The organism is Rheinheimera baltica DSM 14885 (assembly GCF_000425345.1).
Lineage (GTDB): Bacteria > Pseudomonadota > Gammaproteobacteria > Enterobacterales > Alteromonadaceae > Alishewanella > Alishewanella baltica.
The window spans coordinates 110659-168329 of sequence record NZ_KE384352.1; the positions used below are offsets into that span (position 1 = coordinate 110659).

The following is a 57671-nucleotide window of genomic DNA, read 5'->3' on the forward strand; positions in this document are numbered from 1 at the left end:
GCCAAGCAGCAATTTGCTAACGAGCAGCAACAAAACGAGCAGGCTAAAGCTGAGTTGGCTAAGCAGTTAGAGGCAGCTAAGCAGCAATTCGCTAAAGAGCAGCAGCAAAGCGAGCAGGCTAAAGCAGAGCTGGCTAAACAGTTTGAAGCAAACAAACAGCAAGCCGAGCAGGCTAAAGTTGAACTAGCTAAGCAGCTTCAATCAGCACAGCAGCAAGTCACGGCATTGAATAACACACAGACCGCACTAAACACTAAAATCGCTGATAGCGATAGTCAGTTAAAACAATTTAACACTGTAAAAGCAGAATTAGAGCAAGAGCTAAAACGAATAAATCAGAGTTTAAAGCAAGAATCAGAGTTAAACCAAAAACATAAATCCTGGGCTGAGACACTTAAAACGCAAAATGAGCAGCTTAATAAAGAGCTAAAAGAGCAGCAACGTAGCTCGCAGTTAAGTGTTAAATTGTTGGCAAAAGTAGAAGCAGATGCATCAGAGCTTCGTGGACGCTATGCCCAGTTATTAAAAACAGAACAAGAACTGCGCAGTCTCGTTGGCGAGTTATATATAAAATTATCGGCGGCGAGTAAGTTTTATAACCAGCTTGAAAAAGAGCACCCCGAACTTTTGGAAGCAAAGTAACCGTTATGAGCAAACAGCCGCAACAGATGCTAAATTTAGGTGAGCTGCAGCTGCAATTGCAGCAGGCCTTGGCGTTAATTGAAAATAACAATATCAATAAGCCAGATGTTGCATTAACCGACCTTCGAAGTTTTCATAACACGGAAAGCCTTTTACAGCGTTGTGAGCAGGTTGTACAAGCTAGTCAGCCACAAAAGCCAATATTGCGAATTATTCATCATTTTGCCTGCAGTGGCGGCACCCTAATCTCTAAATGTATTGCCGCTCAACCAAACGTATTTTTGTTAAGCGAATTACATCCAACTACTTTACTCGGATTTAATAGTAATAAAGGAACCTATACTCCTCGCGATATTGTCACTCAAGCATTGTACAGTCGCATACCCGATGTAGATACTTTGGCAGAAACGGTGTTCGTACAAAACGTTATCGAAACCGAGCGTCATGTCCGGGAGCGGGGCGGTTATCTTGTTCTTAGAGCGCACACACATGCAGATTATTGTACCAATGCTGCTGTGCCAGAAATCGATAGCCTAACCAGATTACTCTCTCCTCATTTCGACATTAAACACCTGGTTACAGTGCGTAACCCTATAGATTCATTTTTGTCATTAAGGCAAAACGGCTGGGTACATTTTAAACCAGACAGTTTTGACGAGTACTGCGGCCGATTATTGAAGTTTCTCAATGCCTTTAGTGATGAACAAATTGTTAAATACGAAGACTTTGTTGAGCAGCCAGCTACAGTAGTGAAAACGTGCTTGCAAAAATTGGAATTACCTAACGTCGAACATGGTTTAGATTATATTGATGTTTTTAAAGTCAGCGGTGATAGTGGGCGAACTGGAAGTGAAATTTTAATTAGACCACAAAGGGAAACCACTGAAATTTTTAGGGAAGAAATAAAAAAATCTGAGCACTACGATAAATTTCTTCAGTTTCAAAAGCGTATAGAGACAATATAATGACACAGACATACACTAAACCCACAATATCTGTAGTGATTGGAAGCTTCAATCGTAAAGCGCTTTTAAAACGTTGTATAGATGCGGTTAGAATCGAGCTTGCTGAAGTAAAACATGAGATAGTAGTTGTTGATGGCGGCTCAACGGATGGTGCTTTAGATTGGCTCATTACGCAGAAAGACATAATTACAATCGTTCAACATAATAAAGGTGAGTGGAATTCAAAAGAAATTGAACGGAAGCCATGGGCATATTTTATGAATCTTGCATTTAAGATTTGTACTGCAAACTATATATGTATGTTGAGTGATGATAGTTATATATTTAATAAAGCAATTATTAATGGTCTGAGCTTAATTGAAAAGTCAAATCCTGAAGAAAAAATTGGTGCAGTTGCGTTTTATTTTAGAGATTTTCCGTTAAGAAAACGATTTTCAGTTGCATATAATTTAGATAAATTATATGTAAACCATGGAATCTACAGCCGAAAAGCTCTAGAGGATGTAGGTTTCATAGATGAAAGTTATTACTTCTATTTTGCCGATACAGATTTGGTCCTTAAGTTGAATCAAAAAGGGTATAAATGTATACCTTCACCAAACTCACTTGTAGAACATATTTTTGAAGCTACGCCTGAACTTCGTCAAAGTAACAATGACTGGCGTAAACAACACGATCGTCAACAGTTGATTGACCGTTGGTGTGGCATTGCTTATCCTGAAGCAAAAAAAGAGTATTTTGTAAAGCATGTTGGTCGGTGGGTGTCGCATCCTGAAATGAGGCCAAAAATATACGACCGTGAAATTACAAGTATGTTATCTCGTGCTTCTTTAAAAGGTATTATTGATAGAAGCCCCTGGATTACGCTAGTCACCATTGTAAGAGATGATCTTGCAGGATTTAAGAGAACCTACCAAAGTGTAAAGTCACAAATTTATCCATTAATTGAATGGATAGTTATTGATGGAAACTCAAGTGATGGCACTAAAGAGTTTATAGAAAAAAATAAAGATTATATTGATTACTATGTCTCGGAAATGGATGCGGGGATATATGATGCAATGAATAAAGGGATTATGCATGCGACAGGGGACTATGTTAATTTTTTAAATGCTGGTGATGAACTAGTAAGCCCTGATACTCTTCAAAAAATTTCTGACGAAATATCTGGTCTAGATTCTGAAGCTGTTGTCTATGGAGATCACTACCATGTTGATGGTGAAACTGAAAGACTAATAAAATCTTCGGCTATAGAGTGTTCTATTAGGAAAATGGCTTTTAATCATCAATCTGCTTTTTATCCTATTTCTATTTTAAAAGATGAAAATTTTAATCAATCTTTTAAATATGCAGCTGACTATGAACACTCTCTTCGTATTTTTAAAAAAGGTTACTGTTTTTTGAAGCTTGACATGCCGGTAGCTCGTTTTTTTGCTGGTGGTGCTTCATCTAGTGGGCTTCGTCCATACTTAGACGTTCTTAAAATTCAGTTTGATTATTTTGACCCAAATGAAGTTAAAAATAAAAGTGTTTACTATAAAGCTTTTAAAAGAGATATAGATAATTTATTAGAGGACTAGGGATGTTTGATTTTTTAAAAAAAATTGATTTGGATAAGGTGGTCCAACCTGATTTGTTCGCTTTGAAAAACACAGATAAACACTTACTTCCTCAGGTTATTGACCGTTGGCATAAAGAAGTATTTTACAGTCATATTGATTTCAAAAATACAAGTGAAACTTGTGAATTTCTTTTTTTTAGAAGCCTAGTTCGAGAAGACTATGAGCTATTAGAGAATGATATAGCGTCATCTGTTAATGATTCTAACTGTGTTTTTTTTAGCAACTATAAAACAAATTTGAAAGGCTTAAACTTAGATATAGTTAGGCTTATTACTCAATGCCGTGAGATTGTTTACTTAATAAATGAGAAAGATCCTCTGATAAGAAATGGTTTGTACCTTAGAGTTGTATGGTATGTGTACGTATTACAGAAAATTTCGGAAATGGAGTTTAAGGTATTCGTCGCGTTTGCAGATATGCAACCAATTGAGAATTTGATAGTCCAAATGTTACATTTGCTAAAACCTGATGTACAAACCGTGACTTTACAACACGGGCTTTACATAGACTACAGCGGCTATGAGACTGTTAATGAAGTGAATTATAAGAATCACGTAGCTAAACATTTTCTCGCTTGGGGTATCGAAACAAAAGAACTTATAAATAAATATCACAAAGATTCGTCAATATTCATCTGTGGCAAACCTTCAATAGCAGGTCTACCCTCAGTCTCCGAATTTCAGACGCGAAATAATGCTAAAACTGATATTTTGATTGTTACCGACCAGAAAATATTTCAAGCTCAAAACGAAGAACTAGCAGATATAGTTGCTATTGTTGCTGAAAAACTAGGTTTGAATGTCTACATTAGATTTCACCCCTCAAATAATAAGAATATTATTTTGAATAAGCATCCGAATTTTAAAGAGTTAAAGCGGATAAATAGACGTTACATAGTTATTGGTCATACTTCTTCATTATTGTATGAGGCGCATACTCTTGGGTATTCAACGTTTCGAATTAAAAGTAATGTTCACCATATTCAGTTTCCTTCGAATCTTGAATTTGAAAGTTGTGAAGAGCTTATTTTTAAAATTACTAATTTTAACGAGCCTAAATTATCAGATTCAGTAAGGTATATAAGTTTTGTTGGTTCTGCGTCGGTTTTCGAATACAGGAATGCTCTAAATACAATCTTGTCTTTGGCAATTAATTCAAAGGATATTTAAATTAGGACCTGTGAATGGCAGATTTTTTTATATTTCATGTCCTTCAATTAAATTTTAAGTCTATATCTTCAGTTTGAGATAGATATCCAAACCATTTTATTAGAATAGAAATTTTTATCAATGATATTAGCTCAGTTCTGTATTGTAGAAGGTTTTTCGGCTCGGAGAGAAGTGCAATACTTAATAACAAATTTTAATTTTTTTAATAAGCTATGTTTTGCAAATGACTAATGGAAGATCCTAGAAATATTTACTTTTAACATTGATCTGCTTCATTCTATACTAATGATAGCTTTCTTGTTTAGATTTAAGGGTAAGAATATATGTTTATTTTAGATTGCACACTAAGGGACGGTGGCTACTATAACAGTTGGAATTTTCCGCTGGATGTCACCAACAAGTACCTTGAAGCTATGTCGGCTGCCGGTGTTGATATTGTAGAGCTGGGGTTGCGCTCATTGATTAATAAAGGTTTTAAAGGTGCTAGCGCTTATACAACAGATAGCTATATTCGTACATTAACTATTCCTTCTACTTTGAAAGTAGCGGTTATGATCAACGCGACCGAAATTGTTGGTGAAATGCCACAAAATGAAGTGTTGCAAAAGTTGTTTCCCAATGACGCCGCTACGTCGCCGGTTGATGTTGTGCGTATTGCTTGCCATGTACATGAATTTGTTAAAGCACTGCCTGCATGCAACTGGTTAAAAGAGCGCGGTTATATTGTTGGCTTTAATCTTATGCAGGTTGCCGATCGTACTCAAGAGGAAGTAGAGGCTTTATCACTAGAAGCTAGCAAGTATCCAATTGATGCGCTGTATTTTGCCGACAGCATGGGCAGTATGGATCCGGTGCAAACTACCAAGATTATTGGTTGGTTACGTAAGCATTGGCAAGGGCCTATGGGAATTCATACTCATGACAACATGGGGTTGGCGCTTTCGAATACCTTACAAGCGGTAAAAGACGGCGTGACTTGGCTAGATGCGACTGTTACCGGTATGGGCCGCGGACCTGGCAATGCCCGTACTGAAGAGCTGGTAATCGAAGTGGCCGATATGCGCAAGCAAAGCATCAATATGGTACCCTTGATGTCGGTTATTCGTTCGTACTTCCAGCCGCTTAAAAATCAATGTGGTTGGGGCTCAAACCCATATTATTACCTGTCTGGAAAGTATGGTATTCACCCTACCTACATACAGGAAATGCTGGGAGATTCCCGTTATAGCGAAGAAGACATTCTAGCCGCGATAAACCACTTAAAAGTGGAAGGCGGTAAGAAATTTAGTTTTAATGCATTGGATGCAACCCGCCACTTTTACCAAGGTGACGCGAAGGGAGAATGGGCTCCTGAAAGTTTAATCTCTGGCCGAGAAGTGTTAATTTTGGGTGCCGGGCCTGGAGTGGCAGAGCATAAAGTTGCTATAGAAAGCTATATAGCGGCCCGAAAACCTGTAGTTGTTGCGCTGAATACGCAGTCTGCCGTAGCGCAAAGTTTAATTGATGTTCGTGTTGCTTGTCACCCAGTGCGCTTGCTAGCCGACTGTGAAGCGCATACTGCTTTACCTCAGCCTTTAATAACGCCTGCGTCTATGCTTCCAGCTGATGTACTTGAGTCATTAAGCGGCAAAAAACTGTTAGATTTTGGCTTAACAGTTAAAGCTAATACGTTTAGTTTTGCTGCTACTAATGCAGTGTTACCTAATTCTCTGGTCATTAGTTATGCATTGGCACTTGCTACCAGCGGCAAAGCTAGCTGTGTATTGTTAGCAGGGTTTGATGGCTACGGTGCAGATGATCCCAGAACCAAAGAAATGCAAAAGGTATTAGAGCTTTATAAAGATGCGAATGCATTAGATGTTACCTCTATAACACCAACGAATTACAGCGTGCCAACTTTATCGGTTTATGCGATGCAGGGGGTATAAATGAGGGCCGTCGTTTTAATTCCCGCCCGTTACGCTTCTAGCCGTTATCCAGGGAAACCTTTAGTTCCATTACTGGGCAAGCCCATGGTGCTATGGGTAGCTGAGCTATCGGCTAAAGCTGTTGGTAAAGACAACGTCTATGTTGCTACTGAAGACAGCAAAATTGCGGATGTCGTAACCGCGGCTGGTTACAATGCGGTTATGACGACAGATGGCTGTCTTACAGGAACTGACAGGCTGGCAGAGGCTGCGCTGCAAGTTACAGCCGATATTTACATTAATGTTCAGGGGGATGAACCCATTATTAATCCTGAAGATATTCGTAAAGCAATTGCGATTAAAAAGCAGGATATGGCGTCGATCGTGAATGGTTTTTGTTGGATATCCGCAGCTGAAAATCCAGAAAGCGTCAATATCCCCAAGGTTATTACACGGGAAGATAATACTTTGGTGTACATGTCACGCAAAGCACTACCTGGTTTTAAAGATGATAAATGTGCCCCAAAACGCTATAAAAAGCAGGTATGTATTTATGCCTTTACAGCTGAAGAACTGGCCGCGTTCAAGGCTTTTGGCCGTAAGAGTGAGCTAGAGTTTAGTGAAGATATTGAAATACTGCGTTTTCTTGAATTGGGTAAGACAATTCGTATGTATGAGACCCAACCAGGTAGTTTAGCCGTTGACGTGCCAGATGATGTTGCGCCAGTAGAAGCGGCGTTAAGAGGTTTACATCGCATATGAATATAATGGATTATCAAACGTTAGTATTTGACTGCGATGGCGTGGTGTTAAACTCTAACAAAGTTAAAACAGAGGCGTTTTATCAAGCTGCTTTACCCTATGGTGACACGGCTGCAAAGCAGTTGGTTGATTACCATGTTGCGCGCGGTGGGATTTCACGCTACAAAAAATTTGAATGGTTTGTGCAGAATGTAGTTGCAGGAAAGCAAGGCCCAAGTTTGGATGAGTTACTTGGTGCTTATGCGGCAGAAGTGAGGCATGGCCTACTCACTTGCGATATTGCAGATGGGTTATTTGAATTACGAGAAAAAACCAAACACGCTAGTTGGCTAATTGTTTCTGGTGGTGATCAACAAGAGCTGCGTGAAGTGTTTGCAGAACGTGGATTAGCACGGCTATTCGATGGTGGTATTTTTGGAAGTCCGGATAGCAAGGACATTATTCTTGCAAGAGAGCTAGCTACTAAAACTATTAAACAGCCTGCACTATTTTTGGGCGACAGTCGATACGATCACGAGGCTTCTTCTTTAGCAAAGTTGGATTTTGTTTTTTTAAATTATTGGACTGAATTTGCTGATTGGAATAATTATTGCCTGAAGAATAATATTCAAACAAAAAGCACACTAAATTTTATATAGAAGGTTTTAAAAAATGAAAAAAGCACTTATTACCGGTGTTACTGGCCAAGATGGCTCGTACTTAGCCGAGTTTTTATTAGAAAAAGGCTATGAAGTACACGGTATTAAGCGTCGGGCTTCAAGCTTTAATACCCAACGCGTTGACCATATTTATGAAGACCCGCACGTAGATAACCTACATTTTATTTTGCACTATGGTGATTTAACTGATACGTCGAATTTGGTGCGTATTATCCAGCAAGTTCAACCAGACGAAATATATAACTTAGGTGCACAAAGCCATGTTGCGGTAAGCTTTGAAGCGCCGGAATACACTGCAGACGTTGATGCCATGGGTACGCTGCGTATTTTAGAAGCGATTCGCATATTAGGGTTGGAAAAGAAAACCCGCTTTTACCAGGCGTCTACCTCTGAGCTTTATGGCTTAGTGCAGGAGACACCACAAAAAGAAACCACACCGTTTTACCCGCGCTCGCCCTATGCGGTAGCCAAAATGTATGCTTACTGGATTACGGTAAATTATCGCGAAGCCTATGGCATGTATGCCTGTAACGGCATTTTATTTAACCATGAAAGCCCGCGCCGTGGTGAGACCTTTGTTACCCGCAAAATTACGCGCGGTTTGGCGAATATTGCTCAAGGCTTAGAATCTTGTATTTACATGGGTAATATGGATGCACTGCGCGATTGGGGCCATGCCAAAGACTATGTGCGTATGCAATGGATGATGTTGCAGCAAGACACGCCGGACGATTTTGTTATTGCCACCGGTGTGCAGTATTCTGTGCGTGAATTTATTAGCTGGTCTGCCAAAGAACTGGGCGTAACGCTGCGCTTTGAGGGCTCAGGCGTAGATGAAGTGGCGATAGTGGATGCTGTTGTTGGCGATAATGCACCAGCCCTTAAGGTTGGGGATGTGATTGTTAAAGTAGACCCACGTTATTTCCGCCCGGCTGAGGTAGAAACCTTGCTTGGTGATCCCAGTAAAGCGAAGCAGAAACTGGGTTGGGTACCGGAAATTACCACCCAGGAGATGTGTGCCGAGATGGTGGCTGAAGATTTAAAAGCGGCTAAACGCCATGCGCTTTTAAAAGAACATGGCTATAGCTTACCGGTGTCAGTGGAAGGATAGCTCATCATGTCAACACAACAGCAGCTTGAATCGTTGTTTGCCCAATATACCGTGGCTAATCTGGTCGGTATTACAGAGCCTGTATTTAGAGAGCGGGTGCTTGGTGAAATTGGTAAGGTAGACTTTGAAATTGAAGGTTATCAAGCGTCCGAGCTTGAAAAACAACGAGATCTATCGTTAAAGTTTCATTGGGGGCATAGCCACGATTTTGGCAGTTTTGCATTAGAAGGGCGAATGGGGAACAGGCATGTAAAGTTGCTGAGTACGTTTTGCGACTTGTTTGATGTTTCGTTGTCTTATTTTAGCAATAAAAACATTCTTGATGTCGGCTGTTGGACCGGTGGAACTACATTGCTTTTACATGCTTTGGGCGCAAAGGTAACTGCGGTTGAAGAAGTTAAGAAGTACGCTAATATGACCGAGTTCCTTGCCCAAAGCTTTGGACTTGGTGACAGTGTTAATGTGTATAAAAACTCTTTGTATAAATTAACTGACGAACATCTACAAGGGGTGTTTGATGCAGTATATTTTCCGGGTGTAATTTATCATTTATCTGACCCCGTTGTAGCACTTAGGCGGCTTTATAATACGTTAAAGCTTGGCGGTGAGATTTTTATCGAATCTGCCGGTATTGACGTTGAAGAACCGCTTTGTAGATTTGATGGCAATTTTATCTATCACGCGTCGGGGTCTCGAGAAGAGTTGAATAGAGGTGGTTGGAACTGGTTTATGCCATCGCCCTCTGCTTTAGCTCGGATGATACGGGAAGCGGGTTTCGATGAAATTCGTTCGGTCTGGGATAACAAAAGTAAAAGAGTGTTTGCTGTTGCCCGTAAGGTAGAACAAACCCCTATTTGTAAAGCTGGCTTATCTGTGCAAGATATCGCCTGATAGGACAATATATGAAAAAAGTATTTTTAGCTGGCCATAAAGGTATGGTCGGCTCAGCCATTAAGCGCCAGCTTGACGCTTCAGGCAATGTAAGCATAGTTACCCGCACTCGCAAAGAACTGGATTTAACAAATCAGAAAATGGTTTTTGAGTTTTTTGCTGCTGAGCAGTTTGATGAAGTTTATCTTGCTGCGGCTAAGGTAGGCGGTATTATTGCCAATAATACTTATCCTGCTGATTTTATTTATGAAAACTTAATGATTCAAGCGAACATTATTCATGCGGCGCATGTTAATAATGTGCAGAAGTTATTGTTTTTGGGCTCCAGCTGCATTTATCCCAAACTGGCCGCGCAGCCTATGGCTGAAAACGCCCTGCTAACCGGCACTTTAGAGCCGACGAATGAGCCTTATGCCATTGCCAAAATTGCCGGTATTAAGCTGTGTGAAAGTTATAATCGCCAGTATGGCCGCGATTATCGCAGTGTTATGCCAACCAATTTATATGGCCCTAATGACAACTTTCATCCGAATAATAGCCATGTGATACCTGCCTTGTTACGCCGTTTTCATGAAGCGAAGCTTGCGGGGGCAGCTGAAGTTGTTGCCTGGGGCAGTGGCTCGCCGATGCGGGAGTTTTTGCATGTTGACGATATGGCGGCTGCCAGCATTTTTGTAATGCAATTGGATAGCGCTACCTATGAAGCGAATACCCAACCCATGTTAAGCCATATTAATGTGGGCACCGGTGTTGATTGCACGATTAAACAACTGACGGAGACGGTAGCGAAGGTAGTTGGCTTTAAGGGAAGCATTGTCTGGGATACAACCAAGCCAGATGGCGCGCCACGCAAGTTGATGAATGTTGACCGTCTAAAGGCGCTGGGTTGGCAGTATTCTATTGAACTAGAGACAGGCTTGCGCAACGCCTATCAATGGTTTTTGGAAAACCAGGATAATTTTAGAGCATAGGTTGATGTTTTTAGATAACACTACGTTTACCACCGTATTAGCAAGTACGCCCTTGGTGTCGATAGATTTGCTGGTTGAAAATGCGCAGGGACAAATACTATTAGGCCGGCGTAACAATCGGCCGGCGCAAGGTTTTTGGTTTGTCCCAGGCGGGCGTATTTTGAAAAACGAAACCTTAGCGTCTGCTTTTGAACGATTAACGTTAAATGAATTGGGGATAAAATTCTCAATCGAGGATGCGACATTGCAGGGGCCTTATGACCATTTTTACACAGACAGTGTTTTTGGTGATGCGCCCTCAACGCATTATGTGGCCATCGCATATCGCCTTAGGGTTGCGCAATTAGTTAATTTACCTCAAGAGCAGCATGCTGATTATCAATGGTTTAGTGTTGCAGAGCTGTTATTACACCCTGATGTGCATTCAAACACTAAAGCCTATTTTTCTTCAAAGGATGAGACATGATACTTCCTGTTATTATGGCCGGCGGCACTGGCAGCCGGCTGTGGCCATTATCGCGTGATTTAATGCCTAAGCAGTTTTTAAAACTGGACGGTAAGCAAACCATGTTGCAGGCAACTGTGCAAAGACTTCGGGATGTTGATGCATTTCCGCCCTTAGTGATATGCAACGAAGAACATCGTTTTATTGCGGCTGAGCAACTCAGGCAGATACAGCAGCTGGATCACAATATTATTTTAGAGCCTGCCGGGCGTAACACCGCCCCAGCCATTGCACTTGCCGCATTAACGGCAGTGAAAAAGGGCACTGATCCATTGTTATTAGTGTTGGCTGCAGATCATGTTATTGCCGATACCAGCGCTTTTACTGTTGCTGTTCAGCAGGCGGCAACATTTGCAGCAGATAATAAATTAGTCACTTTTGGTATTGTGCCTACGGCGGCTGAAACGGGCTACGGCTACATCAAACGGGGTACCCCATCGGGTAGTGCTTTTACTGTGTCGCAGTTTGTAGAAAAACCCAATTTGTTAACGGCGCAGTCTTATTTAGCCAGTGGTGAATATTACTGGAACAGTGGCATGTTTATGTTTAAAGCCAGTGTGTTTTTGGCTGAATTAAAACAGCACCGGCCTGATATATATAGCGCCTGTGAGCTTGCCATGGCTGAAGTAGACCCGGATTTAGATTTTATTCGGGTAAATAAAGAGGCTTTTATCGCCTGTCCGGATGACTCAATAGATTATGCGGTAATGGAAAAAACAGCTGATGCGGTAGTGGTGCCGCTTGACGCTGGTTGGAGTGATGTAGGTGCCTGGTCTTCTTTATGGGACATTAGCCATAAAGACGCTAATGGCAATGTGCATCAAGGCGATGTGTTAACAGTGGCTAGCAGTAACAATTATGTGTTTGCCGAAACCAGCCTGGTAGCGACTGTAGGCTTAGACAATGTGGTGGTGGTGCAAACCAAAGATGCCGTGCTGGTTGCCGCGAAAGATAAAGTGCAGGACGTTAAAGCCATAGTGCAGCAACTAAAAGCGGCCGGACGAAGCGAACACAAGGTGCATCGCGAAGTTTACCGCCCTTGGGGCAAATACGACTCTATTGATAACGGCGAGCGCTATCAGGTTAAGCGTATTACGGTTAAACCCGGCGAGAAGTTGTCGATTCAAATGCATCATCACCGTGCAGAACATTGGATAGTGGTGTCGGGTACGGCAAATGTAACTGTTGCTGGCAAAGATACGCTATTAAGCGAAAACCAGTCGGTTTATATCCCGCTTGGGGCAGTACATGCTTTAGAAAATCCGGGTAAAATTCCACTTGAGTTGATTGAGGTGCAATCGGGTTCCTATTTAGGTGAAGACGATATAGTGCGTTTTTCTGACCGCTATGGTAGGGCTTAAAATGGCGTTGAGTACGACACAGATTATTCAACATAGCCACGTAGCCTTTGGTACCAGTGGCGTTAGGGGCTTAGTAACTGATCTTACCGATGACGTTTGTGCTGCTTTTGCCGTTAATTTTATCCAGGTTATGCAGCAAAGCTCTACTTTTGACCGGGTTGCTGTGGCGATAGATAACCGCCCGAGTAGCCCTAAAATGGCAGCCGCAGTGGCGGGTGTGCTTAAGGCTATTGGCGTTCAGGTGGATTTTTATGGTGTATTACCCACACCTGCACTGGCGTATCAGGCTATGCAGGATAAGGTACCGGCAATAATGATTACCGGCAGCCATATTCCGTTTGATCGAAACGGTATTAAATTTTATCGCCCTGATGGCGAAATTAGTAAAGCGGATGAACAGGCTATTTTATCGGTAAACACCCCCTTACCCCTGTTTACCCCTGTAACGCTAGCGATATTAGACAGTGCTGCCCAAAACTACTTGCAGCGTTATCTGAGTATTTACCCTGCAGGTATTTTGTCGGGTAAACATATCGGCATATATGAACATTCAAGCGCAGGCAGAGAGCTTTATTATCAAGTGTTTGAAGCATTAGGTGCCAAAGTCACCCGGCTTGAACGAAGTGATCATTTTGTACCCATTGACACTGAAGCGGTAAGCGATGCCGATAAGCAAAAAGGTGTACAGTGGGCTAAACAGTATCAATTTTATGCGATTTTTTCTACCGATGGTGATGGTGATAGGCCCTTGCTGTCTGACGAGAATGGCTATTGGCTGCGCGGCGATATTGTCGGGCTGTTATGTGCTCAAGCTCTAGGTATAGATGCACTGGCTGTGCCTGTTAGCTGTAATAGCGCCATTGAAAAATGTGGTGTGTTTAATCAAGTGCTTCGTACCCGCATTGGTTCGCCTTATGTTATTGCTGCTTTTGAAACATTAAAAACAGAGCGCAGCTATGCCGGTTTTGAAGCAAACGGCGGTTTTTTGCTGGGTAGCGATATTATTATTGCCGACAAAATGCTTAAAGCGTTACCCACGCGCGACGCCTTGTTACCTGCACTGGCCGTTCTTGTTCTGGCGGCAGAGCGGCCGGTGTCGGCATTACTGGACATGCTACCGCAACGTTTTACGGCCAGTGATCGTATTCAAAATGTACCTGCGACGCGCAGCCAGCAACTGCTAGACAGTCTTATTGCCCATCCAGAGCAAAGCCTACAAATGCTGTCGCTGGATAATAAGGTTTTGTTGAGTATTGATAGCACTGATGGCCTTCGAATGACCTTCGTTGACGGTGATATTGTGCATCTACGTCCGTCAGGCAACGCGCCCGAGGTAAGATGCTATGCAGAGTGTGACACAGAGCAAAAAGCGATACATCTTGTAGCGTTGGCACTGCAGGCTATAGCTGAGCACATTAAATTAAGTTAGTTGAGAATACTGATGATTAAAATTGCAATTGCCGGTACCGGCTATGTTGGTCTTTCAAATGCCATGCTGTTAGCTCAGCATAACCGGGTTGTCGCGATAGATATTATTCCGGAAAAGGTTTCGTTGCTTAATACCAAAAAATCGCCGATTGAAGATAAAGAAATCAGCGAATTTTTACATTCTAAGGTGCTTAACTTTAGCGCGACGCTGGATAAACAACAGGCTTATGCCGATGCTGATTTTGTAGTTATAGCCACTCCGACGGATTACGACCCGCAAACCAATTACTTTAATACTAAAAGTGTTGAAGCAGTCATTAGCGACGTTATGGCTATTAACCCAAATGCAGTAATGGTGATTAAATCCACCGTGCCGGTTGGTTATACACAAAGCGCGCGGGATAAATTTGGTACAGATAACCTGATTTTTTCACCGGAGTTTCTGCGCGAAGGAAAGGCATTGTACGATAACCTTTATCCCAGTCGTATTATTGTTGGTGAGCAAAGTGCCCGCGCCAAACAATTTTCCGGGTTATTGCAACAGGGGGCTATAAAGCAAGATATACCGATATTGTTTACTGGCAGTACTGAAGCTGAGGCGATAAAGCTGTTTAGTAATACTTACCTGGCTATGCGGGTGGCTTATTTTAACGAGCTGGATAGTTATGCTGAAAGCCATGGCTTAAATAGTCGACAGATTATTGAGGGCGTAGGTTTGGACCCTCGTATTGGTAACCACTACAATAACCCCAGTTTTGGCTATGGTGGTTACTGTTTGCCGAAAGATACCAAGCAGTTGTTGGCTAACTATAAAGATGTGCCTAATAACATGATTCAGGCGATTGTAGATGCTAACCGTACCCGTAAAGATTTTATTGCGGAGGCAATCTTATCAAGGAAGCCGAAAGTCGTTGGTATATACCGCTTAATTATGAAAAGTGGCTCTGATAATTTCCGCGCGTCGGCAATACAAGGCATCATGAAAAGTATTAAAGCCAAAGGTGTTGAAGTCGTAGTGTTTGAACCTGAACTTGATCAGAGTGATTTTTACAATAGCCGGGTGATTACAGATATGGCAGAGTTTAAACAGATCAGTGATATTATTGTTGCGAACCGTATGAGCGATATATTTAATGATGTCTCCGAAAAGTTGTATACGAGAGATTTGTTTGGTAATGATTAGCTAATGTTTTGATTTTGTAAGTTATTGTTGGATTTTCAGTGTGTGAATTCTTCAACTTGGATTAATTTAACATTGATAAATTCGTGCTTGATGATCAGATATCGGCAAGTATACATATTATTCTTGCCAATAGTCTTGTTACCGCCATCCCGCTTGTTAGGAACGATTTCTTTGATGTTTTACATGATTCAGCTGAGGCTGCAGCTATTGCCGTTGTTCAACAATCAATAGCTTAAAAGCACGCTTTGAGCCGTATTTCCATACTAGATGGCAACATTTGACGACGCGAGCAAGTGTGAAGATAGCTGGCCCTGGCAGGCGGCAAATCCAATTGGGTATTGAATGGGTAAGGTGTGAGTTTGAATATTTTGCGTAATAGTCATTCGGTAGCTGCACCTGAATTTGTGCGAGATACGGTTGCGTTGTTATCTGACAGTATGCTTGCAACGTTGCCAGCGGTTACGTTGTTAGCGTTTAACTGGCAACAGTTAGCTGCAGACAATGCTGCCTTGCATCAGCTTAGGCACCAATTATCGCATAGCCGCTGTCTATATCGCTTGGCGGTAGTTACTAAGCCGCTGGATGCGTCTTTGCGTGAGTTATTTGCATCGCTGGCCATTGAGCTGATTATTACGCCACAGCGCTGTATTAGTCTAAACAGCCAGGACCCTGAATTATCCGTCGCGATAGCGGATGAAACGGCAGGGCTTTTTTCGCCTGCTTGGCTGATAGAGTTGGAGTTGTTTTTAAGTCGTCGGGTGTCTGAGCGTTATCAACAAAAGAATGCGGCGCTAACGATGATGGCAGCTACAACGATGCAGCAAAGTAATGCCTATTCTGCCTCCACTTTTTTGCTTACTTTACAAAGTTACTTATTACTTGATATGCAATTGGTATGCTCGGTACCTCTAAGAAAGGCTGCGCAACTCGCGCTAAAAACCTTAGCCCCAGAGCACTTTAAACCCGTAGTTCGCTGGATGGAGCAGTGTGCCGCTGATGAGTAAAATCAAAGTATATTTATTGCCTGGAAAGCATGCCAAGCGCACACCGTTAGCTTATCCGGATTATCGGCCTTTTTTTGCACCTTACTTTGATTTTGTTACCGAGCCATTGGCCGCTGATTTTATCGTTGCGAGTTATTTTGTCGACTTACGTTCTGAAGCCGCGCAATTACTGGCATGGCAGAAGGCTCGGCCCGATCTTAAGCTGGTGGTGTTTTCTGAAGAGCCTCTGTGGGATAGCTTGTGGTATGAGGATTTTACCAAACCGGTTGGCGAGTTTTCAGTTAAAGTGGATGGTGTAAATCAAAAACTTAGTTACTACTTTTTCAACCATGCTACCACTGACATTTTTGCGTTTGCCAAGTTGCCGTATTTTATCACCACGGAAAATCATTATATTCAGCGTTACGCCAAGCTATTGCAGCGTAATGTGCAACTATCTACCAAAGAGTGTTTAACACACTGGCAGTCTGCGAAGTGGAAACAGGTTTTTTTTGCAGAAAAGCGCACTGAGCAGAAATACCAAAAGTTTGATCAAAATAAGGCTTTGTTAGGATTAAGCGTTTATCGTTCCGAGCTGGCAAATACATTCTGGCAGCAACCACAGGTGCTTATTCAGGGACGTGGTTGGCATAGTGATACCGCGCGGCAAGCCTTACCTGATTGGCATTTAGATAAACTGACTAGTTTGCACGGTAATGTCATGTTGATGTCAGCAATAGAGAATACCGTGCTGGGGAATTATATTACTGAAAAACCTTTTGATGCCTTTGCTATCAATTCAATACCAATAACCTATGCGGGGCCAGACAGTCGACTCTATGAGGTGATAAACCAAAATAACCAAGCTGTTGTTAATATTTTTGGTATGTCAGTTGATGAAGCGAGACAAGCTTTGCGTAATTTTGAGCCAACAGCGGCTATGGCTGAACATTACCAAGCGGCACAACAGGCTGTGTTACAAAAAGTGCAAAGCTTTACGTTACTCATCGCAGAGCGAGAGAGGGTGGCATTTAGCAGTTTTGTTGCTTTTGAACGGTTGCTCTAGGTTGAAAGTTAGCATGTTATGCCAAACATTGCTGTTGGCATTTACTCAGTTTAACGCTGGAGGCTGATGTAAATTTAAGGTTATACTGGCCTTAATTACATTTGCATTGGGGCTGCTATGCCGTTGAATCCGCGTATTATTTGTTTGGCGTTACCGCTGTGGTTATTAGGCTGTGGCGGGGGCTCTGGCGATGACGCTGGCACTAAGCCACCAGAAGTAGTTAGCTACACGGTGTCGGCAACGGCTGGCGCTGGCGGCAGTATTACACCGGCTAGTGTTAGCGTACGCAGTGGCCAAACTGCCACGTTAACGCTGCAGGCCGATGCCGGTTTTGTGGTTGCCAGTGCGACGGGGTGTAATGGCCAGTTAAATGGCAATAGCTTTACCACTGGTGCGGTTACTGCAAATTGTACGGTGACGGCCAGTTTTGAACGCGCACAAATTAACGTTAGTACCGCAATTGAAGGTAGCGGTTCTATTACCCCACAAAGCCTTACGTTGTTATCAGACCAACAAGCTACGCTAAAAGTTATCCCTGCTGAGGGCTTTGCAACCGTTGCGGTAACCGGTTGTAATGGGGCTTTAACTGATGATCAATACCTTATTGGCCCGCTAAACGCGAATTGTACGGTAACAGCACGGTTTGAGCCTCTGGTGTTTGAGGTTACCAGCCGGGCAGGCACCGGGGGGGCTATTTCTCCGGCTAGCCAGCAGGTGCAATACGGCCAACAAGCGACGTTTTCAATTTTGCCCGATGATGGCTTTGTTATTCAGGGCGTAACTGGCTGTGCAGGTACGCTTGAGGGTAATAGTTTTACCACCACGCCGGTGATGGCCGCCTGTGAAGTTGACGTTAGTTTTGTTGTGGAAACGGTGAGTATTACCGCCTTGGCAGGCGCGGGTGGTTCTGTTTCACCCACTAGCGTTGAAGCACACTTTGGTGACAAGGTTGTGTTTACCATTACGGCGGATAGCGGCTTTAATGTGCAGCAAGTAGATGGCTGTAATGGCCAGTTTGATGGCACACAGTTTATTATTCCATCTGTAACTGAAGATTGTCAGCTGCAGGTGCAGTTTAATGATGCTGAGTTTGTGGTGTTTGCCGATGCCAATTTAGACCGTGTAATACGCGAGCATTTAGCGCTTAGCGATACGGCGCCTATTTTAGCGGATACACTGGCGGGGTTAACGGTGCTTAATGCAGACAACCAGCAAATTAGCCGCTTGGATGGTATTCAGTATGCGACTGGTTTACGCCAGTTAGTATTACAAAACAATAGTTTAACCGATGTTGGTCTGTTAGCTGCTTTGGCCGATAACCAAGCCGAAAATCCTCGGCTAAGCACTTTATATTTGGGTTACAACAGCCTGACGCATTTACCAGACCTGTCTGGTTTTAGCCGGCTGGTTAATTTATCCATGCCTTTTACAAAAATAGCCGATTTATCACCGCTGGCAGGGTTAACTAATCTGGAGCAACTGGATGTATCGGGTAACAACATTAGCGATTTATCGCCATTAAGTGCGTTACCAATATTGCGCTTAACTATTTACAATAACCCACTAAGCACTGACGCGCTGTGGGCTTTGCAAGGTATGTCGTTGCAGTTTCTCTTTATGGGTGAGACGAAGATTGACTCTCTGGAGCCCTTGTCGTCTCAAACACAGTTGCGCCTGCTTGGCATAGAATACACCCGAGTGAGTGACTTATCGGTACTGTCGTATTTTCCTGAACTGCGCCAGTTAACCAGTTACGGTACTGCTGTAACAGACTTATCCCCTTTGCTTGACACTAACCTGGGCGAAAGTGGCTACGTGAGTGTGGGCGGCTGCTTAAAACTAAATGGGTTTTCGCGGGCGCAAAGTGTGATTGATGGGCTTACTGCCAAAGGTGTGGTAGTGCAGGTATACAACTGGGCTAAACCGCGTGATATAGCCTGCCCGAACCAAGACGGCATTGATAGCTTGGACGTTAGTGCACAGCTAAGTAACAACGGCTTGCAGCTTGACTGGCAGGTAGCGTCTGATGATGCTGGGCCCTGGCGCTGTGAGCTGCATGTAGATCTGGATTATCAGCTGCCGCGTGCGCCGGTTGCGGTGTTAGATAATTGTCATTTACAGCAGCAATGGCTACTGCCTGATATAACCCAGGCCAGGATAAGGCCGTTTTTTGTGTTAGATACCGGCCTGGCTATAATCCCCAGACAAATAGCGATTGATGAAGTTATTAATACCGATACGCCGCCAACCGGGGTGTCGTTAGCGGGCACCGACTGGCTGCAAGGGGTGGTAAAAACTAACCCGTATTTGGTGCCTAATCGCGACGCGGTGCTGCGTGTGCATCTGGTATCTGCGGATGGCGCAACGCCACCTGCACTTAGTGCAGTAGCCAACCGGGCAGGGCAAGCTGTGACATTGGCTGTGCAGGCGCCTGCCACATTGCCGCTGGCGAAGCAACATGGCGAGCTTAGCAGTAGCTATTTGGTCAGTGTGCCTGCTGCGCAAATGCAACCAGGCACCACCTTTGAGGTGTCGGTTGCTGGTTTAGACAATGTGGTACTTAGCCCCACTTTTGCCTCAGCCAATAGCATTAACCTTACCGTGGTGCCCTTTCAGGTGGGCGATGCGGTTACAACCTTGCCGGATAACAGTTTAATTTCGCGTTCGTTGTTAACCACCTGGCCACTGGCGAGTGTGAATATTACTACACGTGCACCCTATCAGGTGTCGGCCAGTGCAGAAGAAAATAACACCTCTACTATGTTGCAAGAGCTGTTCGATCTGCGTGTTATTGAAGGCGGTGAGGGCTATTATTATGGCTACTTTGAGCAGGCGATGAACACGGATCAATGGGGTGGGCGTGGCTATGTGCCCGGCTTTAGTGCTGTAGGCGTGGTAAACAGTAGTAACCTGGATATGGTGCTAAACCACGAGTTAGGCCACAACTTTGGCAGGCCACATGCCCCTTGTGGTACTGCAGGTAACCCTGACTCAGCCTACCCTTACGCGGGTGGCAGTACCGGTAGTTACGGCGTGCCGTTGGACATGCAAACGCTGTTATCGCCAGATGATTACAAAGATTTGATGGGCTATTGCGGTAATCAGCATGTGTCAGATTACAACTTTGAAAACGTACAGGATTATTTGCAACAAAACCTCGACCACCCGGCGATTGAACTACAGTTGTCTGCCACTATGCAGGCAGCAGGCACTAGCTTAAGTGCTACAGCCACGGGCGAGGCATGGTATCACCGTATGGCGTTAACCGGCGCTGATCAGGTGCAATTACAGCAGCTCATTTTATTGCAGCAGCAGCGGGTGGTGCGGGCTAATTCGCCGTATCAGGTATCGGCCTGGTATGGTGCGTCAACACCACAACAGCTGGCCGTAGAGCAATTGGTGCCCGGGCATGGTGACGGCCCGGTTGAGCTGTCGTTTATTGTGCCGGTACACTGGCAAAATCAGGCGTTAACTCGTTGGAGCCTGTATCGTGGTGATAAGCTAGTGCATGATTACAGGGTGCCAGCGAACCAACGTATGCCGGCGGCACAGTCGCGTGCGGTTGCGGCATCAGCAGCCAATGGTGTAACACTGCAAGAGATCAATGGTGATATTTGTGTTGATGTTACCAGCAACACCTTTGATGCCATGAATTTACTCTGGCGCGATGCACAGCAGCAAGTGGTAGTAGCATTAAATGTTACTGCACCGGCATTTTGCCGCAGTGTAGCTGTGCCAGCAGGTGGCACATGGCAGTTGCAACTACGCCGCGGTATTAACGTAGAGCTGATAGAACAGGCTCGCTAAGCGCCTGATGTTAACAGCGATAGCTAAGGGCCTCATGCTATGAGCTCTTGCTAAGCACTGCTTGCAGCGTACGACTGCTTTACTAAGTGTTAGCAATTTGGGTTTTATTTGTTACTATTTGGCTTTACCTAATTGTGGAGAGCCGGTATGGAAACCCTTTTTGCGACACCACAGTTTATTCATCATGGCGCGGTAAACGGTGTAACGGGCTCTTGCCACGAATACCGTTTAGCCAACAATTATGGCGTGCTTATAGATTGCGGGCTGTTTCAGGGAGCCGAGTCGTCTGGCGCAGCCGATGGCGCTGGCTCAGCGGGTTCGCCACAGATTAACTTTGCCCTGCAGCATATTAAAGCGCTTATTGTTACCCATGTGCATATTGACCATGTTGGCCGTATACCGTATTTATTGGCCGCAGGTTTTAACGGGCCCATTTTTTGTACCATAGCGTCAGCAACACTCTTGCCGCTGGTATTGGAAGATGCGCTTAAAATTGGCGTCACCAAAGACGCCAAGCTCATAGCCGCGTTTTTGGCCAAGGTGCTGCGTTTGTTGGTACCGTGTGAATTTAATTGCTGGACCGCATTGCCTGCCTTAGGCGATGCCGCGCCAACGCTACGCTTTCAACCTGCCGGTCATATTCTGGGCTCGGCCTATGTTGAGCTGCGACATAACACCCTGGCAAAGCAACACTACAAGACGGTGTTTTCCGGTGATTTAGGCGCACCGTACGCACCGCTGTTGCCCTCACCTAAATCGCCTTATGCCGCTGATACGGTTGTAATAGAAAGTACTTATGGCGATCGTTTACACGATAACCGTAAAGAGCGCATAAAACGTTTAGAGCAGGTGTTATTGCATGCGCTGCAGGATAACGGCACCGTGTTGTTTCCGGCGTTTAGCATTGGCCGCACCCAAGAGTTACTGTATGAATTAGAGGCCTTAGTGCACCGGTTGCGCGGGCAGGCTATTCATCAGGGGTTACGTTGGGATGAGTTACAAATTATTGTCGACTCGCCCCTGGCAGCAAAATTTACCCAAGCCTATGACGCACTTAAATCCCGCTGGGATAAAGAAGCTAAACAGCGCGTGCAGCAAGGCCGGCATCCCTTAAGTTTTGCGCAATTGCATACGGTAGATAGCCACGCTCAGCACTTGGCGCTAGTGCACTATTTGGCCAGCACGCGCCAACCGGCAATTGTTATTGCTGCCAGTGGTATGTGCGAAGGGGGCAGGGTAGTGAATTATTTATCGGCACTGTTGCCGGACCCAGCGCATCAGGTGGTGTTTGTGGGTTATCAGGCGCGTGGTACCTTAGGTGCAAAAATTCAACACTACGGCCCCAAAGGTGGTTACGTTGATATTGATGGTAGCCGGATACACATTGGGGCTGAAATTATTACCCTGTCTGGCTATTCTGCTCATGCCGACCAGCAAGGGTTGTTACGCTTTGTACTTGGCATGCGAAAACGGCCACAACAAGTACGCATAGTACACGGTGACAACGAGGCTAAACAGGCGCTGCAACAGGCTTTTAAACAGCATGGTGTGAACGTGGTGATTGCGAGTGATGACGCTTTATAAACGCGAGCATTAAATTAGCTTTGGGACGTAATTAACGTTTTTATGGCAATTTGGGTGTTTAGTGCCAAGGTAGTGCTGATAAAAGCAACTGCTGAGCGTTAAAAATGGTCGTCGCGTTGAACTGTTAGCGGGTTTTCTATTATGATGCCCACACTATTTTTTTGTCACTCCTAAGGCTGTAATGTCAAAACCATCTGACAAGGCGCCAGTGCAATGGTTGGCCCTTGTGCTAAGCCCACAAGGCAGCAGTAAAGCTGCTGTTGCTTTAGCAACCCAGGCTAAAGCAGATGGGCTGAGTGTGTTGTTGGCAGGGTGCAGCGTAACGCAAGTTTTTGCTGATGCCGACATGCTGGTAGCACTTAAAGCCGGGGTGTTTGAGCGCGTGCTAATTAGCACGGCAGAGCACTTGTTGGTGACAGATGCGCTGGATGCGGTGAAGTGTTTACCTAATGCCATTGTCTGGTTAACGTTATTCCAGCCCTGCAGTGATATTGCCGCGTTGCAAGGCTGTTGGCAGCAACCGACATTAGCCGATAATATTTCGTCATCCGGCGTTATAACCTCTTGTGTCAATGCTTCGATGGCAGTGGCCGCGACCGCCAGTTTCCGCAGCCGCACCTTACCCGCTTTTTGTTTGCCCAGCGCAATGTTACCGGCTTTGTTAGCTGGACAAGCCCGCGCCGACAATGTGGCATTAAGTGCCAACGCACAAATAGCGCCGACGCTAACGCAGCACGCATTGTTTGTCAGTGCCGCCGGTGTGCAGCGTTTTGGCGGCTTAGACACCTTTTTAACCTTGCCGTTTTATCAGGGCGACGTGTTGCAAGGCAGTATTGCGCGCTGTTGGCAGTTAACTGCAGGGGCTGACATTGATATTGACGCCGGCATACTGCCTGTTAGTTTACGTTGCGATGATGGCAGCACGGTGTTGTTTGATTTATTGCCCGCGCAGCAGGCTGACAGCCAGCATTGGCACCAATTAGCCGTGCCGCGAATGTTGCTAAGCCTGCGTCTTTTGCCAGCGGGTGCCTGGCAGCTGCCGCAGCAAACCGGTGTCGCAGTGTTTGCTATGTCACTGTACAACAAGGCTGCGTATTTGCATCAAGCGGTGTATAGCGTAGCAATGCAAACCTATAGCCAGGTTGCACTGCATATTATTGATGATGCTAGTGTTGATGGCTCTGTGCTGCGGTTACAGCAATTTCAAGCACTTGCTCCCACTAGTTTGCCTATACGCGTTGAAAACAGCGGTGGTGGTGTAGGCACTTATGTTATTCGTAACCGTATTATTAAGCATTGGCAGGACCATGCCAGCTATTATTTGGTGCAGGATGCCGATGATATTAGTAGCAGCTGTCGGGCATTATTTCAGGTGGCGCAGCTTCAGCAACACCCGGCTTTTGATGTGTGTATTGCAGATATGGTGCGTATTGACAGCGCCGGACAGCTATTTAGTTTAGAGGGCTTGTCTGAGCGTTATGGTTCGGCAACGTTATGTGCTCCCATCACGCTGCATCAGAAGCTGGGATACTATGAAAACCTGTGCAAAAACGCCGATAGTGAGTTTATTGACCGCTTAAAGTCAGTGTATGGCAGAAGTGCGGCGCCCTGGTATCGTTACCCTGTGCTTTATCAGCGTTATGATGGCAATAATTTAACCGCCGATATTTACCAACAGAATGGCAATCAGTTACAGGCTAACCACGGTGTGCGTAGTTGGCATAAGCAGTTATATCAACAAAAGCATGCGTTGCTAAACGCCGCGACTGTAGCGCTGCATTATCAGGCTGACCAGGCCCCTGATACCGATTACCAGCTGTTATTATCGGGTTTTGTTCCGCCTGTTTTTAAGCGCCCTACGACGTTGTCGGCTGCGGCATTAGCGTTGCTGTTTAACCAAGCCAGTGCTGCGGGAATAACCTTTACTTTAGCTGATGCGGCTTTACAGCTAAGCGCAGAGCTGGCTGCGGGTAAACATCAGTACTTATACGCAACCCATACACTGGTCGCGTCGAATCTTCGGCCGCTGCAATCTGATGCGCACAGCGATATTGCGTTACCGGTGTTTGTTGATGCCGATTTTAGCGATAATGTGTTGCTGGTGCTGCTTTATCTTGATGCAGAGGGTAACCGGCTGGGGCATGAGTTCTTTGCGCCGGCAACCAATTTAACCCTGCACTTACCGGCAAAATGTAGCACGATTAAATTGGGTTTCCGATGCAGTGGTAAGGTGGCGATCACGCTCAATGCAGTGCGTTTTTCGCATCAGGCGGTTGACGGCATAATGCCCAAGCCGGCCAGCGACTACGTGCTGATCACTAACCATTATCCGTCGGATGATTCGTTGTATCGCAATGCCTTTGTTCATAGCCGGGTAAAGGGCTATGCGGCCCGGGGCGTAAAGGTTGACGTGTTTCGTAGCCGGCCCAATGCACCGCTAAGCGTGCATCAGTTTGACGGTGTTAAGGTAACAACCGGTTGCCCCAGTTTATTGTTGAGCGCGTTGCGTGACGGGCTGTATAAACATGTACTGGTACACTTTTTAGATAATGCCATGTGGCGCACCTTACAACAGGTTGTGGCAAAGGTGCCTGTAACCGTGTGGCTGCACGGTGCTGAAATACACAGCGCAGAGCGGCGCAAGTATAATTATCCCGATGAAGCCAGTTTTGCCAAGGCGCAAGCGCAAAGCGAACAACGACTGCAATTTTGGCGCAGTGTGTTGCAACCTTGCCCTCCTTTACTGAAGCTTATTTTTGTTTCGCAGCATTTTGCCGATGAGGTGATGGCTGATTTGGCGTTGCCCACGCCATTGCCCGGCACGCAGTATCAGATACTGCCAAACCCCATTGATACCCATTTATTTCAGTATCAGCCTAAGCAGTTAGGTGATAGGAAGAAAATCCTTGTTCTGCGTCCGTTCAGCTCGGCGCAGTATGCTAATGACCTTGCGGTTGCGGCGCTGGTGATATTAAGCCAACAACCCGGGTTTGATCAGTTTGATATTGCCGTAATGGGTGACGGCCCGCAATTTGAGGCGATTACAGCACCCTTAGTGGGGCTGAAAAACGTGAAATTGCAACGTGGTTTTTTAACCCAGCAGCAAATTGCGGCCGAGCATAAACAATACGGTGTATTTTTATGCCCAACCCGTTGGGACAGCCAGGGCGTGTCACGTGACGAAGCGATGTCGTCGGGGCTGGTAGCGGTAACAAACCGGATAGCGGCGGTGCCGGAGTTTTGCGACGATAAAAACGCCATGTTATGTCAGCCCGAATCGGCTGAGGCATTGGCAGCGGCGTTAATGCAGTTGTACAACGACCCTGCGCTATTTTTACGTTTGTCAGAACAGGCTGCCAACCGTGTTGCTGAACGCAGCACTGCACTGATCATTCATCAGGAATTGTCACTGTTTACTGCTGTGACTAAACAATAATTTGCTTATTTTTGCATGGAGAATTGCATGACAATTTCAACGCTGTCGGTTATTGGTTTGGGCTACATAGGTCTGCCCACCGCAGCCGTGTTTGCTTCGCGTAAGATAAAAGTTATTGGTGTTGATGTTAACCAAAAGGCGGTTGATACCATTAACCGTGGTGAAATTCATATTGTTGAACCCGATTTAGATATCGTGGTGCGCTCTGTTGTCAGCGATGGTTATTTAAAGGCGACCTTAATACCAGAGCCTGCTGATGCTTTTATTGTGGCAGTACCTACGCCATTTAAAGACGACCATGCGGCCGATTTACGTTATATAGAGGCGGCGTGTAAGGCTATTGCGCCGGTGTTGGCCAAAGGTAACCTGGTTATTTTGGAGTCAACCTCGCCGGTGGGCGCCACTGAACAAATGGCGCAGTGGTTAGCGGATGCACGGCCTGATTTATCTTTCCCGCAAAGCGAAGGTGAAGCGTCAGATATTCGCGTTGCGCATTGCCCTGAGCGTGTATTGCCAGGCCATGTATTGCGAGAGCTGGTGCAAAACGATCGCGTTATTGGGGGAATGACAGCCGCATGCTCGGCAGCGGCCGTTGCGCTATACAAAGTATTTGTTAAAGGTGAGTGTGTTATTACCAATGCCCGTACGGCAGAAATGGCCAAACTCACAGAAAATAGCTTTCGCGATGTTAATATTGCCTTTGCCAATGAGCTGTCAATGATTTGCGACAAGCTAGACATCAACGTTTGGGAGCTTATTGCCCTGGCGAACCGTCATCCACGGGTAAATATTTTGCAACCCGGTGCCGGTGTTGGCGGCCATTGTATCGCAGTAGATCCATGGTTTATTGTTGATTCTTGCCCGGACTACGCCCGTATTATTCGTATGGCACGTGAAGTGAATGACAGTAAGCCAGATTGGGTGTTGGATAAAGTAAAACAGCAGCTGGATGCGTGGCACAAAGCGAACCCGGATGCGGGCCGCAAACAGGCTAAAGTAGCGGTGTTAGGTTTGGCGTTTAAACCGGATATTGATGATTTGCGTGAAAGCCCGGCGCTGGATATTGCCATTGCACTGGCGGAATTAGGCTGTCAGCTGCTGGTTGCAGAGCCCAATATTAACACCTTACCTGCTGCACTATCACAACCTGACGTTGTACTAACCGATGTTCGCAGTGTATTAGATGCTGATATTATATGTGTGCTGGTACGACACAGTGCGTTTACTGCGATAACCGCTGAACTTGCCAGCCATAGTGCGGTAGTGGATGCAGTGGGCTTGTTGCGTTAAGGATATAGCGTTATGACAACAGCGGCTGTGCAACCGTTAGCTTCTATTTCGCGCCGGGTGATTTTGTTGGCTAATCACTCGGTGACGAGTTCATCAGTGGCTGATGGCTATGCCGCATTTGTGCATACCGCCGCTAAGCAATGGCATGCCGTTGGGGTAGATGTTGTGGTATTTGACTGCTTTGGCCCGGTGTGTGCTGATCCCGTTGCTAAAGACAAAGAGCCAATACAAGATGGCATCTACTACCTGCAGCTGGGTTTAACCCCGCAAGCAGGTAACGTACTAGCCGATACGCTGGCCCAAACGCTCAGTTTGTATAAACCGACACTGTTGGTGACTTGCTTGCCAGAATACCTTTTGAACGCCGCTAGCCAGGTTGCCGCCACACTTGGGTTACCCTTAGTGGCTGATTTACGCTGTTATAACGAGGCTACACTGCCAGCGCTTCCCGCTGAATTATTGTCTGATTGCACCCTCGTGTTAAGCAACAACGTTATATCAGGTTTACCTCAGGTTATTGATTGGCCATTAACCCAGCCTGAGTTGGCGGCAGAATTAGCGCCGTTAATCGGTGTGGGGACTATACAAAGCCGGATAAATCCACAGCAACTAAAACTAAGCAGGGTGTTGCAACAGCAACAACAACAACAACAGGCGGAGCCTATATTGCCGGTTGGCGGTAATCCGGATAGCTGGATACCGGTTGACGACAGTACTGATTGGCAGACGTTTACGCTGGCGGCGTTAAGTACCGTGGCTATTCATGGCGCGGTGCGTTACGAAGCGACCGGTACTGAAATGGGCCGCAAAGCAGTACTATTAATAAAACTGTGTAATAACCAGGGTGAGCGCTTAAAGACGCCTTGTGCGGGGCTAAGTTGGTCTGAAGTGTTTGACAGCCATTTTGTTTATTTACCCGATAGCCAAAGCAAAGATAAACAAATTGTGTCCTGGGTGCTGCCGGATAGCTGTGTGTCGTTAGCCCTGTGTGTGCGTGGCTTCTACTTAAAGGCGCCTGCGAAGGTGTATCTGCAGCAGATGCGGTTATACCAAGACAATAAACAAGCCCTGTTGCTGGAACAGTGGAATTACATTAACCACTATTTTTATAACAAAGGCGAAGTGACCTTTGTGCGCTCCAGGCTGGAACGTTTATTACAACAAGCCTGCACCCCTGAGCAACTGCGCTTAGGGCGACAGGTGCTCGGTTTGTACCAGGTAAAGCAGGGTATCACGCTCCCTAAACGCCAACCGGATGCTTTGTATACACCGCGCGCCAATAAGGTGTTGTATTGTTTGCATCAGTCTTTACCCTATGTCACAAACGGCTATGCCACGCGCTCACATGGTATTGCGACGGGGTTAGCTGGCGCAGGGTGGCAGGTTAATGTCGCGACACGCCCCGGCTTCCCCTGGGATACGCAAGACATTATGGCGGCGGCAAGCTACCACAAACAACACATAGATGGAATTTGCTACACCGCCTATAATGGCAGCCATTTAGAAGACGTTGGTCTGGCAAGTTACATTGCTATTACCGCTGATCATTTTTGCCGTGAAGCGCAGCACAGCCGTGCCGGGCTTATTATCGCGGCATCAAATCATGTTACTGCTATACCGGCCCTTATTGCGGCCAGACGTTTGGGTATTCCATTTGTTTATGAACTGCGTGGCTTATGGCATCTGACTAAAGGCTCGTTACGCCCGGATTGGGCCAGTTCAGAGCGGTTTCAGTTAGAGCAGCAACTTGAACTTTTGGTAGCGGCTGAAGCGGATCATGCGTTTACGCTGACCGATGAGCTGAGTAAAGTGCTAACACAAGCGGGTGTGACTACACCGGTGAACTTAGCGCCTAACGCAGTAGATTGCAGCGTGTTTTATCCGCGTGAAGCGGACATCAACGTGCGTAAGCAACTGGACATAGCAGATGATGCATTAGTTATTGGTTATGCTGGCAGTGCAGTAGGCTATGAAGGCTTAGATGTGCTAATGGAAGCACTGGCCATTTTGGCTCGCCAGGGCGAAAATTTTGTCTTTGTATTGCTAGGCGATGGTGCCGTGTTGGAGCAGGTTAAACAGCAAGCGCAGCAGCTGAATATCAGCCGCTACTGCCGGTTTGCCGGGCGGGTAGCCTTTGCTGATGTCGCCAGGTTTATTAGCAATATGGATGTTATGCCCATTCCGCGACGCAAAAGTGCGGTAACGGAAGTGGTGTCGGCGCTTAAACCGCTAGAAGCCATGGCGATGGCGAAAACGCTGGTGTTATCTGATGTTTCACCGCATTACGAGTTTGCCGGCCCGGCTAAGCAGATTTTAGATGCCGATACCGGGGTTAGGTTGCATCAACGAGCGGTGTTATGCCGTCATGATGACGCCAGATCGCTTGCCAGTGCGCTGAAGTATTGCCTTGCCGATAGTCGCCGTCGTGAGGCGCTGGGTAGTGCAGCACTTAACTGGATACGCCAGCATCGCACGTGGCAGGCGGTAACACAGCAATACAGCGATACGATTCAGCCGCTGTTACGACAACATAACGCAACGCCAAATAAACCTGGCAAAAGCAAGCCGGTTATTGCGGTAATAGCGGATGAGTTCAGTTTAACGGCGTTATCCGATGCGGCTGAGCTTATTTGTGTTACGCCGCAAAACTGGCAACAGCAGCTTAGCAACACCAAAGTTGATGCCTTGTTGGTTGAGTCGGCCTGGAATGGTAACAGCGGGCAGTGGCATCGGATGATAGGCCATTATGATGATACTAGCAGTGCCGCATTACGTGACATGCTAACGTTTTGTCGTGCGCACCAGATCCCGTCATTGTTTTGGAATAAAGAAGATCCGGTACATTTTGACCGTTTTGCGGCAAATGCGGCTTTTTTCGATCACGTGTTTAGCTCAGATGCGGATTGCTTGCATCGTTATTTAAATTTATCCGCCAGGGGCATAAGTACGGTAAGCAGCATGGCATTTTTTGCTTCGCCAGCGTTACATAACCCACTGCCTGCAAGCGTAGCCTGGCAAGATACCGTGGCTTATGGTGGCAGTTATTATGGCGAGCGATACGCGAAGCGCACCGCAGCGTTATTACCTTTGCTGCAAGCAGCGTCTGAGCGTGGGCTTACCCTGTATGATCGCCAACATGATAATCCTGCTTCGCCTTATCGCTTTCCCGACAATTTGGCCTCTCATGTGCAAGGTGGCTTAAGTTACCCGCAAATGGTGCAAGCGTATAAAGCACACCCAGTGCACATTAATGTGAATTCAGTAGCAGACTCGCCAACCATGTTTTCCAGGCGGGTTATGGAGATTGCTGCATCAGGCACACCGGTATTAAGCGCAAGTGGACAGGCTATGCAGGCCTATGCCGGTAAGGGCGTGTTTTTTGCTGATAACAATGCGCAGGCCACGGCGGCGCTGCAAACCTTGCAAAACCCCAGCGCCCGATGGCATGCCGGGCTTGACGGTGTGCGCCAGGTGTATACGGCGCATACTGCGGCACATCGGCTTTGCCTTATGTTGCGTACTGCCGGAATAACGCTGGCCGCACCAACGCCGATGCCAGTATGGGTATTGGTACCCAACATGACGCTGCAGGCTTCACAAGCCGTGCTGATGCAAAGTGAACCGCCACAATGTGTGCTTGCCGTTCAGTGGCAGGAGGCCGCCAAACAGTTGCTGCAACAACAGGGCATTCAAACCGCTTTAGTCAAGCCAATAGAGACTGCTGCGCTTTTAATTGTGGCCAGAAATGCAGACATTTTGTGTCAAGCTGAACAAAATGACTTGTTGGATTTGCAACTTAGCACGCTGTATTCGCCATACAGTACAGCCGCTTTTTGCCGCGACACCGAGCCTATGGCAGGCAGTTGGCCGGGGTTAACCACCTTGGTTGGCAAGCCCGATTTTAGTTTAACCGCGTTTAGTGCAAGCCCAGCACTTTTGCAACAAGCCGACGAACAAACGCTTCTGATGCAGATTGCGAAAAGCAGTAAGCAGGGCACCTGTTTATTGATTCGAAAACCCGTTGTTAGCCCAACGTTATCTTTGCCACCTCGCAAGAGAAACCTGTTAATTGCCGGGCATGATTTGAAATTTATTGCGCCATTTTATCCGGCGTTAGAGCAGGCCGGTTTTAACGTGTTAATTGATCAATGGCAAGGCCATCAGCAACACGATGCAGAGCAAAGTCTGCAGTTACTAAAACAGGCTGACATCATATTTTGTGAATGGATGCTGGGTAATGCACTATGGTATGCCAGGCACAAGTTACCGTCGCAGCGCTTATTTGGCCGGCTGCATTCGCAAGAATTGCGCTCTGAGTTATTTGAAAAGCTTGGGTTTAGTGCTTTTGACCAGGTGTTTGTTGTGGCAGAGCATATTCGACAGCAGGCAATACAGTTAACACCGGATAGTGCTAAACGGACTACTGTGTTACATAACGCTGTTGATACATCGCGGTTTGCGCCACTAGCACGAAAAGCGGGTATGAATAAGGTGTTAGGCTTTGCGGGTGTGGTGCCAAAATCAAAGCGATTTGATCGGGCGCTGGATATATTGGCTGAATTAAGAAAAACAGATGCCGATTATATGCTGCGGGTTAAAGGTAAATTGCCTGCCGATTTTGCCTGGATGCAAGCACATCGCAAAGACGAAATGGCCTGGTTTGATAAGCAGTTTGCCCGTATTGAGCAAGACCCCTTTTTGCAAGGTGCCGTGTACTTTGATGGCCATGGCGATGATATGCCGCAGTGGTATCAGCAGTTGGATGTTATTCTCTCGACCAGCGATTTTGAGAGCTTCCATTACAGTGTGGCTGAAGGGGCTGCCTGTGGTTGTCAGCCTGTGGTCTTTAACTGGGAAGGTGCCACTACGTTATACCCCGAAGCATGGTGTGTTGAAGATGTGGCCAGGGCCTGTGCCCGCATAAAACAGTTGTCATTACAGCCTGGTGCAGCTGAGCCACCTGAGACAACGCAACAGCTGCATGATTGGATCCACCAGCGCTATGCGCTTGAGAGTATGAGTTCGCGTTTAATCGCGTATTTACAAACAGAAGAGACACCTAAAGTGGTAGCGCCAAAGCATGTTTAAAATATCTCGAAAGTTGGTGCGTAAGTTAACGGGTAAACCGGAATTACGCCTGCCTCCACCAAACCCTGTGGCACGTTTAATGGAGCAACAAGGGCAGTTTGATGCGAGTTGGTATTTAGCGCAAAACCCTGATGTTGCCGCTGATAAACGCTGGCGGCAGCAACCGGCAATGCATTATCTACAATTTGGCGCTAAAGAAGGTCGCCAGCCGGTAGCCTGGTTTGATAGCCAGTATTATCTGCAATCAAATGCTGATGTAGCCAAAAGTGGTGCTAATCCGTTTGTGCATTTTTTACAGCATGGTAGGGCAGAAGGGCGCAAACCGAATAATTTTCTATTGATAAATCAGTTGTCTGGTGCTGATGAAATGCTCGCGCTAAACGAAACGCAACAAGTTTGTGTGACGCTACCGTTGTTTACTAAAACATCGCAGTTACAGTTAGCCCTGCGTTTGCACAGCGACGATGACAAAACCTGTGGTTTGCTGCTGGCTGAGCTGGTAGATGCCAAAGGCAAGGTGATGACGCTTACACACTGCGGCCCGCTGCGGTTTTCATCTGTTTTTGGCAAATGGTATCGCTACGTGGTGTCGGCCAGGCAAAAAGATGATGTTTTTGTTATCCCGGTACCGCCTGCGGCTGCGTTGCTGCGTTTAACCCTTCGCCCGTGGCAAGGTAAGCAGATACAGGTGCGCAACGCTATTGTACCCAGCTGGTTACCAGACAAAGTGCGGCCGGTACCAACTTTGCCTGGCGAGGTTGTTAATCAACTTAAGACAGCAAACCAGCTAAACGTGGCGTTGTTAGCGGATGAGTTTACCTACAACAGTTTTCGTGATGAGTTTAATGCGATTACGTTTACGCCGGATAACTGGCAACAGGTGTTTGCTGCTGAAAAACCACAGCTATTTTTCTGTGAGTCGGCCTGGTCAGGTGAAGACTCGCGCGTACGGCCATGGAAGGGCAAGGTGTATGCCAGTGAGAACTTTAAGCATGAAAACCGTCAGGTACTTTTAGATATATTGGCTTACTGCAAACAGCATAATATCCCCACGCTGTTTTGGAACAAAGAAGACCCAACGCACTACACTGATCGTAAACACGATTTTGTCAAAACGGCCGTGTTATTTGATTATGTATTTACTTCTGCAGCCGAATGCGTTGAGCACTATAAAACCGATTATGGTGTAAAGCATGCCTTTGCCTTGCCCTTTGCCACGAACCCACGGTTATTTAACCCGTTAACTGAAAGCGCGCGCAGCAATAAAGTGGTGTTTGCCGGTAGCTGGTATGCGAATCACGAAGCGCGCAGCGAAGTGATGGCGCAGGTGCTGGACGGCTTGATTGCAGAGGGCTTTGAGCCGGAAATTTATGACCGTTATTACGGCGACCCTGATCCGCTGCATAAGTGGCCAGAGCAATATTTGCCTTATGTTAAACCGGGGCAGCCGCATGATCAGATGCCGTTGGTGTATAAATCGTCTGCACTGGGCTTAAATTTTAATACGGTTACTGAGTCCAGCACCATGTTTGCCCGCCGGGTGTTTGAGTTGATGTCGTCTAATACCTTGGTGGTGTCTAACTATGCTAAAGGCGTTGCCGACATGTTTGGTGAGCTTGTGGTATTTGCCGATCGTGAACCGAAGCGACTGGGCAGCTTAACCGCAGAGACCATTACGTCGCTACGCCGAAAGGCGCTGGACAACGTATTGGCCAACCATACCTACAGTGTGCGCTGGCGCTATATGCTTAACTGTATTGGTTATGCTACCGCAGCGGATAACACCAGTTTATTGTGGTGCGCGCCAGTTGATAGCCCATCTGAGGCTGAGCAGGCCATTAGTGTATTTGAACAACAGTTTGGCCGCGAACCACAAGCGCGCTTGTTGTTGCTCTGTACTGAAGCTTTTGCGGTGACAGAACTGGCTTCAATGTATCAGCGTTTTAACCGTTTTGGCATTAGTGTTAGCTCGGTACATTTTGCCCGGCACTATGCGCTGGAAGGCCGTTATCAGCCCGCGCAGGCAAGTAGCGTGTTAATAGCAAGACCTAAACAAATACCAACGTTGGACTGGTTAAACATGGCGCGGCATCATTTGGTGTATTTGAATGCGCACTTAGCGACACCGGCCAATAACGATATGGCGTTGCAACATGACACCCTGGCTGCTGATGCTGTACTGCTAATGCAGTCTGCGCAATGGCAAAACTGGCTGGATGCCTGGTTAACCGCACAGCCTGTGGCTGTTTTTAGGCTGTAAGGATTTTTTATGCACATTTCTGTTATCGTGCCTTGCTATAACGCAGTGGGTAAAATTGAGCGCTGTTTAAGCTCGCTGCAGGCAATCGATTTTGCCGTTGAGCAATTTGAAGTGATTTTTGTTGATGACTGTTCCAGTGATGGCACCCTGGCATTGCTAAACCAGCAGGCTAAAGCGCAGCCCAACTGGCGGGTGTTTCAACTGACTAACAACTCAGGCTCACCCTCTGCACCGCGCAATAAAGGCCTGCTTGAAGCGCGCGGTGACTATGTGTTTTTTCTCGACAGTGACGATGAAATTTTCCCCGATACGTTAAACACACATTATCAGCATGCGCTGCAAACCAATGCCTGTATTGTCCGGGGGTATTTGATAGCTGATACCGGCCGCGAGCAGCTGGAGATGAACAAAGTTCATAACTGGCAAGCCAACTTAACCAGACAGCAACGAATTGCCGCCATTATTGCCCACCAAAGCACGATACCCTGTAGCCTGATCAAGCGTAGCCTGTTGCAACAGCATACTATTACCTGGCCTGAAGCCCTGCGCATGGGCGAAGACAGTTATTTTCTGGCGCAGGTGTTAAGCGTGGCAGAGCAGGTAGAATACCTTTCTCACCCCACTTATATTTATAACCAGCGCCGCTCTTTTGTCGCTTCCAGTACACAGTCTTACGGTGCCCGTGAGTTGAGCAACCATTTAATTGTTTGGCAGGGCGTACAGCAGGCACTGGCTGGGGCAGGGGTAGATTACTTTGCATTACGATTGCAAAAAGGCTTGCAGGCAGTGCTGGCCAGTTTGATATTTCGTAATCGTTACGACATTGATGAAGCTTTGTTTTTACAGTTTGCCGATTTTATTGCGCAAAACTGGCCGCGTATTGCCACCTTTAATTATATTCCGCGTAACAGAGAGTTACTGCAAACGCTGTTAGAGCGGGACTTTACCGGTTTTTCTGCACTGTGTAAGCCGCGTTTGTTAATTGCAGGCTACGATTTAAAGTTTATCCGGCCGGTGCTGCCGGCATTGGCTGAATATTTTACGCTGGATGTGGATGAATGGCCGGGACATAACAGCCATGATGAAACCCTAAGCCGACAAAAGCTGAGCCAGGCCGATTATATTTGGTGCGAATGGCTGCTGGGTAATGTGGTGTGGTATAGCCAGCATAAAACACCACAGCAAAAATTAGTTTGCCGGATGCACCGCTTTGAATTAAGCCGGGAGTTTGGTGAGCAGCTTACCCTGTCAGGCGTGGATGCGATAACCGCGGTTTCAGTGTTGTTTTTCGAGCGTTTAATGGAGCGCTTCCCTGCCATACCACGGCAAAAAGTGAGGTTGTTACCCAATTTTGTTGATGTTGCAGGCTATGAACAAGTGAGTTTTACCGACAGCCGGTTTACCCTGGCGATGATTGGCTATGTGCCTGCCAAAAAAGGCCTGTTGCACGCCTTGCAGATTTTGGCTGAGCTGCGGCAAAAAGATAGCCGTTACCGGTTGAAGCTTTTTGGCAAGGCGTCGGCAGATTTACCCTGGCTAAAAAATCACCCTGACGAACTGGCGTATTTTGCCGATTGTGAACAACATATTCGCGACTTAGGCTTAACTGACGCCGTTGAACATGTTGGCTTTGCCGATATAAAAAAAGCGTTGGCGCAACATCAGGTGGGTTTTGTGCTGTCGGTTAGCGAGTCGATGCGTGAGCTGCCTGGTTTTGAAAGTTTCCACCTGGCAGTAGCCGATGCCTATGCAGCCGGCGCCGTTGGCTTGGTAAAGCATTGGACTGGCAGTGAATATGTCTATCCAGAGGTGCTAATTAGCAAGGATCAACAGGCGTTAACACAGCGAATTTGGCAGCTAAGCCATGATGAAGCCGCATACCGTGAACTGCACCAGCAAGGCGTGAGCTTTATTACAAAACATTACTCTGCCAACCAGTTTGTTGCACAGGTTAGGCAATTATTTGATGAGATTTAATTGATGAGCTCGCCTTTACATCAAGCAATAAAAAGTGGTGCATTAAGAGATGGGGTAACACCTTATTCAAATGTTGAACCTCTTACTGCGGCTAAGCAGGTGTTGGAAAATAAATATGTGTTTCCTTATGTTGGTGAATTACCGGTATGGGCAAATGGCACGCTGCAATGGAAACCAGATTTTGGTAATAATAAGGCAAGCAAAGCGTTGTGGTTTTACTCTTTGGTGTTTATAGATTATCTGGTGAAGGCCGCAGTAGTAGAAAACAATGAACACTGTTGGCAAAAAGCGTTGCAGTTACATAAGTCCTATCAGCAGTGGCGCGAAGACGATCAAACCGCTACTGCATTTTTGTTTAAAGATGAGCATGCTGTGACTAATCGCGCTTGTGTGTTGTCTCAGTTGTTGCATGTTGTAACCCACCGGGTTGAACAAGGCGAGCCACTGCAGTTGTTGCAGCAACAATTACTGCAAGATTTAAGTGAACATGCTAATTGGCTAGAGCAAGACAAGCATTATGTCTTTAATAACCATGGCATTATGATGGACAGAGCGTTGCTAAACCTTGTTGTTCAGTTTAGGCAGCATGCCGTTGAATATTCTCGCTATCAAAGCGAGCAATGGCTAGTAAAAGCGCTGAGTCGCATTAAGATCATGTTAGATAGAACCTTTGATAATGGTGGGTGTTGCACTGAAAATAGCCCGTCTTATCACATGCTTAACCTTTCTTTGTTCGGTGCAATAAATTCATTTATCAATAAGCATGAATTGGTAGCTAAAGATAATGCTATTACAGCGGTGTTGAAAAAAGCGATAGCCGCGGCAGCATATCAGGTATATGAAGACGGCAGCTTGCCCTTAATTGGCGACTCTGAAACCAACGCCTCGGTTTTTGTCTCGGACACTTATCATAAAAATAAGTTTGGTGTTGGTTACTTCCCCGAAGCAGGTTTCTGTATTGTTAAACAGCCAGGTTTTCATTTTACCTTTAAATGTGGTGGCTCCTCCTTTTCTCATCGTCATAATGATGATACCAGCATTACACTGCGTGTAGATGGGCTCGATTTTATCTGTGATGGTGGCATGTATAGTTATGACAATAGTAATGACATCAGACGTTTCTTAACTTCTTATAAAGCGCATAGCGGTTTTTTTACCGAAAACTGCGCGAATGTAAGATATTCAAATTACGCTGCTGCGGATGAGCTAGCACGAATGAATACTATGGAAATTCACGGAAAGATTATTCACATGAGTGGGGATAGCTTTTTGGATCCCAATGTTGGTTTGAAACGCCAAATTACGTTATTAGGTGAGCAGGAAAATCAATTTAACAAAGTGCTGTTGTGCGATAGGTTAAAAGCAGATCAGGCAGCGCAGTGGCGACTTCAGTTTTATTGCATCCTGATGTCGTCGTAACGCAGGTTGGTGAACAAGTTAAGCTACAACGTCAGCATGTTTACCTGTTGCTTTCTTTTAACTCCACAAGCGCGGTGGCGTTAAATATTGAGCCAGGACACTATTCCGAACGTTATCAGCAAGTACAACCTTGTAAGGTACTTGTACTTACCGGGCTGGATCCAAAGCTGGAAATAAATACCCTGATAACAATCCACCAAGGGCCCAAGCATGATTGAACAATGGTTGGGTAATTTGGATAAATTATTGACACACGATGTACCCGGTGGTTTTTCTATTTATCAGCACGCCAGAGCTGCTTTCGTTGCTGGGGATATTGAAAAAGCTGAGAAGCTTAAACGACTTAATTATGTATTACATAATTCAGAAGTCCCATATACAGCGCAAATAGGTAAAAACTCCATTCTAGCTTATGGCGGGATTGGTATTATTTTGCATGCTCAAACCCGAATTGGCGAACGCTGTAATATCGGCTCGGGAGTTACTATTGGTGGCAGTGCTTCTGGGGTGCCAATTATAGGGCATGATGTTTATCTTTCTACGGGATGCAAGATACTTGGTGGCTTAAAGATAGGTGATGGTGCCATTATTGGTGCCAATGCTGTGGTATTGAATGATGTTAAGCCGTTTACCGTTGTAGCGGGTTTACCAGCAAAGCCGATATCGGATATTACACCTGAAAATTTTGACAAATATGCGGGTTTTTATTGGTGTAAAAATCAGCCGGAAAAAGTTGCCTTGTTTATCGACTGGTACTTCACCCAGAAAAGAGCTGAAATGCCCCGGTAAGACATGCGTCTTTGCACAGGAATATAGTAACAACGTGAATTTTGATGAGTTATTTCAACCAGACTGGTACCTGACAGCTTACCCCGACGTGGCGGATGCCGGCATTGACCCATTGCAGCACTACCTGAAACATGGCCGGTTTGAAAACCGTTGGCCATGTGATTTGCCGGCACTGCAGTTGGATGTCGCGTTATGGCAAGCCGAAGATGCTACTGCTAGCCTGGAAGCACTTAAGGCTTTGCTCGCGTCGCAGCAACCGCTGCATAACGCGCTTGCAGCCTGGGTGTTGGCACGATGGTATGGCAGTTTAGAGCGCTGGCAAGAGGTTTATCCGTTAATAGACACCATGTTGGATGACGCGGCAGCACTGACAATACTTGCAAACCAAGGTCCGTTTTTATTGGCGTTTTCTGCGGCTATCAACTGCAAGCAACCCGAGCGGGCATTGGCTTTACTTAAGCGTGAAGACTGGCCGCAAACCGCTGATAAAGCCCTTGCAGCGTCTATGTTGCAGCAAGGCGCTGATAAACTGCGCACCTTAAGTCAGGTGTTTGAACAGCAGGGATTAATGGGCCTGGCCGATGACAGTGGGGCTTTGCTCAGCACGTTAAAAGCTGGCACCTTAAAAGCCACCACGTTGCCGGCTAAAATAAGCGATTTATGGCAACCCTTAGTCAGCGTCATTGTGCCGTGTTATAACGCGGCGGCAACCATTGGCTATGCCCTTGAGAGTCTGCTTCGGCAAAGCTGGCGCAAACTGCAAATAATTGTGGTTGATGATGCTTCAAGCGATAACTCAGCTGACATTGTGCAGCAGTATGCTGCTTTAGATAAGCGGATTACGTTGCTACGCCAGAGCGAAAACCAAGGCGCCTATGCTGTGCGTAATGTTGGTATGGCGGCAGCGAAAGGCCGTTTTATTACTGTGCATGACAGTGACGATTGGTCGCATCCGCAGAAAATTGCCCTGCAGGTAGCGGCGTTACAGGCTAACCGTAATGCCATGGCGTCTATTTCGCATTGGGTAAGATGTACCGAGACACTGCAGTTTGGCCACTGGCGTGTAGAGGACAGCTGGACCTACCGTAATACCTCATCCTTGTTATATCGGCGCCAGGTTGTTAAACAGCTGGGTTTTTGGGACAGTGTAAGCGTTGGCGCAGATACGGAATACATGCTGCGTACGTTAAAGCAGTTTGGTCAGCAGGCCGTGGTAGATGTAAAACCGGGCTTGCCGTTATCTTTTGGTTTGGCTGATGTAAAAAGCTTAACCCAAACTAAAGCCACTCACTTACGCACCCAGTATAGGGGCTTACGCCGCGATTATCGTGAAGCGGCAGAGAACTGGCATTCTTCTTTAGACTGCTCTCATGGCCGCTCAGCAGAAAGTTCGACTGGCAGCAGCGCAAACACTTTGTATATGCCTGCCCGGTTAACGCAGCGGCCGTTTGCGGTGCCGCCACGGATGTGTCGTGGTAGTGATAGCGTGCAGCGGAATAACCTGATGTTGTTACTGCAAGCTAAAAAGGTGTTTGATGCCACCTGGTATCTGGCGCAATACCCGGATGTTGCCGCGGCAGGCGTGGATGCGCTGCAGCATTTTGTCAGCCATGGCGCGAGTGAAGGGCGTGACCCTATACCGGGCTTTAGCCTGTCGGCCTATGCACTGGCGCACCAAGTGCCGCTAAGCGAGGTGTTGTCGCACTGGTTAATGTCAACCCAACCGGTTAGCGGGCCAATATGGCTTAAACAGCAGGCAGCCGCTTTTGATAGGCCGCATATGCTGCTGTTAGCCCATGCTGCGGGCCACGAACTTTATGGTGCTGAGCGCAGCTTTATTGATGTGTTGCATCAGTTAAACCACCTTAACCTGACGCTTACCGTTGTGCTGCCAAGCGCGATAAATGCCGCTTATATTCAGCAACTACTGCCGTTGTGTCAGCAGCTTATTGTATTACCTTATGCCTGGTGGCGCGCGGATAAAGCACCATGCGAGCCAACCATTGCCGCCTTTCGCGCTTTATTGTTACAGTTAAAGCCGGATGTGCTGTACCAAAATACCAGTGTATTGCATGAGCCGGTTGTAGCCGCAAAGCAGCTTGCGCTTCGCACTTTTATTCATGTGCGTGAAGTGGCGGATACCGATGCTGAACTGTGCCGTATATTAGGCGCCACTTCCAGCGAGCTTGCACAGCACGTGCGTGATTACGCTGATGTGATAATTGCCAACTCAGACGCGGTAGCACGCTTTGTGGCTTGCCCGGAACGCACCGTATTGCTGCCTAATGCGCTGTCTCCGACACTGGCGAATTGCCCGCCAAGGCCAAATGGTTCAAGGTTGCAACTGGGTATGATTAGCAGTAACAGTGCTAAAAAAGGCATTGTCGATTTTTTTGCTTTGGCACAACGTGCAGCCGATGAAGAGCTGGCAATTGATTTTGTGCTATACGGCCCGGATACACCGCTGTTGCAACAGCTATTGCAAAGTACAGCTAATATAGTGCAGTACCGTGGTTATGTTGAACACCCTGAGCAAGCGCTGGCTCAATTGGATGCGGTAGTCAATTTATCGCAGGTGGCAGAGTCGTTTGGTCGCACAGTGTTAGAGGCTTTAGCGTGTAAACGTTTGGTGCTGGCGTATCGACATGGCGCGTTAGCGCATTGGTTGCCGACTACCTGCTGCGTTTTGGCTGAGGTAGGAGATTGGCAAGCGCTGCTGGCGCAACTCAACGTGTTGTTAACTGAGCCTGTGCGACTGCAAAACATGTTAGAAGAAGGCGCCGATTTTGCCTGGCTACACTATGCACATACCAAAACAATCCCTATCTGGCGGCAATTGCTGTCAGCAGTAACACGAGAGCATGATAAATGACTAAGCTGCCCACTATTTCCATTTTTGCCATGTTAGCCATGTTAGCTTTTTTAACCGGCTTTGGTGCTGGCGAGGATGATACTGGCGAGGGTAAAACTGTCATGGGCTTGGTATCACAGAATACGCTGGCAGGTTGTGGTGAGATACAATATTTATCTCCAGAGCCAGCCGCTGTATTACCCGATAATTTTCGTACCGTGATTATGGGCTCGTCCTCTGCAGCGGGCGCGGGTGCAAGTTCGCCGTCATTAAGTTGGGCCGGGCAATATGCCGCCTGGCAGCAACAAAGCAACAGAACTACCGTGAACCTTGCTAAAGGGGGACACACCACTTATCATGCGCTCCCTGAGTATTGCCAGCCGGCAGAGTCGCGCGCGCAACCAGATATAGCGCACAATATTAGCCGGGTATTGGAAGAGCAACCAGATTTAGTTTTAATTGCGTATCCCAGTAACGATGCGGCCTTGGGCTGGGCTGCCACAGAAAGTGTTAGCAATATTATGTTACTGCGCACTTTACTTGCAGAGGCGGGTGTTGCCAGTGTGGTGCTGTCGGCCAAGCCGCGTAATATGTCTGCGGCGGCGATTACACGCTTGCAGCAGTTTGATATGTTGCTAAGCCAGGAAGTGAAAGACTGCGTGGTACCGTTATTTGATATTTTACAATTAGACCAGCGTTTAAACCCGGCCCTTGATTCAGGCGACGGTGTGCATGTTAATGACGAAGGCCATGTACTGATTTTTAATGCCTTGCGTGACATGCTGACACAGGGACGCTGTGTAGTGCTACCAGAGTAATAGAATTTGACCAGTTATAATCTTCAAACAAAGCACTTGAGAGCCAGTGCACCCGGTATTTTACGCTGGTGTCTTGATTTTCCCAAGCCTGAAGCTGCAATAAGCCTGCAACAGCTAACCGATGGGCTGTTATTTCAGGGCTGGTTGTTATTGCAAGATGGCGTTAAAAAGGCACAAATGTATGTGCGTCATGGCGAGCATTTAGCCACTGCAGAGCTTAGTGTGTGCCGCCCGGATGTTATTGAAAAGGTTTTGCAACAGCCCGCGGTTGGGCATATGCAGCTGCAATGTGGTTTTAGCCAACGTTTGGCGTTGTGCGCTGATCACGCTGTAGTAGGTTTTATCATTGATGGACAGCAATTTGACTTTGTTGATATTCGTATTGAAAGTACGATGAAGGTGCTACAAGGCACTTTTCCGTGGTTGTTTCTTGATAATGATACTAACCAAAGCGTGGCACAATTTACCGGTAAGCTCACCCTGTGCGGCCAAACGCTTAATGATTGGAAGCAGTATTTGGATGCGCTTGAGGCGTTACAGCAACAGGGGCGCAAGTTGGCTGCCTTGATTGCGCCGACCAAAGAAATGGTTTACCCGCAGTATTATCCGCATACGCCGGCGCAAAATACGCCGGTGCAGCAATTGCGAGAGCATGTGGGGGCCAGCGCCATTTTGTTGTATCCTGCAGCAGAGCTCGCTTGCGCAGACCAGCGCAGTTTTCGTTACACCGATACGCACTGGACCCATCATGCTGCGATGCAGGTGAGTGTATTATTGGCAGTACAATTAGGCTTAGATGTGACTGCGGTTAATGCCTGCTTTGCTAACGATCAATACGTTGAACGCAGTGTCTGTGGTGATTTAGGCAATAAACTGTTCCCGCCACGCGAGGCACCGGAGCAGTTGTTATGCAGCTTTAATTACAAACAATATTTGCGTTATGATAATGGCTTGCCTAATTTTGGCCGGGTGATGTTATATGAAAATGACAATGCATTATCCCCGCAGCATTGCTTAATCTTTGGTGCGTCGTCCTCATACAGTATGTTAAATTATCTTGTTAGGCTATATGCCAAAATTAGCATTGTGCATACTGCGGGTAATGTTGACCCTGATGTAATCGCAGCCATAGTACCTGATAGCATTATTTGTCAGACCAATGAACGTTTTATTGTGCGGGCACCTGTGGCGCATTATTCGCTAGCTAATACCATACAAGAAAAGTTAGCGGATATGACGGCGGCTAGTGCATCCGAGTTGAAACTGGCTTCTGCGTCCAAAAGCGGTGCGACGCACCATAGCTATTTCCACGCATTATTATCAAAGGGATAAACATGACCAAACCCTTATATGTTACCCGGCCAGATCTACCTGAGCTGGAAACGTTTTTGCCTTATTTACAACAAATTTGGCAAAGTGGTGTGTTAACTAATAATGGTCCCTTTCATCAGCAGCTGGAACAGGCACTGCAAGACTATCTGGGTGTTGACTATATCAGTGTGTTTAACAATGGCACCAATGCGTTATTGGTGGCGTTACAGGCACTGGAGTTAAAAGGCGAGGTCATTACCACACCGTTTACGTTTTTGGCGACCACCAGCTCGCTTATTTGGCAGGGTTTAACGCCGGTATTTGTCGACATAGACCCTGTTAGCCTTAATTTAGACCCCAACGCTATAGTGGCAGCCATTACCGATAAGACCTGCGCCATTATGCCGGTGCATTGTTATGGTAATCCGTGCGATACCTCAGCCATTCGAGCGGTAGCACAGCAGCATGGCTTAAAAGTTATTTATGATGCAGCGCATGCCTTTGGCGTAAAACACCAGGGCCAGAGTGTACTGCAACAGGGCGATTTAGCCGTGTTGAGCTTTCATGCCACTAAGGTATTTAATACCATTGAGGGTGGCGCTGTAATTTGCCACAGTGCGCAGATGAAGCAGAAAATTGATCGGCTGAAAAACTTTGGTATCGTTAACGAATTTAAAGCTGAAGCGGCCGGTATTAACGGCAAAATGAATGAACTTCAGGCCGCGTTTGGCTTGGCTCAGCTGCCGGGTTTAGCCGGTGCGTTACAGCGGCGCGCTAAGGTACATCAATATTACTGTGATGCATTAGCACGAATACCTGGCTTGCAGTGTGTGCCACTGTTGGCCGATGGGGCACCAAACTATGCTTACTTTCCAATTTTAGTAACTGATGAATTTGGCATGAGTTGCAAGGCGTTATATGAAGCGTTAAAAGCAAAGAGTATTTTTGCCAGACGATATTTTTACCCGTTAACGCCGGTATTGTTAGATATGGATATTGATGAAAGTTGTTATCCGGTTGCTGCCGACGCTGCAGAGCGCGTGTTGTGTTTACCCATGTCAGGGAGTTTAACGCAAGCAGAACAAGATTTAGTAATTAACGCCGTTATTGAGGCGAGAGGACAGGTTTAATGAATATTCTGGTTATTGGCCAGTGCACATTGCACTGGGGACGCATGGAATTTGGCAATATTGGTAATTATTACATTATGGAGCCTTTTTTTCGTGAGCTACACAAGGCGTTTCCAGGGGCAGATGTTAAGACTACGATGCAGATGTCAGCACGCTTTTGTACAGCTGAGAATTTATCCGTTCTGCCATTGGATTGTTATTATAACTGGCGCGAAAATGAGCTGGAACTGGCTAAAGAAGAACTCGATATTGCAAAAGACTATTGCGTAAGCGGTAAGCTGCGTCAACATACTCCTTATCTGGATGCGGTGTTATGGGCAGATCTGGTTATTGATTTTAGCGGCGATATTTGGGGCGACAATGCCAACTTTTTAGGTAAAGACCGTTTTGCAGTAGGATTGTATAAAGACCTGATAGCTCAAACTTTGGGCAAAAAAGTGGTTATGCTTGCCGGCTCACCAGGGCCATTTTCTGATGAAGCTACCTTAGCGTTGGCAAAACAGGTGTACGCAGGTTTTGATCTGGTCACTAACCGTGAACCTGTGAGTATTACCTTAATGGAACCTTTGGGTTTTGATGTGAGTAAAACACACAGTTTGGCGTGTCCGGCATTTATGTTTGAACCGGCATCCGGTCCGCAAATGGATGCGATGTTGGCGGCAGAAAAACTAAGTAAAACAGGGCGTAATAAGCCTATTGCTGGCTTTATCTTATGTGGTTGGAACTTTGAAAAAGGGCCGTTTGATTTGTGGCCACGCGATGATGCTGATTATGAAAAGTTTGCTCAAACCATTGAATATATGACCGAAGAACTGGGTTTGGAAGTGTGTTTGATGTCCCACTCAAACGGTTTTGATGTGCCGCCTGCGACGTTTACCTTGAAGCATGGTCGCGACTATCCGGTAACCAAACAGCTAGAAAACGTACTAAGAAAGCGCGGTATTTCAACCAACTTTTTCACCTTAGATGGTGTTTATGATACCTGGCAAACTAAAGCGATTATTGGCAGTTTTGATCTGTTAGTGAGTGGTCGGGTACATGCTGCTGTTTCAGGCTTGTCGCAACAGGTGCCAACCGTAATTATTGATTATGGTCACGAACCTAAAGCGCATAAGTTGCTTGGTTTTGCTACGGTTGCGGGTGCAGAGCAGTTCGTTGCAGATCCTGCTAACCTGGCTGATTTGCAAGATAAAGTGTCTATGTGTTGGCAAAATAGGGATGAAATTGTTGCAATGTTAGGCCAGCGTATACCTCAGGTGCACGAGCAGGCCAGAAAGAGCTTTACTTTGGCAGCCGGCTTATTTGTATGAGTGAACAAAAGCGGGTTGCAATAATGCAACCCTACTTTTTACCCTATATCGGTTACTGGCAGTTGATTAATGCGGTCGACTGCTTTGTTATTTATGACACGATAGAATTTACCAAAAAAGGCTGGGTACATCGTAATCGGTTGTTGCAAAACAACACTGATCAGATGTTTTCACTGGCGTTAGAAAAGGCGTCTGACTACCTTGCTGTTGTTGAGCGTCGCTTATCAGCTGATAGTGTACAACATTATGAGAAATTGCTGCGTAAATTTGCCGGGGCTTATCAAAAGGCACCTTATTTTGCAGAAACCATGCCTTTATTAGAACGCATTTTTCGTTTTGAAGATAAAAATTTGTTTCGGTTTATTTTTAATAGTATTGAATTGGTTTGTCAGCATCTTAGCATTACCACACCTCTGCTTATTTCCTCTGACATTGAGCAAGGCCCATTGTTAAAAGGGCAAGATAGAGTAAAAAATTTATGTCACCAGCTACAGGCGACAGATTATATTAACTCTATAGGTGGCCAGGCATTGTATAGCAAAACGGATTTTGCCGAACAGGGTTTGCAATTGCATTTTCAACGGGTGTTACCTTTTGACTACCGACAATTTGGCGAGGATTTTTTGCCTTGGTTGTCCATTGTCGATGTATTGATGTTTAACAGTGTGGATAATGTAAAGCGTCAGTTAGATAAAATGGAGTTGTGTTAGTGACCAAGATTGCTTTGCTTTGCTCTACCGGAGCAGCAGTTGCTAAGTACAGCTTTAAGCAGGACGCTACAGCTGCAGTAGACATGGTTATTACTGACCGCGACTGCGGTGCCGCTGCCTTGGCCGACATGTTAAATGTACCCCTAATTCAGTTAACCTATACTGACAGAGCAGCCTTTTCGGCAGCGTTGTTACAGTTACTGCAAGAGCATTGTATTGATTATTTAGTTTCGTTTTATACCCGTTTACTTGCGGAGCCTTTACTGAGTGCTTATCAGGGACGTTTATTAAACTTTCATCCGTCTCTACTGCCTGCTTGTCCTGGTCAACATGGTTTTGAAGACACTATGCGTTCCGGTGCCTTGTTTTTTGGCAGTACGGTGCATTTGATCGATGCGGGTGTTGATACCGGTAAACCGGTAATTCAGGTTGTGGCAGCAAAAGATCCCCGGCAATCTGTGCAGCAGCATCGGCATCAGGTATTTGCTCAACAGTGTGCCAGCTATAGTCAGCTAATTAGATGGTTGCGTCAAAGTCGGCTGCAAGTTGATGAACATGGCGTAAGTATTTCCTCAGCGACGTATGAGGGCAGCCCAAACAAAGGGCTGTTATCTGTACCAACACTTGATGACACTGCGACGGCGGTTTATCAGAGCATTTTATGCCAGAGTAACAATTTATGACTTTAACGTGTCACCTTAGCGAAAACGCATTGGACCATGTGCGTTTTGATGAGGTTTCTAAGCGCTGGAACCCTACGGGTGACCATATTGCTATTAATCTGCCTATAAAGAAGGCTGGCTGGTATAGCCTGGATGGCCAGCTGCAGGTACATAGCAAACAGCATAGCTTAATGCTAATGACGGACAATGGCGTGTGCATTATGCTGCCACTGACCAGAAAAGGTTTGTTGGTTGATGTGTTTTATTTGCCTGCCAACGTGCAACGTGTCTGGTTACAACTTGAAGGCCAAAAACTAAGCGTGGCGCATTGCACTATAACAGTGTCAGCAATTGGTGCGGTCAAGCGTTTATGGCGTATGGCGCGGCGTGTGGCATTGACGTATGTCAGGCAGCCAGCGGCACAGAGGCGTATCGCTACATTACATTGGTATTCATTGTGTGCGGGGCTGGAGCCTTGTTATCGCAAAGTGTCGCAGTTGCGCCAGTGGAGTGCTGAAATTCCTTACTCCCGCTGGCAAGAGCTGAATGAACACGACACGCCAGCGCAGCATCGACGTGCCCGGCGCTTACTACAAAAGCAGCAGAATATTGTTGTTGTGGTTTACGGCGACAACAGTATTGCACAGTCCTATTGGCAAAGCAGTGTAAACAGCGTGTTTGTACAACAATGGACGTCGGCATCGGTTCAGGTTCTGTTGCCAGTAGGCATAGATGCGCTGGACTCTTTGCCTGAAACGGTGCAAATAACCACTGCCGACAGGCTTAAAAATCTGCCATCGAACACCGCGTTATTATTACTTCGTGCTGGTGCGATATTGTCACCTCGTGCGTTGGCTTGGTGGCGTATTATGGCCAATAGTGAAACCTTTAGTTATAGCGATCATGATTATTTCACTACTGAACGTTGTTTGCCGCAATTTAAACCGGACTGGTCATTAGAGCTACTGCGTAGTACCCATTACATCGGCGATGTGGTTGGCGTTAGTGCTGGCCTATTGGCTAAGTCTGGCTGGTTGGAGGCAGACTGGCAACAGTGCACTGCAGGGCAGCACCTGGTACTGCGTTTAGCTGAGCAGCTATTGCCAGCACAGCAGCCTGAGCACATTTCGGCAGTGCTGTGGCATGATTTGCTAGCGCCGGGTGGCCCATCGCCAGAGCCGGTGCAACAGCATTTAAACCGATTAAATATTCGTGCTGAAGCCCGAACAGCAAGAGACAACACAGTATGGGTAGACTATGCGCTTAGCGCAACGCCGTTGGTAAGTATTATCATTCCAACCCGCGATATGCTGCACTTATTGGCCCCTTGTGTGAACAGTGTGCTTGAGCAAACCCAGTATCCGGCATTTGAAATTGTTATTGTCGATAACCAGAGTACTTGCCCCGATACGTTAGCCTATATGCAACAACTTAGTACCGACCCCAGAGTGACTATTTTACGTTACGATCAGCCCTTTAACTATGCGGCAATTAACAACTATGCCGTTGAGCAGGCCGCGGGTGAACTGATTTGTTTATTAAATAATGATACTGAGGTGATTACGCCACAGTGGCTGGGGCAGATGGTAGGCGTACAGTTGCAATCGAACGTTGGTGCCGTTGGGGCACGATTACTTTACTCAAACAGAACGGTGCAACATGCCGGTGATGCAGTAGGCCCGGGTGGCTGTGCTGACCATATGCATAGTGGTATTGATGAGCACGATGCAGGCTATATGCGCCGGGCGGTAGCAACCCAAGAGTTGTCTGCTGTAACGGCGGCATGTTTATTGACACCAAAAGCACTGTTTCAGCAACTTAATGGACTTAACGCCCGGCAGCTTGCTGTGGCATTCAACGATGTTGATTATTGCTTGCGTGTAAGAGAAGCTGGCAAACGCGTGGTATATACGCCACATGCACAGTTGTATCACCATGAGTCAGTGTCGCGCGGTAAAGATGATACCGATGAGAAAGTCCGCCGTACCCGCGCTGAAGCCGATTATATGCGCCAACGTTGGGCGCATATAATGCAGAATGACCCTTTTTATAATCCCAATCTGAATTATGCCAGGCCCGATTTTACCCTAGGGCGCGAACAAAGAGTAAAAGCACCATGGCAGCGTTAAGCACACAAGATGTGATTGTGATTGAGGAGCGGCCGAACCCAAGTTCAGATTTTTTTGTGCTGCCGTATTTAACCCTGCACAGCGCCAATGTGCAGCGCTACACCTTTGCGCAATTGGCAGAGCCTGAAGCGTTGGTTGGTAAAACACTGATATTTGTGCGTTATATCCCCGCGCCATGGCGTCAGCTTATAGACACGGTTGCAGATAAAATCGGCCAGATTGTGCTGTTTATCGACGATGATGTACTAGACCCGGCAGCCAGTGTCGGCATGCCGTGGCGATATAGGCTTAAGTTATGGCGTTTAAGTTATAGAGCCGTGCCGTGGTTAAAACACCATGCTGCACAATTATGGGTGGCTAATTCGTATTTAGCGCAAAAGTATCATCACTGGCAGCCACATACTTTGCAAGCGATGCCTTTGGCGTTAGCACCACAGGTGCCTGTGACACTGTTTTATCATGGCTCTTCATCACATCAGGCTGAAGCGCGTTGGTTATTTCCCATTGTGGCTGATGCGTTAAAGGCGGTACCGGCACTTAATTTTGAAATTATTGCAGATAAAAAAATTGCCCGCTTATACCGGGGGCTGCAAAAAACACATGTATTACAGCCTATGTCATGGCCCAGTTATCAGGCGCTGTTGCAGCGACAACGCTATGATATTGGCTTAGCACCGTTATTGCCTTTGCCGTTTAATCAGGCGAGATCGGTAACTAAGTTTTTTGATATTACGCAAGCCGGTGCGGTAGGTATTTATGCCGAAAGCCCTATTTATCAAGCTGTGCAGCAAGATAAAAGTGGAATACGTCTGCCTATGCAGCCGCAGTTGTGGCGCGATACGATAGTGTCTCTGGCTAATGATAATCAGCGCAGGCTGCAATTGCTTGATACAGCCAAACAACAGGTGCGTCAATGGCCCGATGCGGTAGCGCAAGATGACTAATCACTACTTGACGGTGAGCCGGGCATTAGCCAATACACCCGGTTTAGCGGCATTTTTGGGGGCACCTGTACGCTATTTGCCCGCTTGGTGTTGTTGGCCTGTAAACACCAAACAACACACCATGCTGGCATGGGGCCGCAAAGCTTCTGCTGAAAAAGCGGAAAAAGTGGCGCAGCGTTGCAATATAGCCATGTGCTATTTAGAGGACGCGTTTTTACGCTCGGTAGGACAAGGCTTTGATTCCGCTCCCTGTGGCTTGGTAGTGGACGATGTGGGTATCTATTACGATGCCAGATTGCCGTCAAAGCTGGAGCAACTGATTGTTGCCGATATCACTGCAACAGAACGCACTGAAGCAGAGACACTGCCAACATTGTGGCAACAGCATCGGGTATCAAAGTATAATAACGGCCAGGATTATAAGTTGTTGGTCGAGCAGCCCTATGTATTGTTAATTGATCAAACATTAAATGATGCCTCCGTAGCATGCGGTTTAGCCAGTGCAGAAAGCTTTGCCAACATGCTGCAATTTGCTAAAGAGACTTTTGCCGGCCATAAACTAATTGTTAAAACACACCCTGATGTGGTGGCTGGCAAAAAGCGCGGCTATTTAACCGAGTTAGCGCCAGCCGCGCTGGAAGGCGTGCAGCTGGTGTCGGAAAAGCTGCATGTGGTCGCGTTAATAGAGCATGCTAGTGCGGTGTTAACGGTAACGTCTCAGGTTGGCTTTGAGGCGTTAATGTGGCAAAAGCCGGTCTATGTGTTTGGTATGCCATTTTATGCCGGATGGGGGTTAACCCATGACATGCAGCAATCACCACAACGGCGCCAGTTGTTGCGCCAGCAAACCACAGAAGTTGATATTGCGCGTTTGGCTTATGCAGCGCTTATTCGCTATGGTCGCTATATCTTAGTAGAGACTGAGCAAGCCTGTAGTTTTTATCAGCTACTTCAGCTGCTAGGCAAGGGCAGAGCGGATGCTGAACGTCCAACACGCAGACTGTCGACATTACGTTAAACCGCGTACAATTGCCGCTAATTGCGTTACTTTTTCGTTAGGATACTGAAGTTCTATGATTATTAGGTTGTTTGATATTGTGTTGTCGTTAACTGGTTTAATAGTGGCGTCGCCGCTGTTGGTTGTGTTGACCCTTATTGGCTTGTTTGATACGGGGGCACCAATATTTTGCCAACAGCGTGTAGGGCGGAATAAACGCCCTTTTACGTTAGTAAAGTTTCGCACTATGAAAAAAGATACGTCACATGTAGCCAGTCATTTAGCTGATGCGAATGCGATAACGCCTTTTGGTGGTTTTTTGCGTAAAACCAAATTAGACGAGTTGCCGCAGTTATGGAATGTTTTGTGGGGACAAATGAGTTTAGTTGGCCCGCGCCCGTGTTTGTTTAACCAGCAGGAGCTAATTGCTGAGCGTGAGCAGCGCGGCGTGCTGGCGGCGCGTCCTGGCATAACCGGTTTGGCACAGGTTAGCGAAATTGATATGTCTACACCGGTCTTGTTGGCGCAAACAGATGCTGCAATGCTGGTTAACTTAACGTTAAAACATTACTTCAAGTATATTTTGATGACTGTGGCTGGAAAAGGCAGCGGCGACAGGGTTAAACGTTAAGTTCGAACTGCTTTTCTGCTGGTCTGCAGCATAATATACGTTATTGTAAATACTAAACTGAGCTATTAAGCCGTAATTCAGCTATTGGTGATAAAACAGTGCTATGTCGCTGACACAGCAACCGGACGAACGTGTTAATTTGTTTCTGATTTGTGTGCTTAAAACTAAAGCAAACAGCGTTAAGCGGTTTTTTACAACAGGGCATTAATGTTATCATTGCTGCATTATCAGCAATGCCACTCTACCCTGAGACAGTTGTGTTAGTTAACCATGTAGCAGTTTCCGCTTAAGGACATCAGATGAAGGTTACCGTTTTTGGCATAGGATATGTCGGGTTAGTGCAGGCTGCAGTATTAGCTGAAGTGGGCCATCACATTGTATGTGTTGATGTGGACGCTGACAAAGTTACGCAATTGCAACAAGGTGTTGTACCTATATATGAGCCTGGTTTGGCCTCTTTAGTAGAAGCCAATGTAAAGGCTGGCCGGTTAGAATTTACTACGGACGCCGCTGCGGGCGTTGCACATGGTGATGTGCAGTTTATTGCAGTGGGCACTCCGCCTGATGAAGATGGTTCGGCTGATCTAAAATATGTGCTGGCTGTTGCTAATACTATCGCGCAGTTTATTACAACACCTAAGGTGATCATTGATAAGTCGACTGTGCCGGTAGGCACTGCCGATAAAGTAAGGCAAGTCATTATAGACGTGCTGGCGCAGCGCGGACAGCAAGTAGAGTTTGACGTAGTGTCAAACCCTGAATTTTTAAAAGAAGGCGCCGCAGTTTCTGATTGCATGCGGCCAGATCGTATTATTGTTGGTACCTATGATGAACGGCCTAAAGACGCTATTCGTGAGCTTTATGAACCGTTTAACCGCAATCATGAAAAATTAATTTTTATGGATGTTCGCTCCGCTGAGCTAACCAAGTATTCCGCCAATTGTATGCTGGCGACAAAAATATCCTTTATGAACGACATGGCTAATTTGGCTGAGCTTCTTGGCGCTGATATTGAAGCCGTGCGAAAAGGGATTGGCTCAGATCCTCGAATTGGATATCACTTTATCTACCCGGGCTGTGGCTATGGTGGGTCGTGTTTCCCTAAAGATGTACAAGCGTTAATTCGTACAGCGGAGCAGCAAGGGTATAAACCTGAAATGTTGTACGCGGTAGAAGCGGTAAACCAGCGTCAAAAATTGAAATTAATCCAATTAGTGCAGCGCCATTTTGGTAACGATTTGCAAGGCTACACATTTGCAGTTTGGGGTTTGAGCTTTAAACCTAAAACTGATGATGTGCGCGAAGCAAGCAGCCGGGTATTGCTAGAACATTTATGGCAAGCGGGCGCAACGGTGCAGGCCTATGACCCTGAAGCGATGGAAGAGATACAGCGCATTTATGGCGTGCGGGACGACCTTACGTTAGTTGGCACGAAAGAAGCGGCACTAAAAGGTGCAGCTGCCCTTATTATTTGCACGGAGTGGCAGCAATTTAAGGCACCAGACTTTGATTTTATCAAAGCGCAGTTGGCGGTGCCGGTGATTTTTGATGGTAGAAATTTATTTGAGCCAGAACGCATGCAGCGTAAAGGTTTTACATACTACGGTATTGGACGCGGTGAGAGTGTAAAAAAGCATGATAAACCTTAATAAAGTGAGAAAAGCGGTAATTCCGGTTGCAGGGCTTGGCACCAGGATGCTGCCAGCAACCAAGGCTATTCCAAAAGAAATGCTACCAGTGGTAGATAAACCCTTAATTCAATATGTTGTACAAGAGTGTATTGCTGCCGGAATTAAAGAGATCATACTGGTAACGCATTCGTCAAAAAATAGCATTGAAAACCATTTTGATAAGAGCTTTGAATTAGAGTCGATGCTGGAAAAGCGCGTAAAGCGCCAGTTGTTGGAAGAAGTACAGAATATTTGCCCTAAAGACGTCACTATTATGCATGTGCGCCAGGGCGAAGCGAAAGGGCTTGGACATGCGGTGCTGTGTGCAAGACCGTTAGTTGGTGATGTACCCTTTGCCGTAGTATTGCCAGATGTATTAATTGACGGCTACGACAGTAACTTAAAACTAGACAACCTGGCGCAAATGTGTGCAATGTTTTCTGATACTGGCACTAGCCAGGTGATGGTTGAGCCGGTTGCGATGGAGAGTGTCAGTAGTTATGGCGTGGCGGATGTAGAAGGCCACAGCTTACTGCCATCAAACTCTGTTAACATGACGGCTATTGTTGAAAAACCAGACGTTGAAGATGCACCGTCAAACCTTGCCGTGGTTGGCCGTTATGTATTTACGTCATTAATTTGGGAAGCACTTGAGTATACGCCGATGGGCGCGGGTGACGAAGTGCAACTGACTGATGCGATTGCCATTTTAATGAAACAACAACCGGTTAATGCTTACCATATTGTCGGACGCAGCCATGATTGTGGTAACAAACAAGGCTATTTACGTGCTTTTGTTGAATATGGTCTGCGGGATAAGCACCTGGGTGCAGAGTTTAGGCAATGGTTGCTGGCAACACTAAGTCCGTAGTGACTTATGTATTAGGGGAAAGTGGCTTAACCCGCTATAATGTGGGTTTTGCTTGTTCTGCTAAATAAGCGTTAATTACTTTTTGGAGTTTGGCATGCTGGGCTGGTTGCTCACTTTACCACGGTCGATAAAACGCATCATCTCCGTTCTGGTCGACATTGTGTTTCTATGTGTGTCACTGGTGACGGCTTTTATCCTGACGCAAGCAAACAAATCAACAGATCTCCAGGTAGTGCTAATCATATTTTGTCTTAGTTTACCGGTCACGTTGCTTATTTTTACCAAACTGGGCTTATACAGGGCGGTAATTCGCTATATCGGTCAGCACGCGCTGGGTGCAGTATTGGCGGGTATAGTAAGCAGTGCCATGGTGCTTTCTTTGTTATTTGCGGCCTTTGATATACCGGATAAAGGCAATTTGATTTTTGTTTACTCCTTACTGGCATTAATCACTTCAGGTGGCTTAAGGCTGTTAGCCAGAATGTTTTTAGTGCAGCGTAACAATGGCCATAAGGCACGCGTACTCATTTACGGCGCCGGCTCCTCAGGCAGGCAGTTAGCGCAAGCGTTAATGAACGGCGAGCAGTATCATCCGGTGGTGTTTGTCGATGATGACACAACGCTGCAGCGTTCTACTATTTTGGGTATTCCCGTTGGTTCGCCAGCACAAATTACCAGTTTAATTAAAACGCATAACATTAGCCGTATTCTATTGGCGTTGCCGTCAGTTAGCCGGTCAAGGCGCAGAGAAGTATTAGACGCGTTGGAGGAGTTGCCTATTCCGGTGCAATCTATTCCGGGCATGAGCGACTTGGTCGATGGCGCCATGCGTATAGATGAATTACAAGATGTTAAAATTGAAGATTTACTGGGCCGTGACGCTGTAGCGCCTAAAACCAAATTAATGCAGGCTAATATTCAGCATAAAGTGGTAATGGTAACCGGTGCAGGTGGGTCAATTGGCTCTGAGCTGTGCCGACAAATTATAAATTATCAACCGAAAACATTGGTGTTATTTGAGCTTTCAGAGTTTAGCTTATATAACATTGAACAAGAGCTGAGAAACCTGATTGTACAGTTTGAGCTTGATGTTAAACTTATTCCTGTTATGGGAACATCACAACGGCGTAAGCGGCTGGAAACCGTAATGACAGCGTTCAACGTGCAAACGGTCTATCACGCTGCTGCCTATAAACATGTGCCGCTGGTTGAATATAATATTGTTGAGGGTGTGCGCAATAATGTGTTTGGCACCTGGTACGCTGCCGAAGCCGCAATCTCTTCTGGTGTTGAAACCTTTGTATTAATTTCTACCGACAAAGCCGTACGCCCTACAAATATGATGGGTGCTTCTAAACGTTTATCAGAGCTAGTTTTACAAGCCTTGGCCAGACGACAAAGCCGTACACGTTTTTCTATGGTGCGTTTTGGTAATGTGCTTGGTTCAAGCGGGTCTGTGGTGCCGCTGTTCCGAGAGCAAATACGTAAAGGTGGGCCGGTAACTGTAACCCACAAAGATATCATCCGGTATTTTATGACTATCCCGGAAGCGGCTCAGTTGGTTATTCAAGCTGGTGCAATGGGCAAGGGCGGCGACGTTTTTGTACTGGATATGGGCGAGCCGGTAAAAATAGCAGATTTGGCCAAGCGCATGATTCATCTAATGGGGCTTGAGGTTAAGGATGAAGTGCATCCTAATGGTGATATTGAAATACATTATACTGGCCTTAGACCGGGTGAAAAGTTGTATGAAGAGCTGTTAATTGGCGAAAATGTTCGCAGTACCGAGCATGCCCGTATAATGGCTGCTGATGAAGTTATGCTGGAATGGCGCGATATGCATACGTTATTGGAAGAGCTCAGTTTGGCTTGTGATGACTATGATGTGGAGCGAATCGTTGACATTGTTCGACGTTCACCAACCGGGTTTAATTATGTTAACACCAGTTGTGATTTGATATATGCCTCGCGGTTCGGTATACCGCGTAGTGAAGATAAAGTGCCTAGTGCTAAAGTGGTTGATATAAACGGTTTGACGGGCTGACAAAGGGCGCCAAGTTTAAGTCGCTTGGCAACTGATGAATGCTTGAACTGGTTCTAAAATTGAGATAATATTCTTACAGTTTACTATTTGGGTGAAAGGATTAAAGTATGAATAAACTTTTAATCGCCGTTGCAGTTGCGGCTGCATTAGGTGTGCCACAGGCTGAGGCTCTGCAAGCGCCTGGTGCAACATCTTCAGACGCTAAGTTTGATATAACAGAAGAGACCATTGCTGCCGGTGTTATTGGTGGCGTTGTTGCATGTACTGTGCTGTGTGATGGCAGTGGCGGTACAATCGTTGGTGACGATGACGACGATGACGACGATGACGACGATGACGACGATGACGACGATGACGATGACGATGACGATGACGATGACGATGACGATGACGATGACGACGATGATGACGACGATGACGATTGTGATGAAGGCGAAGAGTTTGTTAATGGTGTGTGTGTTCCTACCACCACGACAACTACTACTACGACAAGCACGACAACTACTACGACCACAACGGTTCCTGTAACAGTTACTGGCACGTTCTAACTCATAGTTTTCGAAAAGCCGCCTAAATGGCGGTTTTTTTTTCTTTAGGGTGCAGTAATGTTCAGGTTTATTTTGTTGTCTTTAGTGCTCAGTAGTCTAATTGGCTGCAGTGGCACCTTGTATGTTTATAAAGAAAATTTAAAGTTGTTGTTTAAGTCACCCGCCGTTGT

42 protein-coding genes (1 of these 42 running past the window's edge) are annotated in these 57671 nt (G+C 46.3%); all 42 read left to right on the forward strand.

Features of this window, described 5'->3' with window-relative positions; all coding sequences use genetic code 11:
• The coding region (locus tag H595_RS23200; RefSeq protein ID WP_037055658.1) for a hypothetical protein at nt 1-642 on the forward strand (642 nt) is incomplete at its 5' end.
• Between the two features lie 5 nt (nt 643-647).
• On the forward strand, nt 648-1607 hold the full coding sequence (locus H595_RS0120320; protein ID WP_027672771.1) for a sulfotransferase family protein: 960 nt from the start codon (nt 648-650) through the stop codon (nt 1605-1607).
• Nucleotides 1607-3187 (forward strand): glycosyltransferase, encoded by a 1581-nt coding sequence (locus H595_RS23700; RefSeq protein WP_051220027.1) that lies wholly within the window; start codon nt 1607-1609, stop codon nt 3185-3187. Before H595_RS0120320 ends, H595_RS23700 begins: the two co-directional genes overlap by 1 nt.
• A 2-nt stretch (nt 3188-3189) precedes the next feature.
• Nucleotides 3190-4398, forward strand: coding sequence for a hypothetical protein (locus tag H595_RS0120330; RefSeq protein ID WP_027672772.1), 1209 nt, complete (start codon nt 3190-3192; stop codon nt 4396-4398).
• A 323-nt stretch (nt 4399-4721) separates the two neighbouring features.
• The gene (locus H595_RS0120335; protein WP_027672773.1) at nt 4722-6326 is read left to right on the forward strand and encodes an aldolase catalytic domain-containing protein; all 1605 of its coding nucleotides are present in this window, start codon (nt 4722-4724) and stop codon (nt 6324-6326) included.
• A complete protein-coding gene (locus tag H595_RS0120340) occupies nt 6327-7067 on the forward strand; it encodes a 3-deoxy-manno-octulosonate cytidylyltransferase (protein WP_027672774.1) in 741 nt (246 codons plus the stop codon).
• Nucleotides 7064-7705, forward strand: a complete 642-nt coding sequence (locus H595_RS0120345; protein WP_027672775.1) for an HAD family hydrolase — start codon at nt 7064-7066, stop codon at nt 7703-7705. Before H595_RS0120340 ends, H595_RS0120345 begins: the two co-directional genes overlap by 4 nt.
• A gap of 13 nt (nt 7706-7718) precedes the next feature.
• Nucleotides 7719-8837, forward strand: coding sequence for a GDP-mannose 4,6-dehydratase (gene gmd, locus H595_RS0120350; RefSeq protein WP_027672776.1), 1119 nt, complete (start codon nt 7719-7721; stop codon nt 8835-8837).
• Nucleotides 8838-8843: 6 nt separating this feature from the next.
• Entirely contained in the window at nt 8844-9728 is an 885-nt protein-coding gene (locus H595_RS0120355; RefSeq protein WP_027672777.1) for a class I SAM-dependent methyltransferase, read from the forward strand.
• An 11-nt stretch (nt 9729-9739) separates the two neighbouring features.
• On the forward strand, nt 9740-10699 hold the full coding sequence (gene fcl / locus H595_RS0120360; RefSeq protein ID WP_027672778.1) for a GDP-L-fucose synthase: 960 nt from the start codon (nt 9740-9742) through the stop codon (nt 10697-10699).
• Nucleotides 10700-10703: 4 nt separating this feature from the next.
• Nucleotides 10704-11165 carry a GDP-mannose mannosyl hydrolase gene (locus tag H595_RS0120365; RefSeq protein WP_027672779.1) on the forward strand — a complete coding sequence of 154 codons (462 nt, stop codon included), beginning with the start codon at nt 10704-10706 and terminating at the stop codon, nt 11163-11165.
• On the forward strand, nt 11162-12565 hold the full coding sequence (locus H595_RS0120370) for a mannose-1-phosphate guanylyltransferase/mannose-6-phosphate isomerase (RefSeq protein ID WP_027672780.1): 1404 nt from the start codon (nt 11162-11164) through the stop codon (nt 12563-12565). The genes H595_RS0120365 and H595_RS0120370 overlap by 4 nt, the downstream gene beginning before the upstream one ends.
• 1 nt (nt 12566) lies before the next feature.
• Nucleotides 12567-13994 (forward strand): phosphomannomutase, encoded by a 1428-nt coding sequence (locus tag H595_RS0120375; protein WP_037055710.1) that lies wholly within the window; start codon nt 12567-12569, stop codon nt 13992-13994.
• A gap of 15 nt (nt 13995-14009) precedes the next feature.
• On the forward strand, nt 14010-15176 hold the full coding sequence (locus H595_RS0120380; RefSeq protein WP_027672782.1) for a nucleotide sugar dehydrogenase: 1167 nt from the start codon (nt 14010-14012) through the stop codon (nt 15174-15176).
• A gap of 353 nt (nt 15177-15529) precedes the next feature.
• Entirely contained in the window at nt 15530-16180 is a 651-nt protein-coding gene (locus tag H595_RS0120385; protein WP_027672783.1) for a hypothetical protein, read from the forward strand.
• Nucleotides 16173-17225 (forward strand): hypothetical protein, encoded by a 1053-nt coding sequence (locus tag H595_RS0120390; RefSeq protein WP_027672784.1) that lies wholly within the window; start codon nt 16173-16175, stop codon nt 17223-17225. The genes H595_RS0120385 and H595_RS0120390 overlap by 8 nt, the downstream gene beginning before the upstream one ends.
• 117 nt (nt 17226-17342) lie before the next feature.
• Nucleotides 17343-21032, forward strand: coding sequence for an InlB B-repeat-containing protein (locus tag H595_RS0120395; RefSeq protein WP_027672785.1), 3690 nt, complete (start codon nt 17343-17345; stop codon nt 21030-21032).
• Between the two features lie 147 nt (nt 21033-21179).
• Nucleotides 21180-22616: an MBL fold metallo-hydrolase RNA specificity domain-containing protein gene (locus H595_RS0120400; protein ID WP_027672786.1), complete on the forward strand. Its 1437-nt coding sequence runs from the start codon at nt 21180-21182 to the stop codon at nt 22614-22616.
• Between the two features lie 181 nt (nt 22617-22797).
• The gene (locus tag H595_RS23705; RefSeq protein WP_027672787.1) at nt 22798-26052 is read left to right on the forward strand and encodes a glycosyltransferase; all 3255 of its coding nucleotides are present in this window, start codon (nt 22798-22800) and stop codon (nt 26050-26052) included.
• A 27-nt stretch (nt 26053-26079) separates the two neighbouring features.
• The gene (gene wecC / locus H595_RS0120410) at nt 26080-27342 is read left to right on the forward strand and encodes a UDP-N-acetyl-D-mannosamine dehydrogenase (RefSeq protein WP_027672788.1); all 1263 of its coding nucleotides are present in this window, start codon (nt 26080-26082) and stop codon (nt 27340-27342) included.
• Nucleotides 27343-27354: 12 nt separating this feature from the next.
• Complete coding sequence (locus tag H595_RS23710) at nt 27355-32430, forward strand: glycosyltransferase (protein WP_051220028.1); 5076 nt, start codon at nt 27355-27357, stop codon at nt 32428-32430.
• Nucleotides 32423-34690, forward strand: a complete 2268-nt coding sequence (locus H595_RS23715) for a CgeB family protein (RefSeq protein WP_027672789.1) — start codon at nt 32423-32425, stop codon at nt 34688-34690. Before H595_RS23710 ends, H595_RS23715 begins: the two co-directional genes overlap by 8 nt.
• A 9-nt stretch (nt 34691-34699) precedes the next feature.
• Nucleotides 34700-36667 carry a glycosyltransferase gene (locus H595_RS0120425; RefSeq protein ID WP_027672790.1) on the forward strand — a complete coding sequence of 656 codons (1968 nt, stop codon included), beginning with the start codon at nt 34700-34702 and terminating at the stop codon, nt 36665-36667.
• Nucleotides 36668-36670: 3 nt separating this feature from the next.
• The gene (locus H595_RS0120430) at nt 36671-38086 is read left to right on the forward strand and encodes a heparinase II/III domain-containing protein (RefSeq protein ID WP_027672791.1); all 1416 of its coding nucleotides are present in this window, start codon (nt 36671-36673) and stop codon (nt 38084-38086) included.
• Complete coding sequence (locus H595_RS0120435) at nt 38047-38304, forward strand: hypothetical protein (RefSeq protein WP_156886048.1); 258 nt, start codon at nt 38047-38049, stop codon at nt 38302-38304. The genes H595_RS0120430 and H595_RS0120435 overlap by 40 nt, the downstream gene beginning before the upstream one ends.
• On the forward strand, nt 38297-38875 hold the full coding sequence (locus tag H595_RS24055; protein WP_084153681.1) for an LbetaH domain-containing protein: 579 nt from the start codon (nt 38297-38299) through the stop codon (nt 38873-38875). The genes H595_RS0120435 and H595_RS24055 overlap by 8 nt, the downstream gene beginning before the upstream one ends.
• A gap of 34 nt (nt 38876-38909) precedes the next feature.
• Nucleotides 38910-41747, forward strand: a complete 2838-nt coding sequence (locus H595_RS23720) for a glycosyltransferase (protein WP_051220029.1) — start codon at nt 38910-38912, stop codon at nt 41745-41747.
• Nucleotides 41744-42544, forward strand: a complete 801-nt coding sequence (locus tag H595_RS0120450; RefSeq protein ID WP_027672793.1) for an SGNH/GDSL hydrolase family protein — start codon at nt 41744-41746, stop codon at nt 42542-42544. Before H595_RS23720 ends, H595_RS0120450 begins: the two co-directional genes overlap by 4 nt.
• Nucleotides 42545-42580: 36 nt before the next feature.
• Entirely contained in the window at nt 42581-43876 is a 1296-nt protein-coding gene (locus tag H595_RS23235) for an alginate O-acetyltransferase AlgX-related protein (RefSeq protein WP_156886049.1), read from the forward strand.
• 2 nt (nt 43877-43878) lie between these two features.
• Entirely contained in the window at nt 43879-44985 is a 1107-nt protein-coding gene (locus H595_RS0120460; protein WP_037055667.1) for a DegT/DnrJ/EryC1/StrS family aminotransferase, read from the forward strand.
• Nucleotides 44985-46295, forward strand: coding sequence for a polysaccharide pyruvyl transferase family protein (locus tag H595_RS0120465; RefSeq protein ID WP_027672795.1), 1311 nt, complete (start codon nt 44985-44987; stop codon nt 46293-46295). The genes H595_RS0120460 and H595_RS0120465 overlap by 1 nt, the downstream gene beginning before the upstream one ends.
• A complete protein-coding gene (locus H595_RS0120470) occupies nt 46292-47005 on the forward strand; it encodes a WbqC family protein (RefSeq protein WP_037055670.1) in 714 nt (237 codons plus the stop codon). Before H595_RS0120465 ends, H595_RS0120470 begins: the two co-directional genes overlap by 4 nt.
• Nucleotides 47005-47688: a phosphoribosylglycinamide formyltransferase gene (gene purN, locus H595_RS23725; protein WP_051220031.1), complete on the forward strand. Its 684-nt coding sequence runs from the start codon at nt 47005-47007 to the stop codon at nt 47686-47688. The genes H595_RS0120470 and purN overlap by 1 nt, the downstream gene beginning before the upstream one ends.
• Nucleotides 47685-49796 (forward strand): glycosyltransferase family 2 protein, encoded by a 2112-nt coding sequence (locus H595_RS23245; protein WP_051220032.1) that lies wholly within the window; start codon nt 47685-47687, stop codon nt 49794-49796. Before purN ends, H595_RS23245 begins: the two co-directional genes overlap by 4 nt.
• Nucleotides 49784-50740: a glycosyltransferase family protein gene (locus H595_RS23250; protein WP_051220033.1), complete on the forward strand. Its 957-nt coding sequence runs from the start codon at nt 49784-49786 to the stop codon at nt 50738-50740. Before H595_RS23245 ends, H595_RS23250 begins: the two co-directional genes overlap by 13 nt.
• Nucleotides 50733-51758 carry a capsular polysaccharide export protein, LipB/KpsS family gene (locus H595_RS23255; protein ID WP_027672797.1) on the forward strand — a complete coding sequence of 342 codons (1026 nt, stop codon included), beginning with the start codon at nt 50733-50735 and terminating at the stop codon, nt 51756-51758. Before H595_RS23250 ends, H595_RS23255 begins: the two co-directional genes overlap by 8 nt.
• Before the next feature lie 58 nt (nt 51759-51816).
• Entirely contained in the window at nt 51817-52368 is a 552-nt protein-coding gene (locus H595_RS0120495; RefSeq protein ID WP_027672798.1) for a sugar transferase, read from the forward strand.
• 299 nt (nt 52369-52667) lie between these two features.
• Nucleotides 52668-54017, forward strand: coding sequence for a UDP-glucose dehydrogenase family protein (locus H595_RS0120505; protein ID WP_027672799.1), 1350 nt, complete (start codon nt 52668-52670; stop codon nt 54015-54017).
• Entirely contained in the window at nt 54004-54909 is a 906-nt protein-coding gene (gene galU / locus H595_RS0120510; protein WP_027672800.1) for a UTP--glucose-1-phosphate uridylyltransferase GalU, read from the forward strand. Before H595_RS0120505 ends, galU begins: the two co-directional genes overlap by 14 nt.
• 94 nt (nt 54910-55003) lie before the next feature.
• A complete protein-coding gene (locus H595_RS23260; RefSeq protein WP_037055674.1) occupies nt 55004-56953 on the forward strand; it encodes a polysaccharide biosynthesis protein in 1950 nt (649 codons plus the stop codon).
• Between the two features lie 107 nt (nt 56954-57060).
• Entirely contained in the window at nt 57061-57501 is a 441-nt protein-coding gene (locus H595_RS24505; protein ID WP_051220034.1) for a hypothetical protein, read from the forward strand.
• Nucleotides 57502-57558: 57 nt separating this feature from the next.
• On the forward strand, nt 57559-57671 hold the 5' end (the start) of the coding sequence (locus H595_RS0120525) for a YjbF family lipoprotein (RefSeq protein ID WP_027672801.1). Its footprint extends 553 nt past the window's final position; 113 of the gene's 666 nt are visible here — the first part of the coding sequence; its start codon is at nt 57559-57561; the stop codon falls past the right edge of the window.

What these genes read in the sequence shown, in the direction of transcription:
- H595_RS0120320 (WP_027672771.1), top strand. Translation starts at nt 648, where the DNA reads ATGAGCAAACAGCCGCAACAGATGCTAAATTTAGGTGAGCTGCAGCTG.
- H595_RS0120390 (WP_027672784.1), top strand. Translation starts at nt 16,173, where the DNA reads ATGAGTAAAATCAAAGTATATTTATTGCCTGGAAAGCATGCCAAGCGC.
- H595_RS23700 (WP_051220027.1), top strand. Translation starts at nt 1,607, where the DNA reads ATGACACAGACATACACTAAACCCACAATATCTGTAGTGATTGGAAGC.
- H595_RS0120355 (WP_027672777.1), top strand. Translation starts at nt 8,844, where the DNA reads ATGTCAACACAACAGCAGCTTGAATCGTTGTTTGCCCAATATACCGTG.
- H595_RS0120395 (WP_027672785.1), top strand. Translation starts at nt 17,343, where the DNA reads ATGCCGTTGAATCCGCGTATTATTTGTTTGGCGTTACCGCTGTGGTTA.
- H595_RS23260 (WP_037055674.1), top strand. Translation starts at nt 55,004, where the DNA reads ATGCTGGGCTGGTTGCTCACTTTACCACGGTCGATAAAACGCATCATC.
- H595_RS23710 (WP_051220028.1), top strand. Translation starts at nt 27,355, where the DNA reads ATGACAACAGCGGCTGTGCAACCGTTAGCTTCTATTTCGCGCCGGGTG.
- H595_RS23705 (WP_027672787.1), top strand. Translation starts at nt 22,798, where the DNA reads ATGTCAAAACCATCTGACAAGGCGCCAGTGCAATGGTTGGCCCTTGTG.
- H595_RS0120340 (WP_027672774.1), top strand. Translation starts at nt 6,327, where the DNA reads ATGAGGGCCGTCGTTTTAATTCCCGCCCGTTACGCTTCTAGCCGTTAT.
- H595_RS0120450 (WP_027672793.1), top strand. Translation starts at nt 41,744, where the DNA reads ATGACTAAGCTGCCCACTATTTCCATTTTTGCCATGTTAGCCATGTTA.
- H595_RS23255 (WP_027672797.1), top strand. Translation starts at nt 50,733, where the DNA reads ATGACTAATCACTACTTGACGGTGAGCCGGGCATTAGCCAATACACCC.
- H595_RS0120430 (WP_027672791.1), top strand. Translation starts at nt 36,671, where the DNA reads ATGAGCTCGCCTTTACATCAAGCAATAAAAAGTGGTGCATTAAGAGAT.
- H595_RS0120365 (WP_027672779.1), top strand. Translation starts at nt 10,704, where the DNA reads ATGTTTTTAGATAACACTACGTTTACCACCGTATTAGCAAGTACGCCC.
- H595_RS0120345 (WP_027672775.1), top strand. Translation starts at nt 7,064, where the DNA reads ATGAATATAATGGATTATCAAACGTTAGTATTTGACTGCGATGGCGTG.
- H595_RS0120465 (WP_027672795.1), top strand. Translation starts at nt 44,985, where the DNA reads ATGAATATTCTGGTTATTGGCCAGTGCACATTGCACTGGGGACGCATG.
- H595_RS23250 (WP_051220033.1), top strand. Translation starts at nt 49,784, where the DNA reads ATGGCAGCGTTAAGCACACAAGATGTGATTGTGATTGAGGAGCGGCCG.
- H595_RS0120400 (WP_027672786.1), top strand. Translation starts at nt 21,180, where the DNA reads ATGGAAACCCTTTTTGCGACACCACAGTTTATTCATCATGGCGCGGTA.
- H595_RS24055 (WP_084153681.1), top strand. Translation starts at nt 38,297, where the DNA reads ATGATTGAACAATGGTTGGGTAATTTGGATAAATTATTGACACACGAT.
- H595_RS23245 (WP_051220032.1), top strand. Translation starts at nt 47,685, where the DNA reads ATGACTTTAACGTGTCACCTTAGCGAAAACGCATTGGACCATGTGCGT.
- H595_RS0120425 (WP_027672790.1), top strand. Translation starts at nt 34,700, where the DNA reads ATGCACATTTCTGTTATCGTGCCTTGCTATAACGCAGTGGGTAAAATT.
- H595_RS24505 (WP_051220034.1), top strand. Translation starts at nt 57,061, where the DNA reads ATGAATAAACTTTTAATCGCCGTTGCAGTTGCGGCTGCATTAGGTGTG.
- H595_RS0120370 (WP_027672780.1), top strand. Translation starts at nt 11,162, where the DNA reads ATGATACTTCCTGTTATTATGGCCGGCGGCACTGGCAGCCGGCTGTGG.
- H595_RS0120470 (WP_037055670.1), top strand. Translation starts at nt 46,292, where the DNA reads ATGAGTGAACAAAAGCGGGTTGCAATAATGCAACCCTACTTTTTACCC.
- galU (WP_027672800.1), top strand. Translation starts at nt 54,004, where the DNA reads ATGATAAACCTTAATAAAGTGAGAAAAGCGGTAATTCCGGTTGCAGGG.
- H595_RS0120460 (WP_037055667.1), top strand. Translation starts at nt 43,879, where the DNA reads ATGACCAAACCCTTATATGTTACCCGGCCAGATCTACCTGAGCTGGAA.
- H595_RS23715 (WP_027672789.1), top strand. Translation starts at nt 32,423, where the DNA reads ATGTTTAAAATATCTCGAAAGTTGGTGCGTAAGTTAACGGGTAAACCG.
- H595_RS0120505 (WP_027672799.1), top strand. Translation starts at nt 52,668, where the DNA reads ATGAAGGTTACCGTTTTTGGCATAGGATATGTCGGGTTAGTGCAGGCT.
- fcl (WP_027672778.1), top strand. Translation starts at nt 9,740, where the DNA reads ATGAAAAAAGTATTTTTAGCTGGCCATAAAGGTATGGTCGGCTCAGCC.
- H595_RS0120330 (WP_027672772.1), top strand. Translation starts at nt 3,190, where the DNA reads ATGTTTGATTTTTTAAAAAAAATTGATTTGGATAAGGTGGTCCAACCT.
- H595_RS0120335 (WP_027672773.1), top strand. Translation starts at nt 4,722, where the DNA reads ATGTTTATTTTAGATTGCACACTAAGGGACGGTGGCTACTATAACAGT.
- wecC (WP_027672788.1), top strand. Translation starts at nt 26,080, where the DNA reads ATGACAATTTCAACGCTGTCGGTTATTGGTTTGGGCTACATAGGTCTG.
- gmd (WP_027672776.1), top strand. Translation starts at nt 7,719, where the DNA reads ATGAAAAAAGCACTTATTACCGGTGTTACTGGCCAAGATGGCTCGTAC.
- H595_RS0120375 (WP_037055710.1), top strand. Translation starts at nt 12,567, where the DNA reads ATGGCGTTGAGTACGACACAGATTATTCAACATAGCCACGTAGCCTTT.